Raw genomic sequence first — 57,671 nt, 5'->3', positions numbered from 1 at the left:
CTGATTAAGCGGTATAAGGAGCTTAAAGATACAGAAGCCTCCAATCTGGTTTATAATTTGGAATTTAATGTTAATGATAAAAAAATAAAGAAATTCGTAAAAGACAAATTAAGTGCGTATGACCAGCCTTCTAAGAATGCAAGTGTAAAGCGGCAGAATGGGCAGTTTGTCTATACAGATCATAAAGTCGGACGTAAAGTGGATGTAGATAAGACCGTGGAGGAAATTGATAACTCTCTTTCAGACGGCTGGAATCGCGAAGATATTACCCTGTCAGCAGTGGTGGAGGACGATCAACCAAAATATACTACGGAAGACGTAGAAAAGGTAAAGACAAAACTGGGTACCTTCTCGACGACTTATACGACTTCCTCCCAAAACAGGGCAGGTAATTTAGCTAATGGTGCAAGACTTATTAATAATACAGTGTTATATCCCGGGGATGTTTTTTCCGCTTATGATAAATTAACTCCCTTTACAACGAGCAACGGTTATTATGAAGCCGGAGCTTACAGCAACGGTAAAGTTATTGACAGTATCGGCGGCGGTGCCTGCCAGGTAACTACGACTTTGTACAATGCGGTATTGTTTTCTGAACTGGATATAGTAGAACGGTATCCTCATTCCATGACGATTAGTTATGTCGACCTTTCAAGAGATGCCGCTATTGCCGGTACCTGGAAGGATTTAAAGTTTAAAAATGATACCAAGGCCCCGATCCTGATTGAAGCCTATACCTCTGGAAGAACTATTACATTTAATATCTGGGGTGATGAAACCAGAGATGATAGCGGCAGAAAGATTAAATTTGAGACTGTAGTACTGAATGAAAAGTCACCAGGACCAGATGTGGTTACCAAGGATCCGACCAAACCAACTACGTATAGTTTAACGACTCAGCCGGCACACACCGGTTATTCCGCTGAATTATATAAGGTAGTTTATGAGAATGGTGTAGAAGTAAGCCGTACCAGAATTAACAAAAGTGTTTATAATCCATCTCCAAGATACGTTACGATTGGTACCAAGGAGGAAGAACCTCCGGTAACAGCAGGGGATGAAACTCCAGCCGGTGACGATGCACCACCCAAAGACAGCAATAATACTGCTGGTAATACCGATAATGATACAGGCATTGATAACGCTGAGAACGAGACAGAACCTGAGGATGAACCTGTCTGGGAGGATATACAGCCAGGGGATGTGCCGTCGGATGATGCAGCAGATGGTAATGAAACGAATGAAAATTAACTTTTTATAGTCTTTTAATCCATGTATGAAATGGATAATAATAGAAGTCAGGAAGTAGCAAAGCGGATTATATCTGCTTTGCTATTTAACTATAGATTTACCAGTAATTAGGAGGCAGTATGAACATTGGAAAAGTATCGGAGACAGTTTTAAAAAGGTCTATTTTAAAACAAATCAAACATAGAAGGCAGGAAGTATTAGTGGGTCCGGGAGTTGGGGAAGACTGCAGCGTATTGGAACTTACAGAGGATGAGGTTTTTGTTATCTCTACCGATCCCATTACCGGTACAACCGAAGATATCGGAACACTGGCAGTACATATAACAGCCAATGACATATCCTCTAATGGAGCGGAGATTATAGGTATTATGCTTACAGTTTTATTACCGGAGGGCAGCAGGGAATCTGACTTAAAGGATATGATGAAAGAGATCGAAGCCGTGTGTGCAAGTCTGAATATCGAAATTATGGGCGGTCATACGGAGATAACGAAAGCCGTGAACCAGCCTATCATAACCGTTACCGGTGTTGGTAAAATGCCTAAGAAATCCATGATCAAAACAGCAGGTGTAAAACCAGGCCAGGAAATAGTAATGACGAAATGGGCAGGGTTAGAAGGAACTGCAATCATAGCAAAATGTAAGGAAACTGAATTGTTAAGTAAATATACCAGAGATTTTATAACGGGAGCAAAAAATTTCCTTCAGAATATATCTGTAGTACCCGAAGCAAAGATAGCAAGAGAGCTTTCCGTAACCTCAATGCATGATGTGACGGAAGGCGGAATATTCGGAGCTTTGTGGGAATTGGGGGAAGCCTCAGGAGTAGGACTTTTGGTCGATCTAAAAAAAATTCCTATTAGACAGGAAACCATCGAATTATGCGAGTTTTATGATTTAAATCCCTATCAGCTTATATCCAGCGGAGTTATGCTGATGGTTACGGATAAAGCCAACGAACTGGTGGAGGCTCTTAATAAAAATAAAATACCTGCAGCAGTAATCGGACGTATTATGGCAGGTAATGACAGAGTAGTCATAAATGAAGAGGAAAAGCGCTTTCTGGCACCGCCTAAAAGCGATGAATTATATAAGGTTAATATGTAGGGCAAGATGTAATTAATAACCAACAGGTAGGTGAGAGAACTTACAGGCAGGTTGAGAGAACCAACAGGCAGGTGAGAGAACTTACAGGCAGGTGAGAGAACTTACAGGCAGGTTGAGAGAACCTACAGGCAGGTTGAGAACCAACAGGCAGGTTGAGAGAACCAACAGGCAGGTTGAGGGAACCTACAGGCAGGTTGAGAGAACCAACAGGCAGGTGAGAGAACCTATAGACAGGTTGCGAGAACCTACAGGCAGGTTGAGAGAACCTACAGGCAGGTGAGAAAACCTATAGACAGGTTGCGAGAACCTATAGACAGGTTAAGAAAACCTATCAAGCATATACATCCACAGATGGGCAATTTTTAATATGTATTTTCCCAATTGGAAGAATTACAATTTATAGAATACTTCCAACAATAAATTTATATCGAAGATAATATAATTTATTAATTCATATATGAACCAAAACATAGAAAGGATTGACAAAAATGAGAGAGAAAATTTTATCTGCCATTGATAAGAACAGCAAATTAACAGCGAAGGACCTGGCGGCCATGTTAGGCAGCACAGAAGACGAGGTAGCTGCAACAATCAAAGATCTTGAAGCTGAAACCATTATCTGCGGTTATCCAACCCTTATTAACTGGGATAAAACAGAGAGTGAAAAAGTAACTGCGTTAATTGAAGTGAAGGTAACACCTCAGCGGGGACAGGGCTTTGATAAGATTGCAGAAAGAATCTATAAGTTTGATGAAGTGGAATCCGTATATCTGATGTCCGGCGGCTTCGATTTAACTGTTATTATAGAAGGAAAGAGCATGAAGGAAGTGGCCAATTTCGTATCCAGTAAGTTAGCGCCTATGGAAGCAGTTCTTAGTACTGCAACTCATTTTGTGCTAAAAAAATATAAAGAACATGGTCTGCCTTTAGTACATGAATCCAACGATGAAAGGATGCTGATTACACCGTGAGAAACCCATTATCAAAAGTAGTAGTGGATATACAGCCGTCCGGAATAAGAAAATTCTTTGATATTGTAAGTGAAATGAAGGATGCGATTTCTTTAGGTGTGGGCGAACCTGACTTTGATACCCCCTGGCATATCAGGGAGGAAGGCATTTACTCCTTGGAAAAAGGAAGGACTTTTTATACCTCCAATGCCGGATTAAAAGAATTGAAATTAGAAATCTGTAGTTATTTGAAACGAAGAATTAATCTGATCTATGACCCGGATCATGAAACCATAGTAACAATCGGCGGCAGTGAAGCTATTGATATTGCCCTTCGTGCCATGTTAGATCCAGGAGATGAAGTCTTAATCCCTCAGCCAAGTTATGTATCCTATTTACCCTGTGTCACCCTGGCCGGCGGTAAACCGGTAATTATAGAGTTAAAAGCAGAAAACCAGTTCCGGCTTACGAAAGAGGAAGTATTAGATGCTATAACTGATAAAACGAAAGTACTTATTATGCCATTTCCCAACAATCCAACCGGTGCTATTATGGAGTATGATGATCTGGCTGATATAGCAAAGATTGTGGAGGAAAAGGACATATTTGTGATTTCTGATGAAATCTATTCTGAACTTACCTATGGCAGAAAACATGTATCCATTGCCGAGCTTGACGGCATGAAAGATAGAACCATTCTGATTAACGGCTTTTCCAAATCTTATGCTATGACGGGCTGGAGACTCGGTTATGCTGTCGGACCAAAAGAAATCATTGAACAGATGGTAAAGATTCATCAGTTTGCCATTATGTGCGCACCTACCACCAGTCAGTATGCGGCAATTGAAGCGTTAAGAAATGGTGATCCCGATGTGGAAATGATGAGGGATGCCTACGACCAGAGAAGGAGATACTTAGTTCATGCCCTTCGGGAAATGGGTTTGGAGTGTTTTGAGCCTTACGGGGCATTTTATGTCTTTCCCTGTATTAAAAACTTAGGAATGACCTCGGATGAATTTGCGACAGCCCTTTTAAGGGAGGAAAAAGTTGCTGTTGTACCCGGTACGGCCTTTGGAAACTGCGGAGAAGGCTTCTTAAGAATATCCTATGCATATTCCATAGAAAATTTAAAGATTGCAATCGAACGAATGGAACGTTTTGTAAAAAAAACAAAAAGGTAATTTGTTTGTTAAATTTATAATTATTGTTGTATATTTTGTCGAAAATGTGTTAAAATCGAATTAACATCACTTAGGAGTTAATATTTAATAGACGAGGTTACTTAGGAGGAAAAATTATGGCAGGATTGAATGCAGAGCACATTAATCCCTTTTTGATAGCTGCTACGAAGATACTGAAGGATATGTGCTTTGTAGATGTAAAAATCGGAAAACCATATGTAAAAAACACTGATTTCACAGGCAATACCTTAGTCATAATGATTGGGATAACAGGTGAAATACGCGGTCAGGCGATGATAGCTTTTCCTGATGCGGTAGCATGCGATATCGCATCAAAAATGATAATGATGCCGGTAACACAATTAGATGAATTATCTACCAGTGCCGTTTGTGAATTGGGAAATATGATAATGGGAAATACCGCAACCATATTTTCAACAAAAGGGGTAGGTATCGATATAACACCACCCACACTGTGCAGCGGTAATGTTACATTTACCAATAACTATTCCCAGAATATATGCATACCATTAATTTATGACGATACGAAGGTCATCGAAATTAATGTGGCAATGAAAGAATAATTATACATAATTTAACCAATTATATAAATAGCGGAGTATTTCGAGATTTTATAAGTTACAACGTCTGGTGATAAACCAGGGACATGCAGACATGGCATGTTTCGCGTTGTAACTAAATTTTTTGCCGGATTGTACATAAATTGGATGTAGTGAAAAGGTTGAAGGAATATTTAAGTATGAAAAGAATACTGAAAACACAATTCTTTCAACCCCGTTTTAATAGTGACAGTATCTCAAGATAACTTGCGATACGCGTGGTGTAGGGTTGAAAGAAAATATAAGAATTGAAAAGCTGCCACAATACGATTCTTTCAATCTATTTTTATGTGGCAGTGCAATGGGTGTAAATATGAATATTGTATTATTCGAACCGGAAATACCGTCTAATACGGGAAATATAGGAAGAACCTGCGTAGCGACTGGAACCAGGTTACATTTAATAGAACCTTTAGGTTTTCGGCTGGATGAAAAAGAAATAAAACGGGCTGGACTTGATTATTGGAAGGATCTTGATGTTACAGTTTATAAGAATTTTGAAGATTTTCTTACCAGAAATCCAGGTGCAAAGATATATATGGCAACCACTAAGGCTTTAAAAGTCTATTCAGAAGCAGAATATGAACCGGATTGCTTTATTATGTTTGGTAAGGAGAGTGCCGGGATTCCGGAGGAAATTCTTTTAAAGAATAAAGAAACATCCGTCCGTATCCCCATGATTGGGGATATCCGTTCCCTTAATCTAGCTAATTCAGTAGCGATCGTACTTTACGAAGCCCTTAGACAGAATAATTTCTCAGGTATGAAGAGAACCGGTCAGCTTCACCGCCATACTTGGGATGAAATAGTGTAAAGAGTTGTTGAATTTAATGTGAAATAAACCAATTTCACACCCTGATTAGAGGCGGTGCAGCATCAGTAAGCAGAAGCTGCATGCAGTGGGAGCTAGTGTGAAATAAAACCAATTTTACACCCTGATTAGAGGCAGTGCAGCATCAGCAAGCAGAAGCTGCATGCAGTGGGAGCTGGTGTGAAATAAAACCAATTTCACACCCTGATTAGAGGCAGTGCAGCATCAGCAAGCAGAAGCTGTATGCAGTGGGAGCTGGTGTGAAATAAAACCAATTTCACACCCTGATTAGAGGCAGTGCAGCATCAGCAAGCAGATGCTGCATGCAGTGGGAGCTAATATGAAAGAAAAAACGAATTGTGATTATTGCAGCAATTATAGTTATGATGAAGCGTATAATTGCTATGTTTGTGACATTTATCTGGATGAAGATGAAATGGGAAGATTCTTAAGTAATTCCTATACGAACTGTCCCCATTATAAAATATATGACGAGTACAAAATCGTAAAAAAACAGATGTGAGTCTATTCATATCTGTTTACAGCCAGATACGAGCTTATATACAACAATTTATAACCTAAGATGGGCTTATTGAAGAGGTATAACCAGATGTGGGTTTTATATATAAACGGTTTATACAGATATGGGGCTCTTATATAAACGGCCTATATCTGATGTGGGCTTTTATATAAACGGCCTATATTTGATGTGGCTTTTATATAAACGGCCTATATTTGATGTGGCTTTTATATAAACGACCTATATCTGTATGGGATTTTATATAAACGGCTTATATCTGATATGGTCTTTTATTTAAACGGCTTATATCTGATGAGGTTTTTACTAAAACTGTTTATATCAGTTTATTTATAACAGGAACCCTTCTGTTCTTGGCAGGGTAAAAATAAACTCTGTTCCGACACCTTCTGTACTGATTACATTAATATTTTCATTATGGGCTGTAATGATTTCTTTTGTAATGGAAAGTCCCAGCCCGGTACCTTTTTTATCTTTCCCTCTGGAAGCGTCGGTTTTGTAAAAGCGTTCCCAGATTTTCTTTATACTGTCTTTTGGAATACCGATTCCACTGTCTTTTATAGATATAAATACCTTATCACCTTTTTCTACAGAGGATATTTTAATCGTAGAGTTGTGATGGCTGAATTTTATGGCATTATCCAGGAGGTTATATAGCACCTGCTGTATTTTATCCATATCGGCATCCACCAAAGTCTCCTTGGAGGAAAAGATAAGATTTAACGTAATCTTTTTCTGGGTGCAGGCACCTTCAAAACTTTCTGCGGTCTTTTTAATGATATGATTAATATCAAAGGACACGATATCCAGAATCGTTCCATGATTTTCAAAGCTGTTTAAAGCTAACAGGCTGGTGGTCAGCTTGTTTAAGCGTTCTGTCTCAAAGAGTATGATACCCAGATACTTGTCTTTCATTTCATAGGGAATCGTGCCGTCTTGCATTGCTTCTGCATAACCTTTTATGGATGTTAAGGGTGATCGGAAATCATGGGAGATATTGGCTACAAATTTCTTCTGATAATCGTCCAGATTGTTTATTTCACCGGCCATATAGGAAATGGAATTCGCAAGACTTCCATACTCGTCCTGACGCTTCATCTTAAGGACATAGGAATAATTGCCCTTCGTGTATTCGGAGGCTGCTTTGTTTAGCTTCCCCAAAGGTATTATGGTGATATAATAAACATAGGCAAAAATCAGGAATAGAAACCCTAAGAAGATAATAAAGCATATATTAATGATGTCGATAACATGGGTACATTCCTGTTCGATTGCTCTAAGAGAGGAGTGTATAACGATATAACCCTGAACCTTATATTTATAGATTACCCGATATACTACACTTATCATGGGTTCTGATAGAATTCCCTTCATCACCATACGGTTGTGAAAGGTCACATCAAGAAAATCCGGGTCAATAGACAATACATTAATGGGTTCCTCCCTGTCAGGATCTGGCTTTGTATCTGAGATGACCAGACCGTCGGTATTCACAATCCAGATACGGGCATTTAACATGGAGCCGATGGTTTTAATCTGGGTGGTCAGATAAGGCAGGGAGAGTTCCTCATTATAGAAACTGGTCATATAATCAGAGGAAATGGAAGCAGCTTCGTTATATAATAAAGACTTTTTATCATCGATTAACTTGTTCTCATAGCGATTTGCTGCATATGTATTAAGCAGTATAAACATAAACACTGCCGAAAAGATGTAACAAACCAATAACTTAAGCCATAAACTCCGTTTCATACTGCCTCCATCTGCTGGTAATAACCTGTTTTTTGATGAGAATCTTTTTGATAAGAATCCATCACTTTTTCACTTCGAATTTATATCCGATGCCCCATACCGTTGACAGACTCCAGGAGGTATGGTCTTTGATCTTTTCACGAAGCCTTTTAATATGCACATCCACAGTTCTGGTATCACCGATATATTCATATCCCCAGATATGGTCTAAGAGCTGTTCCCTTGTAAATACCTGGTTTGGATGGGAAGCCAGGAAATAAAACAATTCCAGTTCTTTCGGAGGCATCTCTATGGTGCTGCCATAGTATAGAACGGAATAATTGGACTGATTTATGATAAGATCCGGATAAGATACGAAATCTCCGGTCTGTTCCGGCGCAGTAGATAAAGACGGTTCGACCGCCTGGGTAACCGCCGGATGAAACCGCCTTAATACCGCTTTCACCCTGGCAACTAATTCTTTGGAATCAAAGGGCTTGATGATATAATCATCAGCACCTAATTCCAATCCTAATACCTTATCAAAGATTTCGCCCTTAGCAGATAACATAATTATTGGGACAGAGGAGGTTTTACGGATTTCTCTGCATACTTCATAGCCGTCAATCCCTGGAAGCATTAAATCTAGCAAAATCAGATTGGGCTGGTACGTAGCAAAGTTTTGAATTGCTTCCTCTCCGTCATGAACCATAAGGGTATCAAAACATTCCTTGGTCAGATAAAGGGAAATCAATCCGGCTATATTTACATCATCATCAACGATTAGAATTTTTTGTTTTGTAGCCATAAATCCTCCTTTTTATTATTGGTTGAACTCCACAATGGTAACTCCCTGTCCACCTTCGCCGAAAGCACCTTCCCGGTAGGATTTCACGTACTTGGTCCGTTTTAAGTGGGAATGGACGGCATTCTTTAAAGCGCCTGTACCCCGGCCATGAATCACAGTAACCTGGGGAAGGTGGGAGAGGTAAGCGTCATCTAAATATTTATCTAGGACAGAAAGCGCTTCATCTACCGTTTTTCCAATTAAATTAACTTCGGTACTAATGGTTGCCGTTTTGGACATTTTAATTTTGCCGCTGCCGGTACGGTTTATATTAGGTCCGGTAATCACCGGCTCATCAATCAGCTCTAAATCGCTGATATTGACCTGGGACCTTAAGATACCCATCTGTACAAATAAATCTCCTTTTGCGTTCGGCAGACTGCTTACGGTGCCTTTTAGGCCAAGGCTTAATACATTAACGGCATCGCCTAATTTAAATTCGCCCGCTTTGGCAGGTTTCTTTGCCTTTTTATTATTCTTTAAGGAAAGACCGGACTGTGCCTGGGTTAATTTCTCTCTTAAAGCACTTCTCTCGCTTTCCATCTCCCTGCTGATGCCGCCTTGTTCACTCCACTTATTAAAGTTTTTAATGGTGCGGTCGGCGTAGTCTTTCGCCTCAGATAGGATTCGCATGGCTTCTTCTTTTGCTTCTGCCATAAGCTTTTCTCTGGAACTATCTAACTTTTCATTCTTTTGTTCCAGACGGCGGCGGAGTTCGTCAATTTCCTGCCTGGTCTTGCTGATTTCCAGCTGTTCGTTCTCAAGAGCAACACGGTTTTTCTCCAGGTCGCTTAGCAAGTCTTCAAAGCTCTTATCCTGAACTCCGATGAGATTTTTAGCGTCCTCTATGATAGAACCGGGCAGACCTAATTTAGAGGAGATTGCAAAGGCGTTACTTTTGCCTGGAATACCGATTAAGAGGCGGTAAGTCGGACGCAGGGTCTCCACATCAAATTCACAGCAGGCATTGCAGACGCCTTCTGTTGAGAGGGCATAAACCTTTAACTCGCTGTAGTGGGTAGTTGCCATGGTACAGACCTTTCTCTTATGTAGATTCGAGAGGATAGCCATAGCCAGTGCGGCACCTTCTGTAGGATCGGTTCCGGCCCCTAATTCGTCAAAGAGCACCAGGGATTTATAATTAGCCTGTTCCAGTATGGATACGGTGTTGGTCATATGAGAGGAGAAAGTACTTAAGCTCTGCTCAATACTCTGTTCATCGCCGATATCCGCATAAACTTCTTCAAAGACTGCCAGTTCAGAGCCATCAAAAGCCGGTATGTGAAGACCAGCCTGCCCCAGGAGAGTAAACAAACCTACCGTTTTTAAGGAAACGGTTTTACCGCCGGTATTCGGTCCTGTAATTACCAAGAGGGTAAAATCTTTTCCAAGATTGATATCAATAGGCACTACTTTCTTTGGGTCAATCAAAGGATGTCTGCCTTTTTTGATATTAATAATGAACTTGTCATTAAAAATCGGTTCGGACCCTTTCATCTGCTTGGAAAGGGCAGCTCTTGCAAAGATAAAATCAAGCTGAGAGATGACTTTTACATTCGTATCCAGCTTTTCCGCTTCAAAACCTGCCTGATTGCTTAAATCGGCAAGGATTTTTTCGATTTCTTCCTGTTCTTTTATTTCAAGTTCTTTTAAATCATTATTTAGCTTTACCACTGCCATAGGCTCTACAAATAAAGTGGAGCCGGAGGAGGACTGGTCATGAATCATGCCGGGAACCTGTCCTCTGTATTCCTGTTTAATGGGAATGCAGTACCTGCCGTTTCGCATGGTAATAATATTCTCCTGGAGCATGGTTCTGGTGGAAGAGGAATTAACCATGGAATTAAGCTGTTCATGAATCTTGTCATTGGTAACTTTCATGGAACGGCGAATACTCTTTAAGGCAGGGCTGGCATCGTCAGCGATTTCCTCTTCACTGATGATACAGCGTTTTATTTCGTTGTTAAGAGGTGATAACGGTTCTAAGGAGGTAAACATCTCATCTAAAGAATCTCCTGCATGTTCTTCGTTATCCCTGGCACCATAAGCTTTCACCCTTAAAGTGGCATCCAGGACCGAACTGATATGCAAAAGCTCTCCGGCACCTAAGGTAGAACCGACCTCCAGTCTTTTTAAGGAACCTCTGATATCATGAAGCCCGTAAAACCCAAGGCTGCCTTTTTTAAAGATACGGGATAAGGCATCGGAAGTCTCTTTTTGTCTGGCTCTGATTTCAAATAAATCATTACTTGGTAAAAGAGAGGCACATAGTTCCTTTCCAAGACCGGAACCTGCCAGAGCAGTTAATTTATCTATAATTTTGTTATATTCTAATTTTTTTAAAGCTTTTTCATTCATAAGGTTTCCTCCACATGAAATCTATTGCCAATTTTTGATAATAGTATATAATATATCTTATCAGAAACTGTTTTAACAATAAGGGCTTATTATTGGTTTCTTAATCGTTGGTTTGTAGAATTTGCTGATCTTAAGGTGATTCCCTAATTCACTATTTTACCTTATTTTCATGAAAAATAAAACTATAATTTGAAAATACATATGGAAATACCCTTTTGTTTACAAATCATTCATATAATGTTCATATGTCCATGATAAAATAAGCATACGGATTGTCCTAAAGGAGAAAAGAGATGTCAAATGATAACAACAGTAAGGATGAGAAAGGATACTCTTTTATACAGGAGCAGATAGCATCCAAAAAGAAGTTTAAATTCAGAAGAATGTTCTACTCCGTAACGTGGACGATAATACTTGCATGTATTTTTGGCATCGTAGCCGGAGTTGCATTTTGTATATCCGAACCTGCAATCAGTAAGATATTAGGAAAATATCAGGACAAAAAAATGGTGGAATTTCCGACAACTACACCACAAGATAATACGTTAAGTCCTGGTACCACACCAATACCCTCAGGTGTAAATCAGAACAGCCAAGGAGGTACTTCCAATCCGAATACGGGAGTTAATAATACCGGCAAAGACGGTAAAACGGAGGATGAGATAGATACAAAACCGGATACGGTTATAATTGAAAAATATATTACAGGCGATATCAAGGATTTAACGAATATGTATACGGAACTCAGAAACATAGCCGGAGAAGCGGACAAATCAATTCTTAATATAACCAGTATAAGCAGCGGAGTAGACCCTTTACTTGAGAAAGAATATGAGGCGGATAAAGTATCCTCAGGTCTTGTTGTAGCCAATAACGGCGCGGACTTATTAATCCTTGTCAGCTATGACAGAGTCCAGGATGCCAAGCATATCCAGGTGACCCTCACCGATTCATTGAGCGTGAAAGCAAAGCTGCTAAGTTATGATAACGATTTAAATCTTGCAGTGATAGCAGTAAGTCTTAAGGATATACCTGAGGCTGTACTGAATAATATAAAACCTGCCAATCTGGGGGAATCCTATCCTCTTACAACGGGTACTCTAATCCTTGCCCTTGGAAGTCCCAACGGATACGTTAACTCCATGGAATACGGCATGATTACCAGTAAAAGTTCCAGTGCTTATATAACGGATAATAAGATAGATTTATTTAATACAGATATAGCAGATAATGAACACAGCGACGGGGTGATTGTGAATTTAAAAGGTGAGATAATTGGAATCATCACCCAGAAGCTAAAGGATGAATATAACCAGAATGTGAATACGGTCATTGGTATTACCCAGTTAAAAGATATTATTAAGAGCCTGGTAAACAATGAAGAACGGAGTTATTTTGGTATCAAAGGAGTCGATATGACCCAGACGGCCCTTGAGCAGTCCGGTATCACCCATGGAATTTTTGTCACAGAGGTGGAAACCGATTCACCGGCTTTAAATGCAGGACTTCAAAACGGAGATATTATCGTATCAGTCAATGATACTGAAATTATCACGGTCAAGACCTTTAACAACCTCATTGCAGAAAGCGAACCAAAAACCACCATGAAGGTTAAGATCAAGCGGAATGTTAAGAACTCTTCGCTGGATATGGAATTATCCGTTGTCCTAGGGAAAAAGGACGGCAAAAAATAGATAGAAGGAACTGGTAAAAAACTGAATATTAATAACAAAATGCCTCATTCCCAGAATGTATTTGCGGGATGGGGCGTTTTTTGGGATGAAACTATAAAACGAATATATTAAACTAAGTTGAGTTCTATAAGAGTATATCATGAGAGGTTTTAGAAATCAGAAACCATGGTAAGGTTAACTATAATGAAAACAAATGTTCCTTCTTGACAAAGAAAGGTCTAATGGATTAGACTAAACACAAGGTCTAATACATTAGACTACGCGGGAGGAAATCAAAATGGAAAATTTAAAAATATTCGATGCCGAATACCGCTTCATGTGTATTGTCTGGGAGAAGGAACCAATCAACTCCACGGAGCTTGTCAAGTTATGCCAAAGTGGATTCGGGTGGAAGAAATCTACTACCTATTCCGTGATTAAGCGGTTGTCCGAGCGTGGAATGTTAAAAAACGAAAATGCCGTGGTAACGTCACTAGTAAAACGTATTCAAGTTCAAAAATATGAGAGTGAACAGATTCTTGAAAAGGCTTTTGATAACTCGCTGCCCAGTTTTATAACCGCATTTTTACAGGATAAGAAACTTACTCAGGAAGAAGCCGGACAAATTAAAAAAATGATAGAGGAGGCAACGAAATGAGCAGTTTATTTATCAGTATCCTGAACCTGAGTATTAATGCTAGTTTTGCTGCCTTGATTGTCATGATAATTCGGTTGTTCTTAAAAAAAACACCTAAACTATATTCCTATATCTTATGGACCGTGGTATTTTTTCGGTTGATTTGTCCGTTTACGATACCAATGTCTGCAAGTATCATCCCTATTCAACCACATACCATATCCCATGACCTGATATATTCTGAGAGTCCCTCCATACAAAGTGGAGTATCTATGGTAGACCATACTGTAAATAATGTCCTGAAAAACTCAGCGGGAAGTACAATATCAGGTACCAATCCAAGCACCAGCCAGGCAGAAAGTAACAGCCAGGAAGAAGGCATCAATCCAGCAGAAGGCACTAGTCAGTCCCAAAGCACCCATCTTGTGAGAACGGTACTAAAAGCAGGGGCATATTTATGGATGTTGGGAGTTACTGCACTTATCTTATATGGGATTATCGGCTATCTGCGTTTAAAAAGAAGGGTTATGACCGGGATTCGTGTGAAGGATAATATCTTTGAAACTGAATTTATAAAAACACCCTTTGTACTTGGCTTCTTACATACAAAAATATACGTACCAACGGGACTTAGCGCCCATGAGCTGGAATTTGTGACCGCTCACGAAAATGCACACATTAGACGCCTGGACTATCTGATAAAGCCCCTGGCTTTTATGATTACTGCCATACATTGGTTTAATCCTCTGGCGTGGTGTTCCTACCTGCTTATGGTAAAGGATATGGAATTATCGGCAGATGAGAGCGTTATGAAACATTATACTATTGATATCCGGGGGGACTATGCCAGTTCCTTGCTGGCACTGGCAATCAATAGAAGCGGACTTCCTGGTACTCTTGCATTTGGGGAAACAGGAGTAAAGGGAAGAGTAAAAAATATATTAAAGTATAAGAAACCTGGATTTTGGGTAAGCATGACGGCAGTTATAATTGTTCTGGTGGTGAGTCTTTCACTTATAGTCAGTAAGCAAACAGTTAAGATACCTAATAAGATGCCTGCTTCCTATAATACCTCAGGTAATAACAATAAATACGACCCGAATGCTTCTAAAATCACGCCGAATCAACGAGAGGCATCCTCGTCTGCGCCTGAAAAAGCGTCAGAAACGGTGTACACCACAGAGTATAATAGTATAAAAATATCCTTGCTGTCTGAATATCAAGGATATCAATCAAAGGAATTTGAAGTCTCCGATACTCAGGCAATAGCCTACATGGATTCAGCAATTAGAACCAGTATGATCTCGAAACAAAACATTGATTTAGAAAACAATCATACAAATCAATATACAATAAAAGTATCAGGTAATACCGGCGGATATAGCTGTAAACTTTATTATGATACCCTTTATAATAAAGCTTACCTTAAAAAAGATGGAGGTTTGTATGAAATTGGAACCGATTTTGCCCGCTATATTAATTCATTTTTTGAAAATACAACCATAACCTTTATGATAGATGAAGCAGATTCGGCTCTTTTTAAGAAGTATGGCTGGACATTGGATTATCAGATTAGCGAGAGAGAAAATAAGTTAGGTGACATCAGCGCTTTGTCCGAATTTAACCCCAATCCATATTATTTCGCCTATAACAACGAGCTTTCAAAAGATATCGGGTTAGATTTAAGTCCATACGCTGGCAGTACAGAGCTTGATGTCAGAATTTATCGGATTCATGAGAGCATGCCCCAGGAATTTTATCCGATCTTAGATTGCAGAGGAATTGTAGTAAAAAAAGACGGCAAAATAATCGGTGCATTCATCAGTGCCGGGCGGCACAGTGCTTTTAATGCTTGCAGTCTAAAAGGTAACAGCTTTGAACGTGTGGTTGACAAAACCCTTCTGGAATGGCTTGGGGATAAAGTTAAGGCGGATCGTGAGGAAGAAAGACTGGCTGAATTAGGACCTGAACAGGTGATTGAGGAATATTTTACAGCACTGGATCAGAAAGATGCGAAGCGCGCGAAATACTGTATCTCAAGAAAGACCTTTCTTGAAAATCTAACAGTTAATATGCCAAATGAGGAATTATTTAACGAAGGGTTAAGTCTTCCATTAACGGACGCTGATTCAGGAGCCAAATCTAACTTTGATAACTTAAAATCCTCAAAACTTATGGAAACCAAACTCATCAAAGAAAGCGGTAAAAATTCCAGAACATATAGAGTGTATGTAAATCTTCAGTATAAAGAAGAAGTGACCCTGGGAAGCGGTGAGCAGTCATGGGATTGCAGTATGGTTTATGAGTCTCCTCAAACAGGATGGAAAATAGAAGGGTTTGGTCATTGACTGTAGCAAAATATAATTCTAATTCTCTGTCAGGCAATAATTTTTGAATATGTAACCCTTTTTCCTTTTTTGAGCGAAAGTAGGTTGAAAACAGCAGTCTCCTAAGGTATAATGTATGGGACGATGGAAAATCCGGTGCATATAAATGGGTTATTACTAAAGTTATATTAAAAGGAAAATGAGAGTTAGAAAGGCCGGGTATCTGAATGAGATATATTGGAGAACTTAGGGACGGAGAAATGGTTTCAGAAACCTATCTCTGCAAAACGAAACAGACATTAAAAACAAAAGCGGGTAAGAATTATTATTCTCTACTATTACAGGATAAATCAGGTACATTAGACGCTAAGATCTGGGAACTGTCTGCTGGTATAGACCATTTTGAAGCAATGGAATATATCCGGGTTGACGGTCAGGTGATTAGTTTTCAAGGGACCCTACAATTGAATGTAAAACGGGTAAGAAGGAGTCAGGAAGGGGAATATGACCCCACGGATTTCGTACCTACTACGGACAAGAACATAGACTTAATGTACAGTGAAATACTTAAGTTTATAAGCTCTGTGGAGCAGCCTCAGCTAAGAAAGCTTTTGGAAAGCTTTTTTGCGGATGATAAAACCTTTGCTGCAAACTTTAAGAAACATTCCGCAGCCAAAAGCGTACATCATGGATTTGTAGGGGGATTATTAGAACATACGTTAAGTGTAGTAAAACTTTGTGACTACTATGCTAAGAATTATCCTTTAATTAATCGCGACCTGTTGATTGCGGCAGCCATTTTCCATGATATTGGCAAGATGGAGGAATTATCCTCTTTCCCTGAGAATGATTATACCGATGAAGGTCAGCTTTTAGGACATATCTACATCGGTACGGAGATAATCAGTGCCAGAATGAAGACCATACCAAACTTTCCGACCCAGCTGGGCTCTGAGTTAAAGCACTGTATTTTAGCCCATCACGGAGAGCTGGAATACGGTTCCCCAAAGAAACCGGCTATTATTGAAGCCTTGGCCCTTAATTTTGCAGATAATACCGATGCCAAATTACAGACCATGACGGAGATATTAAATGGCGGAGATGAGAAGATGACCTGGTTAGGGTTAAGCCGTTTGTTTGAATCCAATATCAGAAGGACTACGATCTAATACTCTATTGATTCAGGATATCAGGATATGTGAGGTCACATAATGTACGATATATGAGGCTGTAGGGGTACGTGGTAAAGGTCCGTATAGGTTATGGATAAAGAGACTATGAAGTATGCTGTGAGAGGTCACAGAGTATAGATAGAGGCTAAAGAGGTAAGTTATAGATAGGATATCTGGATTACACGAAAAAGGTATCTGGGTACACAAAAAGATATCTGAATACACGAAAAACATATCTGGGTACATGAAAAGATGTCTGGATTACACGAAAAAGATATCTGGATACATGAAAAGATATCTGGATACACGAAAAAGATATCTGGATACGCAAAAAGATATCTGGATACAAGAAAAAGAAATCTAGATACACAAAAAGATATCTGGATACACAAAAAGAGATATCTGGATACGCAAAAAGATATCTGGATATACAAAAAGATATCCTTAATACTAGAATGAAACATAAGAGACCGCCGCAAAATTCCCAGACTTAGTATTTGTTTGAAGGCATATACTGCATAAGAATTTTGCGGTGGTTTGTTTTAAGTTTTGCAAAGCAGTCATCCGAAGGGATGGAAAGAGAGTGCGCGATGTTAAATAAGAATGATGAAGTAATAATTGATATAGAGGATATTGGTTCTGATGGAGAGGGTATCGGCAAATATCAGGGCTATACCTTATTTGTAAAGAATGCTTTGCCCGGTGACCAGGTAAGGGTAAAGGTAATGAAGCCCAAGAAAAACTACGGATATGCCAGGCTCCTAGAGGTTTTACAGCCCTCTGCTTATCGTGTTAATCCTTTATGTGAGGTTGCAGGAAAATGCGGTGGCTGCAGTCTTCAGCACTTATCCTATGAAAGACAGCTTGCGTACAAACAGAATAAGGTTAAGAATTGTTTGGAACGAATTGGAGGGTTTAAGGAGGATATTAGACTAGAGCCTATTATCGGAATGGAAGAGCCCTTTTATTACCGTAATAAAGCACAGTTCCCTGTTGGCAGAAATAAGGAGGGGAAAGTGGTAATTGGGTTTTATGCAGGTGGAACTCATTCTATTATCGATACTTCACATTGTGCAATTCAGGCAAAGGTAAATGATACAATCATCGAGAAGATCAGGACTTTTCTGGAAGAATATCAGATAAGTACCTATGACGAGGAAAGCCATGAAGGATTAGTCCGTCATATTTTGACCAGAGTCGGGTTTGTGACCGGTGAGATTATGGTATGCCTTATTGTTAACGGTGACGACCTGCCTTATAAGGAAAAGCTCATAGAAAGCCTTGTTTTAACACCGGGAATGACCAGTATCAGTCTAAACAGCAATAAAGTGAAGACCAATGTAATCCTTGGGGATAAGGTGATTACTCTGTGGGGACAACCTTTTATAACGGATTATATCGGTGAGATTAAATATCAGATATCCCCGCTCTCCTTCTATCAGGTCAATCCAGGGCAGACGAAGGTTTTATATGAGACAGCCCTAAATTATGCAGACTTAAAAGGTGACGAGGTAGTTTGGGATTTATACTGCGGAATCGGTACCATATCTTTATTCTTAGCTGGAAAAGCCAGACAGGTATACGGCGTTGAGATTATTCCAGAGGCCATTGAAGATGCCAGGCAGAATGCAAAAATCAATCATATAAAAAACGCAGAATTTTTTGTAGGGGCAGCGGAAGAAGTACTTCCGTTAAAATATAAAGAAGACAATATCTATGCAGAGGTAATTGTTGTTGACCCGCCAAGAAAAGGCTGCGAGGAAAGTCTCCTTAATACCATTGTACAGATGGCGCCAAAAAGGGTAGTGTATGTATCCTGTGATCCGGCAACCCTGGCCAGGGATTTAAGGTATCTTTGTGACAGGGGTTATCAGGTGGAGAAGGTTCAGGCAGTGGATCAGTTTGCTCATAGTACCCATGTTGAGACAGTCTGTTGTCTACAAAGGGTGAATTGTTGAAATACAATAAATAATGAAATTGAACAATAAATAATGAAATCGTACAATAGATAGTGAAATCGATTAATACAACGTATTTTTTTCCTCTTATTTTTTCTTACATTTAGTGTAAGTGAAGATGAGGGGATTTTTTATACCATGAGGACAGAGTATTGTTTGTTTAAATCTAGGTGAAAGTAATTTGTAGCCTCTTTCGAATGAATGATTAAATATGTAACTATGTATTTTATTTTGTCATTAAAAGTGGTAATATATGGATAGTTGGATGAGCAAATTATGAGAAACTGAACTGTTGATTATAGCAATAATCCTGCTAATAAAAGTCAAGACAAAGCTGTCAGAAAAAGATATAAATATCAAACAAATACGAAAAAGGTACGCTATAGTTTACTAATAGTAACTGTCGTTAATTTATATACAGTGTAGGAGATATACAACGAATAGCGACAATGCAATTCTAAATACAGGAGGACATAAATGAATAATTTGGATATACTTCAAAGTGGAAGTGAAGATGCTAATTACGTACGGCACAAATTAATTGAATTTAATTCCATTCACGCACCAAATGGTCGCTATGAGGAAGTAAATTTATGTATTAAGAATGATAAAGAGGAAATCATCGCAGGACTAAATAGTGCGGTATGTTGGAACTGGATGGAGATTGATATTTTATGGGTTCACGATAAATATCGTGTACAAGGTTTTGGAAAAAGATTACTTGAAGAAGCTGAGAAAATCGCAAGAGAAAAGAAATGTACATTCATCAAATTAAATACATTCAGTTTTCAAGCTCCTAAATTCTATCAAAAATATGGTTATAAAATAATTGCCATTATTGAAAATGCCCCACAAGACAATAAACATTACTATTTGATTAAAGATTTGATTTAAGTTTCTTACTATGACACGACAGTTAGAGTGTGGAATAGTATAAGCATTAAGCGAAGTTGAGTGATTATTCACTTTATTTCACGATTGTGAATTAAAGGAGATATGTCCCTCCTTTTCATTTGTCATTATTCAAGAAATATATCTAACAAAGCGATATTATTTAGTAGTGAGATTAATTTTGAACATAACAATAAAGCCACCTTAAAATACATAAGCTAGCAAAAAGAAACGGCAGTGCAATTATTTAATTATAAATTTCTTTTACTCTCGCGTAATAAATGTGAAGAAATTTATTTAATGCAGCGATTTTGGCTACTCGTAAAGGTTTACCTTCGCTTTCCTTTTTTAGCATAAATAAATATACAGCATTATCCTGGCTAGGCTTCGCTATTTTTAAATACATCATTATTTCGTAACCTGTTTTTCTCAAGGTTGAAGATCCTCGTTTAGATATGCTACGTTTCCCGGCCATATAGGAACCGGATTGGAATGGAGGAGCATCTAGGCCTGCATAAGCCACAAGTGCACTTGCACTATGAAAACGCCTTACATCGCCGATTTCAGCAATGATTCGCGGACCTAGAATTTCACCTACACCTGGCATAGCCATAACTGTTTTGTATTCTTTCAAGGATTTTGTTAAAGTTCGCATTTGCGAAAGTAACAGAACAAGGGTAGTATCTATCATATGTAAAACGTGTACAGCTTCTAACACTAGAAGTTTTGTCGATGAAATACTTGAGGACAGTGTAGGTATACTGTCTTGCGCCATTGTATATAAGATCTTTGCTTTCACGGTTGATACTCGGTATCTATTGGTTTTAGCCCAATTATTGTAACTGATAATGAACTGTGGTTCTGTCATGCAGGTAATATTATCAAAGTGCCAGTATTCCTTTACAAAATCGCATAATTTGTCTCGATCAGGGACATCTGATCGATTCATAAGTTGGGTTTTAATACCGGGCATTGTACGATCTAATATATTTGTAAGTGTTTGTTTTGCATGAACTCGCATTGATAGATAACTAAGATATTGCTTGTTAAGAACTTTTAGTTCCTCATATATAGTCGCAGTTGGATTGTAATCAATTAAGTGAAACCAATGATCCAGACCATAATTTGCGATTTTAATACTATCGAGTTTATCAGTTTTCCCTTTTCTTATTGATTGATTTACATATTTGCTCATTACTAATGGATTAACTACTGCAACAAAGATTCCATGCTCTTTTAGATACATAAGTACAGGAACATGGTATGAACCGGTTGCTTCCATGACAACTCTAGCATCTTCGTTGACAGAGCTAATGAGTTCTAATAAATGATTGAGCCCGCTTTCGGTGTGCTGTATTTCAAAAGGTTTATGCAGCACTTCACCATATGGTTTTAAAAAGCAAACTGTACTTTTACCTTTGGAAATATCAATACCAATACTAACCATAATTGTTCTCCTTTTGTATTTGATAATGGCATCCATCCTTGCTTATTAACATTCACATTGGTTTGTTACACGAAAGCCATTAAGGTTTCAACCTGCTAAACCGAATGCTTATAACAAGAGGATGGTTGGCAGATTATTGCACGGATGCTAAATCCAATGGGAAGTTCGCCAGACCATTTATTCTCTTATTATAATAAAACAAGCACAAGTTTCTAACCATCAAAGATGAAAAAGATTCTTGTACTTATATAGTACCAATAGGAAGTTGTCCAGATGTTTGACTATTATTGAAATTTATGTCTTGCATATAAACAGAAAGTTAAAGCCATGGTCATTTCAAACAGAGCGTAAAAGTTTTTAATTTTAAAAATATAACAATAATTGAAAGAAGGAACTAAAATGAATATACATCCTTATATCTGCAAAATACATATGAAAAACTTTAGGAATTTCCACGATGTTGAATTTACACTGAGTGAGAAACAAGTTCTCATCGGTGAAAATGCTGTGGGTAAAAGTAACTTGCTTTTTGCTCTTCAACTCATTCTAGACCCAACTCTTTCAGAGAAAGATCGTATGCTTGAAGAGTCAGACTTCTGGGAAGGGTTGGAATATCCTATGGAAAACGGCGAAGAGATCAAGATAGAGCTGTATTTTTCTAATTTCGAAGATAATCCGAACATACTGGCCCAGTTAACTGATGCTACGGTGATGCTTGATAATAAAGAAACTATTAAATTAACATATAAATTCTTTAAAAAAGACGAGAATAGGTTGGATTATAGTTATGTGATTTTCAAGGGTGACGATGAATCGAGAACATTTACATATGACGACCGAAAGATTTTAAACATACGCTTTTAAAGGCAATTCGAGATGTCGAATCCGAAATGCGTAATTCCAGAACATCCCCACTTACACAAATTATCAAACAAAAGTATTCTATCAGCAAAGATGTACTTGCTGAGATATCAAAAGCGCTTGAGGAAAAGGGAGCAGATACACTGCAAATAGGACAAGTTTCTAATTTGGAAAGTCGTATTCACACATTGATTAACTCAATGGTTTCTTTTAGTTCGGATGAGCTGAGCGTATCTTTAAAAACCATTAACATAGATGCAACAAAACTTTTATATGCATTGCGTCCATTGATAAATAATCGTGAATCAGCAAATACAAGCCTTGGTATTAATAATATTTTATTTATTGCCTTGATATTACTTTTGATTGAAGATGATACTATTAGAACCTATTTGACAAGTGATCTATATGATGAATTGGTAAAGCTTGATTCATCCGGTACTATTATAAAATGCTATACCGAAATTGAAGGAATTGATGGTTATTCATTAAATTTAACTGCGCTTAATGATGAATCATTAAGAGAGACTCTTTACTCGTTCTTTTCAACTTCGATTCCAAGTCAGCAAGGTGCTACAATACTGGCGGTTGAAGAACCAGAAGCACATTTACATCCAATATATCAAAGGCTGTTATATAAGCATGTAATGAATAAGGCAAATACATCAGTTATTATTACAACTCATTCCCCGCATATATCTTCTGCCGCACCTATAACATCGCTTGTACATCTTATTGGCACATAAATCGGTACAGATGTAAAAACTACTGCTTCTTTAAAATTATCAGAATCTGATTTTGCAGATTTATCAAGATACATAGATACAAAGCGTGGCGAAATCTACATTGCAAAAGGGATCTTGTTTGTTGAGGGGGTTTCCGAGGAGTATTTAGTAACAAGATTTTCGGAAATCATGGGATTTGAACTTGATCGGCTTGGTTTAGTCATTTGCAACATAAACTCTACGAATTTTACCCCATACTGTCAATTTGCGAAAGCACTTGGTATTCCGTTTGTGGTAATAACAGATGGTGACTACTATCATGATATTCGTACAAAAGATGAAGAAGATAAAAAGAAATTTGGCGATATAGCCTCTGATACTGACACTGGCAGTGGTTTTGATGGTATAGATCGGTCGGTTCGAATGTGTAAAAAATACATTGATAGAAAACATGATAACTTTTGTGACTTGGATTTCATTAAACAAAAAAATATTTTTGCCAAAATTGGGATATTTATTGGTGAGTATACATTTGAAGTGGATATATTCAAACATGCAAATTCGGGTGACAAAGAAATTATATGTTCTCTTTTCAATCAACTAACAAGTGGAGGAGAAAAACAACAAAGCAGCTTCAAAGAAAACTTGATAAATGGTGATTATTACAAATGCCTAAGTCAAATTGAGTCATCATATAGTGAAATAGGAAAAGGAAGATTCGCTCAGCGGCTTGCTGACAAGGCAACATCAACGATGATTCCCCAATATATTTTGGATGCAATTAATAAAATAGTATCCAAAGTGAGGAGGTAAGATTGACTGAGTACTTTATTAAAAAATTAAACGAAATTCAACAAGACTCACAGCAACTTAGAGCGTATAATTCGAGAGGTAGCGCAGTTGTTGTTGCTGGTCCAGGAAGTGGAAAGACGACTGTATTAACGCTTAAAGTAATGCGGCTTTTGGAAGAGATAATACTTCCCCCAAGAGGCTTGGCTTGTTTAACATACAGCACTGAAGCTGCACGTGAGTTTAAAGATCGGTTATCAAAACTCGGATTGAAAAAGCGTGAAAATGTATTTCTTGGTACCGTCCACAGCTTCTGTCTTGCAGAAATCTTAACGCCTTTTGCACATTTATACCCTCAATACCGCATTCCTAATCCTATTAGGATTATTTCAGAAAGAGATAAAAAAGAAATATTTGACTCCATTCCAAATGAAGGTCAATGTAGTATGACCGAAATGGACAAAGAACGGACTAGAGATATCCAAGGGATTAGCCGAGTTTCTATCGAAAGTTATGATATAGCATTAAAAGCTGCTGTTGAATTTGAAGATGCTTTACTTAAAGATGGATGGATCGATTTTATAAGTATGGTCAAATTCTCCGTAAAGTTAATTCAAAACGAGCCTTATGTCCGAAAAAGCCTTGGAGCACGTTTTCCTTGGGTAATAGTAGATGAATATCAAGACTTAGGAAAACCATTGCATGAGATTGTCCTTGCTTTGCTTAATTTAACAAATATAAGAGTGTTTGCGGTTGGAGATGGAGACCAATCGATATATGATTTTCAAGGTGCCGCTCCTGACTATCTTACCGAACTTAGTTTTCGCAAAGATGTGGAACTCATACAATTGAAAAATAATTATCGCAGTTCTCAGGATATCGTTAACGCGTCTGAACATATCCTCGAGAGCCAGAGGGGGTATATAGCTTCAGGGCAATTGAGCGATTACAGTGCTATAGTCGAGTTCTACGAATGCGAAGGAGGAATGGACGAGCAGTATCGAGTAGCAACCGAACAAATAAAACGGTTTCACGATGTAGATGTACCTTATCATGAAATCGCCATTTTAGTTGGAAGTAATAATCAAGTAAAGGAGCTTTGTGCGGTATGTGATGAACAAGGCATACCAGTATATTTCGCACGACAAGAGTTTAGAAATACTGACGCTATCTACTGGTTACAGAATTGTGCTCGTTGGGTTGAGGATAAATCTAAGGTTTCATTTAATGAAATATGCCTATCGTGGAAAGGTTTTTTGTCACTTAAAAAATCTAATGCCGTAAATGAAGAAGAGTTTTTAAGCGTGAAGAAAATGATTCTTAATGTTTTGAGAAAGAGTAAGAGTTTTGAAGATGACCTAAGTAAATGGCTTTCATATATTTTTACGGAACTTCAATTTTTAGAAGTATTTTCTGAATTAGATCGTTACCCAGATGAGATTGAAAATTTATATAAACTTCTAGAAATTGCAAATGATAACCAACAAATGTTGACAATTGAGTTTATATCACGACTTGGAATTCCCAAAAACCAAGTTATGTTAACTACAAGACATAGCGCAAAAGGTCTTGAATTTGATACTGTAATCATGCTTGGAATGGAAAAAGACAGTTTCCCAAGTTACTACTGTACCTCTCAAAGACAATTTGAAGAAGCAAGGCGACTTTGCTTTGTTGCAGTTAGTCGAGCAAGAAAGGCATGTTTGTTTGTGAGGTCGAAAAATTTGCCAAATAAATATGGGAAATGGTTTGCGAAAGAGCCATCACCTTTCTGGACAACTCTATATAACTATGCAAATAAATAAAGAAGCCCTTTCTGGTTGGTTGATGTACCGGTTTTCTCTTTATTTTGAAAAGCCAGATTGTAAATTAGAATTATAGAAAAAAACTCAATGTATGGAGGTGGTACTTTGGTTTTGCTAAATATGTATGGTAAAATACAACCAACCATAATTTCTAAAAAATTAGGAGTCGGTATTTGTAATCCTACCCAGGATTGGGTAGAAGGACTACAAGATGATTTTAAGAAAGAAATACTAATCCATAATCATGAGATATTCTCATTTGAACAATCGGGTATCGATGTTTCTTGGGCTAAGGGGCGGTACGATTTAGAAAACATAGTTAGAGAATTAGGGTGGCAGGAAGATGGAAAAACTGATATGCAGATTATTGCTGAACACTTAATTGAAATTCAAGTATTGGATTTTAGTAATTCTTTGCTTCAATTGAAAAATAACCATTTAGACAGTCCTACATGTGAGCCCAAATATACAAGAAAATTTCTTGATTTATGTTGCAAGGTACAATCATCCAAAAGTGCCCAAAAGGTTATTCCAAAACAAATACCGTTTTCGATAGATGATTCGGATAACTTTCAAACGAAGCCTTTTATAATCAATTACTTAGAGGCAATGTTAAAACCATGTCCCCAATATAAAATAACGGTAACTGACTACACAAAAGGTGGCATTACTTCTTTAGTATACATAGGAAAGTTGATTGATGATTTCTTGATAGCAGATAAGGACTTTTGGATATTTGATTACATAGTCAATGCTATTTTAATAATGAGGAACATAATGCTTACCATGTATTCAAAGTTATGTCCCTTATCGAAATGCTTATTATCAATTCTAAGGGTAAAGGCAAAACAGCAGGAGAGATAGAAAAGAAACTCCCAGAATTTTTATCGGATAGTATTCCTCAAAAAGAACGAGTTTTGTTCTCTGAAATCATGCGTAAGTTAAGAAATAAAATTGGACATGGTGATTTTGAGGCTGTGCAACAGTTATTGGAACAATACCGACAATCTTTCATGCAAGATTTTTGGTTTGACGAGTTTGAGTACAGCATTGAAAACTGGACTTATGGTAATATATGTATTTATCTTGATGAAGCTCTCAACTAAATTTTATGGCTCTTGCTATCAGATAAAAACAAGTTAATTGCACTTCAAATGAGTTAGGGTTAATGCTTTATTGGCACGATTTATTTTTATTTGATTGCATATGATCAACACCTTTTTAGGAGTAGTGCCTTATTTTATTTAGAGATAGAAAGAAGAAGCAGGTAAGCGGAATAATGGGAAGTGCTGTTGAAAATATAAACTCATGTTGATTGTTTTATAACGTAATTAGGTATAAGGTTCAGGAAAAACGTAGGTATGTGACATTATCTACTATGTTATGGGGTGTGAAAAATGGATTTTTCGAAATACAAGTTTAGGTTTAAAGAACTTAGTAAATATGAAGATGAGATAAGAATTAACACTGATATAAGTGATCATGATAGAGCATGTCAGTTTTTATCAATTATTGACGAAACGGAAGATTATAGCCTATTAGGTGATGATGAACTTCTAGGTATACTTAGTGAATTTTCTGTATCTAATATGGATATTTCAAATGATATTAATTCCATTGAAGATTTCTTTGATTTACTAGATGTAATGCTTGATAGGTATAAGGAAGAGTTAAGAACAGCAATTAGACCTGCATTAGAATCCATTTCAAAAATCAATGTAGTAGCTTCTGCTGAGATTATTGCAAATTCTTTGAAGGAATTTTCAAGGAGAATTCAAGAAATCACGAAACCAGTGTTTGATGCTTTTAAGGGAATTGACTTCAAGCCATATTTCGAGTGGGTGGATGACTATATTCTAATCGCATCTGAATATGAGTGGGTAATATATGATGATATGGAAATTTCTGACTTAAGGAAAATCGTAGATATTCATAATAGCAGTGAATATACTCAGAACCAGAAAGAAAAGCTTGTTAATGACTTGTATTTGAGTTATTTGACATACGAAGTTGTAGAGTCAATCTTAACAGATATGATTAGCCGGGACCGGTTGAACTCTATGCAGCATATACTAGAAGAGATAAGGTTTGCTTTTCACAAAAAGAAGTTTTATCTTTGCTGCTCAACATTAATTCCTCTGATTGAAGGTGCAGTTTTTGACACTTTTGATGGTGAGTTTTACTGTAGACAGGACAGATTTCTAAATCGTATAAAGAGTTTATCAGATTCAAAGATATCAAGTATTGTTTTGAATATCTTTGAATCAAAATTATTTAGTAATTTTCTTTACGGACAGGAGCTTGAATCAAATATTAGTAGGCATGCAATAATGCATGGATTCGATAGGAAATACGGCAATATGGTGACGTTCTATAAACTATTACTCCTGTTTAGTACTCTTATTGATTGGTTGGATACTTCCGTAGATAACATTTAATAACAGCATGTTGACAACATGTACAGAAGTGAGGAAGGATATTCACGTCATCAAGATGCGGAACGTTACTTGAGTTTCCCATTATGAATAACAGTACAAGTCCACTACACACAATCACATTAGCGGAATAATGGGAAGCTCAGAGTGGAGAACTATAATTCTCCTATTTTACATTTTCAAAAGATAATATTCAGTTATTAATAAAGCAATAAGTCATAGATAGAATAGGAGAATATACAATGGTTTATGAAGAAGACGGGAAAGTTTATTATGAGAGATTAAATGATTTTATAAAGAGTTCAAGAGATTGGTTTGTAAACGTGGGAAGTAGTAAACCAGTACGAAATAAAAACAATATTTCTGAAAAGGTGGCGGCAGATTTATTAAATTGTGATAAATATGTTATTAAAATTTATACTAAATATGGTTTACTGCATGCAGATTGTATTGATGGAAAACATTATTTCACTTATGAATGGATAGAGGATTTTGCAAAAGACAATAGGCTTTTAGACGAATCCGGAAATTTACCGAGTGAAACAGGATATGATAGTAAATATTATACCGACAATCAAGGGCGACTGATTGTTACCCCTAAAATAATATGGATAGATAAAAACAATATGGAGACTGATAAACCAAACCCTGAAAGTCCTCCGGTTAAATATGCACAAACAATATGTGTCCACGGCAAGAAGCATAGGCATAGCATGGGTGTTGGTGGACGAGCTGAAGGATATTACTTAATGCCATTACCCGAAGATATTAAGTTAATAAAAAAATATAATCTTAATCTTGGAGAACAATACAAAGATTTGTATTGCGACAATTAATATCTCATCGAATGGACAGGAGACACGAGGGTTGGTTGTGAATTTAGAACTGCCTCAATTCTCCAGTTTGTTTATATGTAGTCAATATTTGCAAAAGGGCATTAATACGAAGAAAGACTTTGGATAAGTTCTATTCATGTATTGAAAATGTTTTTATGTTTTGAGTTACATAACTTGATTTATAGAATTAACTATATAATTCAAATTAACTTCCCATTATATTTAGCAGTTGGTGTAAAAATTAGCGTGATTAATTAAAGATTGGAGTATTATATGAGAGCTCATACAGTAATTCTAGGCGCAGGAGCTACAGTGGCGGCTATTCCGAGCGGGGACAAAAACGGGAATAAGTCTTCTGTTATGAACGGATTGATAGAAAAGTTGCATTTAGAAAACATTTTACATGGTATTATATTGAATACTAAAAGCAGCAATCTTGAAGATATATATTCAGAGCTGTGCTCAAGACCAGAGTGCGAAGAAACATTGAATCAGATGGAGCGGACTCTTTATAATTATTTTTCACGACTTGAACTTCCTGACTCTCCAACAATATATGATTATCTTGTTTTGAGCTTGACAGATAAGGACGTGATTGCAACATTTAATTGGGATCCATTACTACTTCAAGCTTATGTAAGATGTCATAAATTCACAGATAACTTACCACACATTCTCTGTTTACATGGTAATGTAGGGGTTGGATACTGCACGGAGCATGGAGAGTTCGGCACGATAGATGCCCTATGTCCTATTTGCAGAGAACCCTTGCCTCCAACAAAGCTTTTGTTTCCGGTTAAGCACAAGAATTACACAAATGATGAATATATCAAAGGCTGTTGGGATGCAACTGAATACATAATTGAAAACTCATATATGCTGACGATTTTTGGATACAGTGCCCCATCCAGTGATGGCGAGGCAGTAAAACTACTAAAAAAAGCCTGGGGTGATTTAAAAAAACGTCAACTTGAGGAGGTTTCAGTTATTGACATAATTAGCGAAGATGAAATGTTAAATAAGTGGAATCAATTTATATACTCACATCATTACCGGTATACAAATGACTTCTTTAACTCGTATTTAGGAATGTTCCCAAGGCGAAGTTGTGAAACCGTTTTCGCAACAGTTCAGCTTAATGTATCACCTGACTGTAGTAAAGGCTTTCACAAAGACATGACATGGGACGAAGTTAGAAATGTTTTGAGAGACGTATTACGCGAAGAAAGCGAGACTCCGAAGGAGAAGAACTATCCGTTACACTATTACAGGAAAGAACAGTTTAGTTAAAGTGATTCTTCTGCAACAACTCTGTTTTTATTGATATTGTCGTTCTTGCCGAACTGCTCATTATATTTACTATAGGAAATATGAGTTATTTATCAACTAAAGGGTATGGTAGATAATATATTGGTTTCGCAATTCAAATTAATTAAATTGTATTAAAGATTCAATTTAGTAAATACTTTAATTACCGATTCGGTATGAGTAGCAGCTATCCTAGCTTGTCGGGATAAAAGCGCCTCTAGGCTATGCCTGTAGGCGCTTTTATCATATATTTATAACGAACTGATTATCATCAATGCATCGTGTCCACCACAACAATATTGTCTTCCAAGGTAGATATTGTTAACAACATTTGTTTGTTTTGCCGATTCCACCTGTGAAAAATTTCTTTTAATTCGAAGGTTAGCACAATATGTTGTGTCTATCTTGTGCATAAATTGAATACGATGCTATATATAGTATCACATATTGACATGTAAAAAATTGGATGATATAATTCGCATATGAAAACTACAACAATATAAAAGGTAAGTAATAGGAGTTTTTTATGCCAAGACGAAAAAATAATTTAACAAAAGAGAAAATCGCAAAGTTGATTAAGGAAGGGCGTGGCCAGGGTGAAAAAGAAAATTATATACCATGGTCACAAATTGGAGATTTTTCATCTTTAGGAAGAGGGAACCGTGTTAATGCGCCTAATAGTAAACGAGTTCATCATTTCCATAGCGATCTTGAGAGAGATTATTTTTTTTATACAATTTGGGATGATGATGTTGATGACCTCCGGGAACAATATCCTTTGCGACCGGCCAAAGAGATCATTAGCATAGCCAAAGAACTACATTATAAGCCACCAAAACCATACAAAAGTGGATGTGATTTTATAATGTCAACTGATATGTTTGTAACAATAAAAATAAATCATAAGAAAGTTGAAAAGGCTTACTCAGTAAAGTATAAAAAGGATCTAAAGAAAAAACGGGTTTTAGAAAAGCTTGCTTTGGAAGAAACATATTGGGGATACCGAGATGTACCTTATGAAATTATCACAGAAGATAGTTTCAACCGTATGGCTGCACGCAATATCTCATTCTTGTTCTCTCATGCGATACTAAAGCCTGAGATAAGTGAGGAGGTAATAGACCATATTTATAATGAACTAGTTGATGCAATTTTTTATTATAAGGACAAAGGGGTACGATTATGTGAAATTTGTAAGGGGATAGATATAAATAATGGATATGAAAATGGTTTTACATTAAGATTTTTCTATTATTATGCTGCTTTAAAAGATATTCCTGTTAAACTGAAGCACTTAATTGTTGGGACATGCATAATTGATGAAGTAGTTGACTTTGTAACCTTCGAAAATATGATGAATGGTGAGATGGAAAATGGAGATATTGTGTAATCAGATCTATCAGGATAGAGACAGTAACGAAAAATATAGGATATTATATGTTAATGCTATAGATAAAGAAGTAACAATGATTAAATTGTGTGGAGCTAGGTTGCCGTATCCTGTTGACCTTTCAGAAGTAGAATATGAAATTGAATCTGGTCTACTAACATTAATTATTGAACATACAACTTCAGTAAATATTGAAAAATTAACTAAGGCACAAAAACGAGAAATTGAAAATGAGTGGGCCATTATAAAGAATTTTGTTCAGAATATACCGTATTGTTATTATGGGACTGAAAGAATAAAATTTCTCACTTATGTAACACAGGAACTTGGTTTAAATAGAGTGAAGGTACAGCGTATTTTACACAAATTTTGGGCGGGAGGTAGTGTTAAGACTGCTTTAATACCTGATTACCATTCCAGAGGCAATAGAACCGAACTTGGAAAACGTGGTGATAAAGTATTAGGTAGAGCACCGGCGAAAGAAGATCCTTTGAATAATCGGAAGGCTTTAAAGCCTAAGGATATGTCAAATATTAAAATTGCTATAAAACGTTATTATAATAAAAATAGTACCAGAACATTGATGGATGTTCATAAACAAATGTGTAAGGATTTTTACACAGATAAGAAAACCAATAAGTTGCTTTTGACATACCCAACATATCGTCAATTTTACTATTATGCTTTAAAATTCAGAAATGAGGTTACCAGAATTGGTGAAAAAGCTTACGCACGTAATCATCGGGGATTAACAGGAAGTTCGGAGAAAGAGGCATTTTGCCCCGGCGAAAAGTATCAGATAGACGCAACGATAGCGGATATTTATCTGGTAGCTACTTTTAATAATAAGCAAGTTATTGGCAGACCAGTTTTGTATTTTGTTACGGATATTTACTCCAGAATAATTACAGGATTTTATGTTGGAGTAGAAGGACCATCATGGATAGGTGCAATGATGGCACTATATTATACATTTACTAATAAGGTTCAATTATGTGAAAAATATGGCGTCAAAATCACCGAGGAACAATGGCCATGCCATGGTTTGCCGGTCTCCATTTTATCTGATAATGGTGAATTAATAAGCAAAAACAGCAATAATGTTGTTGAGGAATTGGGAATTTATTTGCAGAATACTTCAGCGTGGAGACCTGATTTGAAGGGTATTGTTGAACAAAGCTTTAGGTTATTAAATTTGAGTACTCTATCAACACCAGGAAAGATACAACCGGATTTTAGAGAACGTGGTGCAAAAGATTATCGTCTGGATGCTAAATTAAATATAAAAGAATTTACTAAAATAGTTATAAACTATATTTTATTATATAACCAAAGAGCACTAAAAAAATTTCCGCAGGAATCAGATGATATTTTACAAGCTGGTATAAGGCCTATACCAATAGATATTTGGAATTGGGGTACAATAAACCGCGGAGGAACACTTCGTCAAATGGATGATGAATCAATAAGAATAGCATTGCTTCCAAAAATAGAGGACGTAACTATAACTGAACAAGGTTTATCATATAATAAAAATTTCTATATATGTGACACAATAATTGAGAAGAAGTGGATGCAGAAAGCCAGACATGGCGATACTCATAAATGTACAATCAAAATTGATCCAAGAGATACGGAACATATTTTATTATGTCTTGATAATGGAAGTTTTGAATGGTGTGAAAGAACTGATGCGAGTAAAGGAAAATTTGTTAATTGGTTTTATGAAGATTTATTAACACTTGAGATAATACAGGCACGAATGCAAGCAGGGATGAAGACTAAGATGCTTCAAAATGATATTGATTATCGTAACAATGTTGAGGAGATCATTAAAGAAGCTGTTAATAATCAAAAAGTTACGTTTCTTGAAGCAGAAATTGTTAAGAATAAAGTTAAGAATATTAGTGTATCCCGATCTATTGAAAAACAACTTAAGAGAGATGAAGAGAAATTTACACCGAAGGTTCAAAAGAGCGATAATAATGAAGTGTGGATTGAAAATGAGGAATCATATTCTGAAGCTTTTTTAAATTCAATGGATCAGGAGGAATGATGGGCAAATATCCTAAAAATTCATTTACTGTAGATGCAATATATAGTGATCAGAAGATAAATGATTATAAAGGAAATCCATTAATAGAAGCTCTGCCCTCCTTTGAGGAAAGTAAAGATATTTATGAACTATTAATTAATCCTTTACCTTTTCAGAAGGACGAAAGGAAAGAAAATGCATTAATCAGAAGAAGGTGCCTAACACAAATACCACAGTTCTTTAAACCTCTAGGCATTCATATGGATATGGCTGAGTTTATTATTAATACTATTTACCAGGGGTATGAAAACCGAAATCCATTAAATAGGGATTATGTACGTAAAATAAATGCATTAGCAAAATGTGCGAAAGAACATGAAAGTGATTTTAGTAAGTTTATCGGAACCAATGCTGTAGCTGGTGGAGGTTGTATAATTGGCTTGACAAGTATGGGGAAAACCTCATGTGCAAATAGAGTTTGTTCTGGCATACCTCAAAAGATTATTCATGGAAAATATAAGGGTGAAGACATTCCACGTATGCAGATCACTTGGATGAAAATTGATTGCCCTTTTGATGGAACTGTCAAAGGGTTATGTGAAAAGTTCCTGGAGAAATTTGATGAGATTACAGGAGAAAACACCATTAAAGATTATAGAAATACATCAGACATTGCAACTCATTCTATGATGGTTAAAATGGCCGTAATAGCCTGCAGGCACAATTTGGGAGTGTTAATTATTGATGAGTTTCAAAACATAAACCAGGCTAAAAGCGGTGGTAAAGATTAAAGATAAAATGATGAATTATATCTTAAATTTAGTTAATACCATCGGAGTACCGGTAATATTAATGGGAGTTGGAGAAGCAATTGATAATATTTCAGATAACTTAATGTATGCCAAGCGAACGATGGGATTCGCAGGAATGGGGGAGATATCCAATCTTCAATTCCATGCGCCGGATTGGGATAGACTCATGAAGGAACTATGGAAATATCAATGGACAAAAACGGAGACACTTTTAACACCAGAACTAAGTTTAGCAGTCTATATGGCGTCTGCCGGCATAATCCACTATGCTGTAAAAATATTCGGTTTGGCACAAAAAAAGATAATCACAGATAATCCAAATCAAAATGAAATATTAACAGTTGAATTGATTGAGATTGCATATTTTTCTAAAGAGTTTAAAGTTGAGAGAGAACTGATTTTAAAAAAAATTCAAAGTAAAGAAATACTAATAAATATATTAAAATCAAATGAGAAAGGCATAAATGACATAAAGAAAGATAATAAAAAGATGAAAGAGGAGTATTTTGTGGAAGACAATTTACAAGGTGTAATGCATCGAACAAATTCTAATTTTCATTCAAAGATAGCGGAATATCTAAAAAATAATATGGAAGAGGGGATTACATAATCAGGCGTAGACCACGGAGGTTTTGAATAGTGCTGACATTTTTCCCCGAGCCATATCCAGATGAATTTTTATATAGTATAATAGCCAGATACCACGTTTGGAGTGGAAATGAGGAATTGTCAGATACTATGGAGGAGCTATTTGGTAATCGTCGCGAAAAAGCAACATTATTGATACCAAAGCATTTAAAACGTCTAGCTGAAAAAACCAAGGAATTTGGTTTGGACTATGAAACACTTTTATATGAACATACTATATTTCCTTTTATAACTTGCTTTCTAAATAAGGCTATGTTTGATAATGCATTAAATACTATAAATAGTGATTTATATGAAAGTACCTTATTCATATACAAACATTATATAAACCCTAGATTTTTAAAATATTGTCCGTTATGTATTCGAGATGACAGAGATGTATATGGTGAGGCATATTGGCATCGTAAGCATCAAACTTACGGGGTAAATATGTGTGTTAAGCATAGGTGCTATCTTATGGATAGTAGAATTGATATATCAGACAATAGAAAAAATAGATATATTGCTTTAGAATTAATGGATGATATAAAAGAGACTATAAAGCAAGAAAATATATCTGAATGCAGAGTTGAATTACAGATAGCATACGATGTTGAATATGCTTATGAGAATTATGCATATATAAGAAGAGTATTATGTGAGAAACACTCTTTAGTTAGGGAAGCAACGATTAGCCTATTATTTAACCGAGAACTTGCCACTCAAAAGGGTATGGTTAGGACTAAAAGATTAAGAGAAGAGTTCAAAAACAAGTACATTTCTACCAATTTAAAGCAAATGTTAGTTGGCCTGGAATATGATAGAAAATCAGATTGGCTAATCACATTATGTAGAGGAGGGCAAAATACGGTTGTCCCTATAAGATTTATTCTCTTCGTTAATTTTCTTGCGGGTAGCTTAGAAGCTTATATCAAGTTAGTAAATGAGCAAGATGAGTTTATTAAAAAAGAGAAGGATTTATTCAGTCGACCAAATGGATATGAAGAAAAATTGATTTATTATCGTAAACGATGGCTTGATGCATGGGAGAAGAACCCCAAGGGCTGCAGGTTTAATCTAGTAAAAACTGATCGAGCCGCGTATACATGGTTAAGAAGGCATGACAATGAGTGGATGATAAAAAATTCGCCACAAATAACAAAGCCAAAGGGCACAATTATTAACAAAGATTGGGACATGCTGGATTCTATGCTCGTCGAAATGGTATATGAAGCTGTAAATAGTATCAAAAATCTTGAAGGGAAACCAGAACGTATTACAAAAGCAAATATCGGTCGTTATATGAGGCAAAAGGATACGATAGAAAGAAATTATAAATTACTTCCGAAAACAATGAATAAGATTGAACAATATGTCGAGAGTACCAATGAGTATCGACTTAGAAAAATAGAATGGGCTAAAAATGAGTTTAAAAGAGAAGGAATACCTTCTATTCCATGGATGATATTACGGAAAGCAGGTATTCGAGATGAAGATTGGAACAAATTTAGATATTTATTTTATACCTGAAGTATCTAGCTTGAACTCGAGCCGTCTTATTAAGGAACTATTTGAATTATATGCAGTAGGGGTATAATCACACCCTAACTCTTTTGAATGATTTAGACACTCAATAGTTTGTAATATATATCATTTGACTACTAACATTCTGTTTTGGATAAACCGGTATCCCGTTCAGTACCGTTGAATAGTCCAAGGAGATAATCAAACAGATACAAGGAGGTAAAAAATGCTTACATTTTTCCCTAAACCATATCCGGATGAATTGTTATACAGCATAATAGCTAGATATCACGTTTGGAGTGGAAATGATGAAATGTCAGATAGTATGGAACAACTCTTTGGTGATCGACGTGAAAGAGCAACTCTATTGATACCAAAACATTTTAAATATTTAGCCGAAAAAACAAAGGAGTTCGGTTTGAGTTATGAAACTTTACTATATGAACATACAATATTTCCTTTAATAACATGCTTCTTAAGCAAGAACTCTTATGATCATACTTTACAATCTGTTATTAATGAAAATCAATTAATAATTCCCTTGTGTATATACAAAGATAGTATATACCCTAGATTTCTAAAATATTGTCCACATTGTATTATGGATGACAGAGACGAATATGGAGAGGCTTATTGGCATCGGAAACATCAATCATTTGGAGTAGAGATGTGTGATAAGCATAGATGCCTTCTTAAAGAAAGTGATATTGAAATAATAGATAGTAGGAGCAATCGATATATTGCTTTAAACTTACTAAATGAAATAACTGTTACTCTTGAGGAGGAGAATATACCCTGCTTTAATATTGAATTGCAAATAGCATATGATATTGACTATATTTATAAGAATTATGAGTTTATAAGAAGAATGTTATGGGAGAAACATTCTTCAATTAGAGAAACTACGATTGCCCTATTATTTAACAGAAAACTTGCCACACAAAAGGGTTTGGTAAAAAACAATAGATTAAGACATGAGTTTAATAATAAGTATATTTCTACTTGTTTTAAGCAAATACTACTTAATCTGCAAGATAATAAAACAGCAGATTGGCTCATTACATTATGTAGAGGAGGAAAAAATACGGTTGTTCCTATTAGATTTATTCTCTTCACCAATTTTCTTGCAGGTAGCTTAGAATCTTTTATGGGGTTATTAAATGAACAAGAAAAGTTTATTGACAAGAAAAAGGAGGAGTATAATCCACCAAATGGATATGAAGAAAAGTTGGTGCAATATCGGAAGCGATGGCTTGACGCATGGAATAAGAATCCATGTGGTTGTAGGTCTGATTTAAAAAAGTCTGACTCCTCGGCTTATACTTGGTTGATAAGACATGATCATGAGTGGTTGTTAAACCATTTACCTCAGATTAAGAAACCAAAAGTGAGGACAAAGGTCAAGGACTGGATTAAAATTGATAACGAGCTTGAGAGTCTAGTAGAAAAGGCTGTTTATAAAATTAAGAATTCAGGGGGAAAACCTGAGCGTATTACTATAGCTAATATTCGCCGTTACATAAGACCCAAAGTTTTGCTTCAAAGAAATTATAAATTACTACCAAAAACTATGTATAAAATTGGACAATATGTTGAAACCATTTATGATTATCGACTAAGGAAAATTGAGTGGGCGAAAAGTGAGCTTGAAAAAGAAGGAAAAAGTGCTACTCCTCATATAGTATTACAAAAATCGGGTATACGTCCTGATGATTGGAACAAATTCAGGCAGCTACTTACATCATAATATTTTTTGGCTATCGGACTACGAAGGAGTAATAGTACATATTAGAAATGGGCATTAACGAAGAGTCGGAAAACTTAATTCGTTAGTGCTTTTAATATTATAGCAATTATTGTGTCAAGAATGGTTTATATTTACATTAACGATAAAAAGGCAAATCGGGTCAAATTGTTGTTGAAAATTTCCGTGAATGCGTTACCTGATTTGAAATACATTATGTCTTTAGGTAGACAGTTTAGATGTAGAAGCTAAAAAATAGTTTTTTTTAATCGGAAATTAGAATATAGCAAGCAGAACTTTATGAAGTTATTAGTAAGTTAAATTTAATTTTATACTTATGAATGATTTATTATATTAGGTTAATACTTTAATTACCAATTCAGTGTGAATAGCTATTGAAACCTGTCAGGGGAAAGCGTCTTTAGAACTAAGATAATAACTTTAGTTCGAAAGATGCTTTTTTATGTTTTACTATCATTTTATATACTATAACAGAACTACAAAGTAACCGTCAAATAAGATTGTGGATATTAAATATATCACTTTTATGAGATAATCACTTAAATTACTATTACAAGTATTTTGAGCTTCTCAAAATACTACAAGGAGGTTTTTAAGTGATGACCCAAGAAGTAAAGAATCATTATAGTTCACAGAAATGGTCTTCCATTATTAAAGAATGCACAACTAGCGGACTTCCTGTTAGACAGTGGTGTCAGCAAAACGGTATCCTTGAGGGAAGTTATTACTACTGGTTAAAGAAAATACGTCTTAAAACATTAGAAACACTTCCTATAATCAAAACAGGAAGTGCAATCCTGCCTGCTTCTCCTCAGGACAACACTGTTTTTGCTAGGCTTCCGATTCCACAGAGAAATACGACTACGGATGTAACGCTGTCTGTTAATGGAATTGATATCGGATTCAATAACACTGCTACAGCTGAACTTATCCATTCTGTATTAGTGGAGATAAAACAATTATGTTAGGTGATATCTCACGCGCGGAGCATATCTATCTGGCTTGTGGATTATTCTCAGGATATTTTTATCCTCATCTTTCCAAGAAATGGCCTACCTGCTTTGTTTTTTCAGAAAAAGATGAGGATAATTTTTTTAACGTAGACCACACAGACGAGCCATCTCTGCCTCATCATCTGGCCATTGTGGTACTTCGTTTGTCGACAGTTTTCCGGTCTCCATCGCTTTACGCATCATTTCAACCGACGGGATAGCGTAAATCCGGGTCGTTTCAGTCGATGAGTGGCCAAGTATTCTTGAGATTAGTTCTAGTTCTGTCCCATCCTGATACAGATTTGTGGCTCTTGTTCTGCGAACCATGTGAGGGTAGCAGCTTTTTGGTAGGTTTGGATGTTCTGGCCGTATCTGCTCCGCATATTTCTTTATGATCCGCTCAACATTCCCTACAGACATTCGCTCACGGTGGCCTTTAATGACCGTGTAGATTAATGGAGCAGCTGCCTCTTTTTCAGGATGATATATCTTCATGTAGTCTTTCAGATGCCCAGAAGTGATGTCCGTAAGTGCAACGATCCGCTCTTTATCGCCTTTTCCATAGATCCGGATATACGGGATAGCCGCTTCCAGGTTTACGCTTCGCATATCAAGTGATAACAGCTCAGATACCCTAACGGCTGAATCATACAGAAGTATCAGGATTATCCTGTCACGTTTTCCCATCTTAGTATTCGCTGGCGCCGACAAAAGTGCTGAAAGATCTTCTTCCTCTATGATCTCCCGTGTCAGCTTTGGCACTTTCAGAAAAGGAACGTGCGAAGCTGCCAGTGCTACTGACTGCAACGAAATATCTCCATCTGCAACATACCATAGATATGCCCTGATGGCAGCAAGCCTGTTATTACAGGTGCTGGCCGCATTTCCCTTTGCATTCAGGAAACGCAGATATTCGAGCAGAAGATCATGCGTACAGTCTTCAAGGCAGAATGACCGGATAGACAGATGGAGTGCATCAGAGATATATCTTCTGAATACAGTCAGTGCATCCCGGTATGTCTCGATTGTATTGCTGCTTTTCATTGCTTGCTCAGGCAGATAATGATCCAAGAAATCCAATGTCCTTGAGAAGAACAGCTTTTTCATCTTTTCTTTCTTACTCATCAGATGGCACCTCCGGAATCACTTTTACTGAACTCTTGTCCCGGCAGCGTATGATGCGGAACGCTGAATCAATCTGATGATAGTAGTAGAACGTCTCATCCGGACTTGTATGTCCGAGATATTTACTCAGGAACGGAAGCATCTCTTTGAGAGAAACTCCTTCCTCCATCCACATGTTCATCCGTTTAACGACAAAGCTGTGCCTAAGGCAATGAACCGTCGGATTCCGGTCGCAGTTTTCTGCAAATGGAGTTTTTGCCCAACTTTCACGGAAACGTTTGCCGATCGTTACGGTGCTGAGCTGTTTTTCCGATTCTCTGGCCGGAAAGAACCAGACTGACTGGCAGTGAAACACGGATGATAGAATCAAGGAATACTCTCGAAGTAATTCTGTAAGATCATCTGCAAGATAGACCACGCGGTCTTTGTGACCTTTGGAGTGTAGGATCCGGATGGTCCCATGCTTCAAGTCTACATCATCGTTACATAAGTTGCGAGCCTCTGATATACGAAGACCACAGCAGTAGATCAGACGGAAGATCGCCTTGTACTCTACAGCAAGCCGATGAAAAGAAACACCAGACACAGCAGGTACGTATTCATCAATGACCTTGAAAACAGATATGATCTCCTCATCTGAAAAGATATGTACTACCTTCTTGGCCGCTTTATAGAATCGGTTCGGAGTGTAGGCTTCCATCCCCAGCGAGATCATATATAATCCAAGCTGGCGGACGACCGATATCCGCTTTGAACAGGTGACCATTTCCTCATTATCCTTCAGCGTTCCCCATTCTGCCACAAGCTCTTTGCTAATGAGTGGTTCTGATATTCCTTTTTGGAAACAGAATACATCAAAGTGCTTTAGTAACCATTCTTCTGATTCATAGATGAAGCCAGCTTCTTTTTTCTCATGCACAAACTGTTCAATGTAAGATCCGAAACAGCTCTGATATTGATATCCTGCTATCTTCATGCCAGACCTCCCTTCATCGGAATCCCGGCATCTGCTAAAGACAACGCACAGCTGCGGCTTCTTTCATCATCAAGAAGAAGGTATTTCATAACACTTGTAGGATCCCTGTGTCCAAGGGCATCCATCACTGTATCTATTCCCGCTTGATTCCTTAGCAGGTTCGTTGCAAATGTCCTGCGAGTCACATGAAAACCGCCTCCTATCATTGCTCTTCTTTCCGGAAGAATCCTATAAAGGGCTTTGGTGCAGATTTTTCCTGTTAGTTTTCCATAAGGTGCTTTCGTGCGGATAAAGATGCGTCGGTCATCTGAATGCGGTCTGCCATTACAGATATATGTATATATGGCATTTCCAACATCAACAGGCATTGGCAGTGTAATCTGCGTTCTGGTCTTGTCCATAACGATTGATATCTCACGCCTGCCCCAGTTGATGTTCCCGAATTCAAGATCAAGAACATCAGATGCCCTGAACCCCATCTTCACACCAAGCATGACCATTGCCGTATCTCGGAGCTCTATCGGTTCCTGATGTGATGAGCGGAAATCCGCAATCTTTCGGAGCTGCTCATCAGACAATACATCAACCAGTTTTTCCTCAGGAGCGCTTCCGGAGAACAGACAGTTATGCAGTGCAGTGCCCATGATATACCCGTTCTCGCCAAGGAACCGGAGAAATCCCCTTACAATCGTAAAGCATCCGGAGCGTCCACGAAACGTTGTGTAGAAATCCTGATGACCGAATTCTTTCACAGCGGCAGGCGAGAGTGGTTCAAAACTATCATAGCCGTGCCCTATCAGGAACCGGCAGAACCGGATGCAGGAATACTGATAAGCTCTGATTGTCCCTTCTGCCCGGAACTCCCGTTTCTTTTGTTCAAGAAAGGGGTCAATAGCCTGTCGGCACCAATCCGGAAGCATTTCCAGCGAACTGGGGGCGTATCGGTATTTCCCGTCCGGCATGATATCCCCCAACATCGTGTATTCCTCATAACACTTCAATATCCTGCGCCAGTGCAGCCATGAGTGTCCCATCCCTTTGCGGATTTCAGAAAACCAGGCCCACATGATTTCGGGATGATATCCAAGCTTATGGATATCCAGAAATAGATAAAGAGCAGTCAGAGAATGCCTGGCCAGATACAGTGTTGTTCCGACATATCCGTGTTTTTTTAAAGTCTCTATGAACGGTTCGATTGTCTCTCGATATTCATTAGTAGGAAAATCCTCGCTTTGATGCCGGTTATTCTCAATCATACATTGATTCGTGTCAGAAAATCCAGCCAGTATCCCTACATGCGGATAGGTCTGACTATCGAGAAGAATGTTGAACCCGGCTGGACACATGCCTTTCTGCCCAAAAAACGACATCATGGTGGCGGTGTGCCTAAGAATAATCGTTCTGGTCTCTTGGGAACAATACATATCCATCTCTATCAGATTTATAATAGTCTGGTAAGTAATCTTCCTGATATCAATAATGCCATTATCAAAAAGAAACAAGAGTGCCTCCGAGCAAAAGATGCGTGTCAGTTCCCAGTTACGGGCAGTATATCTGCCTCGACAATCCTCAAGATAGATATTCAGGTCACACTTCAGTGTATCTGGAAGTTTATTATAATTCGAGCGGTTGAGATATAAACGCCGGTCGGATACAGTGCCAGTTGCCGACATCTCTTCCAGTTGAAAGATATATTGATTCCATACCATACATCTTTGTCTTGGATATTCATTTAGGATCAGTGAAAGCCATTCATTTCTCAATGTTTCTGAGTATTCTTGTCCTGTTTGCTCTAAGAATGATCCAAGAGAAAAATAGCACTCTTTATGAGATTTCTGACTGCTGGAACATACCTCCTTTTCTTTTAATAGAGACATTACTTTGTCAACGGTTACATGATAATCCATGAAATCACCATCCTTTCGGAAATTTATAGTGATTTCATTATTGCACAGAATTTTTTATCCTCATACTTTAAAACAAAACAGCTTAAAAATTCAGGATTTTCAAAAAAGATGAGGATAAAAATATCCTGAGAATAATCCACATTATCCTATCATTAGAATAATGTGGGTATACGGATATGCGTAAGTCCATCGATGGACTTGCTGCCATTGTCCAAGAACAGTTTCACCTGGATCCGTTTTCAAAATGTCTCTTCCTTTTTTGTGGAAGACAGAGAAATCGTATGAAAGCTCTCCTGTGGGAAGGTGATGGTTTTGTTCTTCTATACAAACGATTAGAAAACGGCAACTTCAAATGGCCACGTCATGAAGCAGAAGTCCGTCCCATTAGCTGGCAAGAATTCAGGTGGCTAATGGAGGGTCTTGAAATAGAGCAAAAAGGTGCAATTAAACCGGCACTTCCAGGTGCGTTCTGTTAATGATAAATATAGCTTGAAACCGCATATTTGCTGGATTTCTGGTATATTTTATGGTATAATTATCTTATCAAAAACGATAAGGAATTAATAAAATATGAATCAAAAAGATGCTTATATAGAGCACCTTGAAAATACAATAAAGAATCTGCAGACCCAGGTGAACAACCTTACTGAGATAGTTTTGCTTCTCCGCAAAGAAAAGTTTGGTTCTTCTAGCGAGAAGACTCCTAAGGATGAAATCGTTGGACAGATCTCTCTTTTTAATGAAGCGGAAATAGAAGCGGATTCTTCCATCCATGAACCAATCAAAAAGGAAGTAGATGGATATACACGAGTTCATTCTAAGCGCAAACGCGAAGAACTAATCAAAGACCTTCCTGTTCGGGAAATCCTTTGTGAATCTTCGAAAGAAGATATGCATTGCCTTCAGTGCGGCACTGAGCTTAAGCCGATTGGTAAGGAAACAGTCCGTGAGGAGTTGGAATACATCCCAGCTAAGCTTCAAATCGTTCGTTATGTCAGAATGGCTTATGAATGTCCTAAGTGCAAGCACACAGCTCATCCTTATATTCAGAAGGCAGATACTCCTACTTCTTTAATGAATCATTCTCTTGCCTCTCCAAGTTCGGTGGCAAATGTAATGTATCAAAAGTATGTAAACAGTGTTCCACTTTATCGTCAGGAAAAAGACTGGGAACAACTTGGCATCTCCCTATCAAGGGCAACTATGGCTAATTGGGTAATTCGGTGTTCAGAGGATTATCTCCTTCCAATAACAGAACATCTTCGAAAGGAACTGCTTGCCAGAGATATCGTTCACTGTGATGAGTTATGTGAAGCTTCACATAATTCATCTTATGTAGAGTGTTTTATTATGTAAAGAAAAAGGGATTCCTTCACTAAATAAAGAGATTCCCGTAATCGAAACTTTGCATAATATTTAGATGCTTTTTCTTAACCAGTCCAGAAGAGTCTGTTTCTCTTTTTCAGAGTATTTATTGATTGCCGAATCAATATTTAATGCAGCCGCTTCTAAATATTTACGCTTGATTTCGGGATTTGATTTTGCATAAATTTCTGTAGTTGTAACAGATGAATGTCCCAGGAAATCCCTTATATAGATTAAATTTACACCGCTTTCAAGAAGATGCATTGCTTTGGAATGCCTTAGAACATGGGGATGAACTTTCGTATTACCAAACAATGCTGACTCTTCTTGCTTTGCTTTCACCGCATACTTTCGCAAAATATATGTTACCCCGGAGCGGGTTAATGGATCTTTATGGTGATTGGTAAATAAGTGTTGCTCCGGATTGGATATCCGATATGTTTTAACATACCTGCCAATTATAGCAGTCACATTTGGACTGAGAGGAATAATGCGAACCTTATTGCCTTTGCCGATTACAGTGATAGTTGCAGGAGCATTATATGATATGTTGCCTGACTTTACATCAATGATTTCCTGTACTCTGCATCCGGATTCGTATAAAAGTGATAATAATGCCAAATCTCTGATACCATTATGCGTACTGGAATCGGGTTTTTTAATTAATAACGCTACTGCATCAACGCTCAGATAGTCAACCGTTTTTGATAGACCTTTCTTCGGTTTGATATCAAGAACCTGCTGAAATATATCAAGATATTCGATTGCGTTTGAGGACGCACATTTACAGAACGACTTTAGGGCAGCAAGCCTCTGATTTCTGGTCGAAACACTGGCGTTCCGACTGGATTCCAACCATTCAAGAAAGTTTATGATATTTTCCTTGCAAAAAATATCAGTGTTAACGCGACCTCTCGGGCAAAGATGCTTTTCGTCAGCAAAGCTAAATAGTAAGACAAATGTGTCCCGATAAGATTTGATGGTATTTTCTGAATACCCAACGACATTTGGAAGATAAGCTGTAAAAAAAGCTGTGATAAGTGTTGTTAATGATGTGTTCATGACTATTCATACCTCCGGAAAAATGATATCAGCCTGAGTCTGCGTATAGTGGAGAACATTTATAAAATAATGTTTTGTCAGGCGCAGATAATATTCAGTTGATTCTACCCCCCTGTGCCCCATATATGTGCTCAGAGAGGGAAGCGAACAATACGGATCCAATCCCTGGTCAATGGATTGCTCTAATGAATGTACTGCAAAAGTATGACGCAGGTCATGTATTCTAGGATAATTTCCTGTTGGCAGTATCGATATTTTAGCTTGAATCATAAGCTTCCTGAATGTGTTCCGTATGGTAATAGGCGAATAGCATTCCCCGTTAAGAGAAGGAAAAAAGTAAGCATTTCCGGTTCGGTCAACCCGCGAATCATACTTCCTGAGATATGCTGTAAGAGAATCTGATATAGGAAGCATACGCGAAACGTTGTTCTTACCGTTATGGAATGTGATGATTCCATCAGATAGGTTGACATCTTCTGTTTTTAGGCTCACAGTTTCCCCTATACGTGAGCCGGAGGCATAAAGCAGCCGATGAATTGCAGGATATATATAAGGAGTATTCACGAACTTGTTCTTATTAGGACCAATCTGATCCGCACAATTGAATATCCTATAAATTTCTGCTTTTGAGAAAATATAGGGAGTAAAATCTTTTGGACACCGAATAAGTGTAGCCGGATATATGTATGGAGCATAGCCTCGCTGTTTTAAAAACAGTCCATACTGCCTAATATAGGATTGATTTGCATGGACAGTCCTAGGTTTTGAACCATTGAATTGTTCCAAGTATCCATCAACTAGCTTATTCGTCAGGTCTGTTACATCGTTAGTAGGTGAATTAGTATAAAGATATCGGAGAAGCTGGTCACATTTCTTCTGGTCATCATAACCAAAAATAAAACCAAGAGAATGCTTGTATGAAATATACTCCTCTGCCATAAGCCGGTATTGTTCAGGAAATATATAATCAGTTTTTATTTTCATCAGGAACCTCCAATGCGAAATGCTTCAGAGTATCAAAGTCAATGTTCAGATAAATCTTGGTAGTATTGAGATTTGTATGGCCAAGCACATCTTTAATTACATACATAGGAGTATTCTTCTGTAAGAGATTACTAGCTAATGAGTGTCTTAAAGCATGAGGACCATGTTTACGTTTTGATATGTCGGCACCGGAAGACTTGAAATATTTTGACACAATAGAATGCATCTGACCGGCAGAGATCATACCATAGTTATTCTTGATGCCTATAAAAAGCAGATTAGAATTACATGGAGGCCTGGAACCACGAAGATAATCAATGAAAGCAAACTTTATATTTTCCAATAATGGGAGCTGGTTAAATACACCTGTCTTAAACTGGATGAATTCAATTGTGCCGCGTTCCCAATGGATATCAGAGAGTTTTAATCTGCAGATATCGCCTGACCGGATACCCAGTTCGGCTGCAAGAAGGACGACAATCAGATCCCGTTTGCCCTTGATTGTGTTGTTATCAATACATGAAACTAATCTCTTTACTTCTTCTTCAGAATAAAATGATAGTATACGGTCACGTTTATTTGTTACGATAACAGGGAAAAGCTCCCTACCAGAATAAAGAATTAGATTCTGGGAATGAAGAAAGTTAAAGAAATGCCGGAGAATAAATGATTTTCCGCTTTTTGTAGATGTGGAAAGTGATGAAATGTTTTTCATAAAGCCCGCAACATGTTTCTGTAAGCATAAATCAATGGATTTAATACCATTATCACCGAGGTAGTTACAAAAAGCTGTAACCGTAACACGTTTGCTTCGCATAGTTTCAGTAGCTTTTTCCTTGAATTCATCAAGGTTCAGATACTGCTTAATAATATTTTGATACAATGGATAACATAAGATGATTTTGGTGCTTTTAGACATAAGCCAATCCTCCTTTTTCTTTAGAGGATACAACTAAATATAGATTATGTGGAGTAGAAAAATAAAAAAACTGAATAGATAAGGCCGTGTGAAGATTACTTTACATAATAAAGTACTCTACATAAGATGAGACGCCAGTTCAGGTGTTAAATGAATCTGAACGTAGAAATACCACGGATTCCTATATGTGGGTATATAGTTCTAATAAGAACTGTGAGCAGCCGGTAAGACTGTTTGAATATCAACCCGGAAGAAGCGGAAAATATCCACAGGAATTCCTGAAAGACTATACTGGTTATATCCATACGGATGCCTATAAAGGCTATGAAAAAGTATCCGGTATCATCAGATGCCTTTGCTGGTCTCACTTGAGACGATATTTTGTGGATGCCCTGCCAAAAGATATTTATAGCCTGGAAGCAACGATTCCATCCCAGGCAATCGGATATATAAATAAAATAAGCTCTTCGAAATCGAAAAGAAACTTGAGATTCTTTCTCCAAAAGGAAGAAAAGAACAGCGTCTGATACAGGAAAAGCCTGTACTGGATGCCTTTTGGTCGTGGGCAGAGATTACTTTTGCTGGAATTCTTCCAAAATCGAAATTAGGTCAGGCATTTCAATATGCTGCAAACCAGAGGTTTGATGAATTATCTTCTTGATGGAAACTGTAGCATTTCCAATAACTTAGCTTTATACACAGGATATTTTTATCCTCATCTTTTTCAGAAAAGTGCATAAATCCAGGAGCCTCTCTTACCAAAGATGAGGATAACATTTTTCACCTTAGACCACAAATCCTGGCAAAGTCATCTTCATTGTCTGGCCACAATGGCTGCTCAGAGTTCAACTCGGGGTTGCTTTTCTCCATGGCTGATTTAATCATCTCAAGCGATGGTTTTGCATATATCCTGGTAGTCTGAGTTGATGCATGTCCAAGTATTCTGGAAACCAATTCAAGTTCAATGTCACTCTGATAAAGATTTGTTGCCCTTGTCCTTCTGAACATATGTGGATGAACTTTGTCCGGCAGTTCCGGATAGTTCTGTCTTATCATTCCAGCATACTTGTCAATAATACGTGCTACATTGCCTGGTGACATTGCATTAGCACATTCATGAATAACTGTATAAAATAAATAGTCTGTTTTGGGAGTACCAGAATGATGGAACTTATATATATAATTCTTCAAGTGACTAGCAGCATTATCCGATATAGAAACAATACGTTCTTTATCGCCTTTACCTCTAATACGTAGGTAAGGAGTATCTTTTTGAAGATTTATATCAGATACTTTTAATCCAAGTAATTCACTTAGGCGTATTGCTGAATCATACAATACTATCATTATAGTTGCATCACGTATTCCAAGATTACTATTGTCAGGTGCTGAAAGAAGTGCTTTAAGGCAATCTTCATTTAAAATAGCTTTTTCCTTCTCAGTTTTCTTAAGAAAAGGAACCCTTGACACCATAAGTGCGTTTTGTTGCCATGTAATGTCTCCATCAGCCACATACCACAATACTCTATATTCCTGTGCCATCCTTTTAAAGGAATCTGCAGGAGATAATACTTCATTAAGATCTACTTGCTTGAAAAATTCGCGGATGTCTTCATCTGCCATAAGATACGGAACCACTTTCTCTGGTCGTGGCAGATTTAGAGGAATATAACTGGATATCCCTAACGTATTAAGATAAACGCTAAAGTTTCGTACTGCCTGAAGGCGATTGTTTTGGGTTGTTTTTGTTTCCGAATCAGACTTTGAAGCCCATGCTTCAAAAAGGTACTTTGTTATGATTGCCCCTTTAACCTGTTTTTCATCACAGTATTGATCGAAACGATACAACCAGTATGCTGGATTATCATACATGAATCCAGCTTCTCGATGAGTTGATATATAGTCATTCAATAGATTTGAAAATACGCTTAAATAAACATACTTCTTATGCATGAAAGACACCCCCTTTGTAGGCGATACCTGTATCCACCATAGATAATGGACACATTCTCATCTGTTTTTCATCTAAGGACAAATACTTATGAACAGTCCCATCTGTGGAATGTCCCAGAGAATCAGATATCAATTCAACCTTGGTATTACCTTTCAATAGCTGTGTGGCAAATGTCTTTCTTACAGAATGAAAGCAGCAACTTTTATCATCTGAGGCAGCGATAAATCGTTTCAACGCACTTCTGCAGACACCACGTTGTATGCGGTTATAAGGTGCTTCATGGCGGATAAATATATATGGCTCAGGACTTTGAGGCCTACCATCACGTATATATCGGAATACGATATTACCTGTTTTTATTGGCATTGGCATAGTAAGAACCTTACCAGTTTTCTGCTGGACAATCTTGATACTTCTCTGTTTCCAGTCGATGTTCTCAAAACGGAGAGCCGAAATATCGGATGCCCTGAATCCCATAGTCAGACCAATACATACCATTGCGTAATCACGCAGTGCTTTAGGCGAAAGTGTGTCAGGATTTGTTGCCCAAATAGAAGCTACATCTTCTTTTGAAAGTGTCTGTATTATAGAAGTTCTTGGTGCTGAAAAGGTTGGCAATGCTTTATACAGGTAGGGATCATCTATAAGACTCTGCTCATAAAGGTATATTAAGAAGTTTCGAATTCGACAGTTGTATGCTGCTTTTCCCTCAGGTGTTACATGTTTATCCTGAAGATTGAAATCTTTTAGAATGGTTGTAGTGAGACTCGAAAAGCCTTCAATTCCTAAACGTTGAAGATATTTGCAGAACCTGAGATTACTTGATCTATACATAGCAATGGTGGAAGGTTGCCAGCCTTCACGTTTCAATAGATTGAGATAACTCTTTAGCTGTTCAGCTTCCCAATTCGGTAGCAAATGAATTGCCTTTACACCCTTTGGTTTACCAGTGACTTTTGTTGTGATTGTATTGTTGCGTAGAAAATCCAAGAACTGACAAATGGTACGGCGATGTTGTTTCCAGCCAGTACCCAATAATGGCGTTATCTTATCAAACCAGTACCATAATAGAGTATCATCCAGGCAAATCTGATGCATATCTAAAAAGATATAAAGAAGTGTTAAGATATGTTTTGAACTTTTTAGTACGGTTTTTCCATATCTGGCATCAGCCATTTTAGTAAGGAATTCTAAAATAATGCTCCATGTCACTGATGGATACTTTTGATTTGTAGTTGTATAGCTATTCAACTCTTCATCAGATAACTTTATGATCTGATAGATTAACAGTCTATTTAATGCAAGCGATAATCCGAAAGAGCACATACCTTGCACTGCTAGATATCGTAAAAAGACGCGTATCAAATCTTCATATACATCTTTTGATTTTGAAGAACAGTGATAGTCTTTTTGATGAAATTGAAGCACCACATTGTAGTCTAGTTCAGAGATGTTATTCAAAGAATTATTCTGCAAATATAACAGAAAGCGGGAGCATGCAATTCTATACCGGTCATCAGATATTGAATAATCAGAAATGAAAGCATCAATCATAGATTTAAATGAATCATTTAGTAACGCATATGCGGGTGTTCTACACGATAAATGATCCAATGAAATATAACCCATGCTATAGACATCTTCTAATTGGTCTATACAGTGCCGCCATCCTGTATACGTCCTGTAATTCCAGTCCGATTGATTCGATTCAATCCACTGATATGCTAACTCGGTTGAATAGTTGAGGCTTAAAGATAAGAGATAGCCTTTTAATTCTTGATAGCATAACTTGTGCAGACTAATTACAGAAGGACTAAAATCATTATCTTTTAAGAAATCCATAACAGTAGCAATATTTGTTTCGTATTGTTCCATAGGGAACCACCTCCTTATTATTGGTGATTCCATTATCCATAACAACGAAATGTTTATCCATATATTTAGTGGCAAAAGGCTAATGTTTATGCGATTCTTATTAAAAGATGAGGATAAAAATATCCTGTGTATAAACTGAGTTATTCTCATATGAAGATAACTCTGTGAGAACAGTATACGCCCATTTACCATAGGCCGGAAAAACTGGTTGTTTTCCGGAAGCCCCAAAGGTGCAGAGGCCAGCGCAGGTGTATATACCTTGATTGAAACTGCGAAGGCAAATGGTCTCAATGCTTATAAATATATTCAGTTTATTTTAAGTGATATTCCTGGTACTGCTTTTCTTCAATATCCTGAATTTCTGGAAGATTACATGCCATGGGATCCAATGATTCAAAAGATATGCCGCTAATAGCCAACCTTTTAGAATAGCAGAAGGTTGGCTATTTTATAGACACTGACTTATTTGACGGTTACTTTTTAAAAATGTTTTGTTTTGACTTGTACTTATATATTATCTTTCGATTATTTTATAAATCCTGTTACCCATTTTTCGGCAAATTGTTTTTCAATACAATATACTTTTTCCAATAGATCTATCTCATCAATAAAATTGTCTGTTTTAATAATTTTTTTGAATATTTTAAATCGGATTATTTCGTATTTTTTTAATATTTCCTGGTATTCTACTAGTAATTGAGGATTTTTAAGATATACTATTATTTTTTGCATTTTAACTAATATTAATTGTTTGCATTCAATGCATAATAATAAGTTGTTAAACAAAAAGTCATTCTCCATTTTCCTCATATTTAAAATCATTTTTCCCATAGAATTAATTCCATATACCCATGAATCAAAATCCAAAATTGTATTTGTAGTTTTAAATGTCTTTAACATTTTCTTAGATGTAAAGTATACGTTTAAACTATCCAATATATCTTTGTAATCTAATTCTAATTTTGTTTCATTTATTTTAATTAGCTTTGATTTTGTTATCGCTGTTAGTGAATTTACTAATAGATTAACTTTAATTTTCTCTTTATTGTATTCTCCTTTGTCGTTGTATCCCACTGTAATTAACTCATCATTTTCATATCCAATAATTAATATATCATGTAAGTTATGATTTTTATAGGTGGCAAACCTAGATGGAATATAGTATTCATCAATACATGTTAAATGAATATATTGATAATTATCAATAGCATTTATAATATCTTTTTGTACATTTTTACGATCTAAAATATCCATTGTTTCGATTTTAAATACGTTCCAAAAATCATACTCATCTACATAAAATTGCAAATTTCCTGCAAAAAAAATAGTTTTAAAGTTATTTAATAAACAATATTCATAATTACTAGAGTTATTACATTTAAGTATACTAAGAGGATATGAATAGTACTGATAACTTTTAATTAATGGTGCCAAATCAAATGATAGCTCATTATACAAATTAAATTCTCCTTTGAGATTATATTTTATACACGGTTTAAACATATAACATATTTTAATCTTTTTCACTGCAGGCCTAATATAAATTTCTACCGTACTCTCAACCACACTATTCAATGTAATAATGATGCATCGAAGCTTCCGTGTCATAATAAACTTAATGATTAAAATACTGGATATGATCTATATAGGTATAATTCCATTTTAATATTAAAGCAAGGCATTTTCATTATGTTCTAAAAAATCAATAAGATTATGTACTGTTGCTTTTTCATCATCAAAACATTTTATTAACATAACTATTATATTATCTTTGATTGTCTGTTCTTTTGACAGATTGTATTTAATAATTAGATAAATAATTTTTTTAAATCTCATATATAAATCATTATAAATATCAATGAATAAATCTAGTTTTAAATTTAATATTAAAGTCATATATTGTAATCTCCAAATCATTAGTGATTTGTGGTCCATCATGGAATAATATGCACGAATATCTATTTCATGATTATATGTAATAGCTTTCTCAACATATACAATTAATTCATTATAACAATTAATCCCGAATACATAATATTTTGTATCAATATAAGTTAATGCTAAATTACTTTCACATAGATATGCTTTCAATTGATTAATTATTTTTTTAACTTTTATTTCATTTAATTCTGTATAGTTAGAATCAGCATGATTATTTAAAATTTGAAACATAGTAAAACTTGGACCTATCTTTTCTATCTTCGATAAAGCTTCACTATTTACCATTTTTTTTGCAAATTCCTCATAACTACCTCTAAATCCGCTCAATATTTGTGCTATATCAATATTTTCATATGAAAAAACTCCATCTAAAAAGTTATCACAACAATTAAAAATATTAGTTTCTTTGTCATATCCATATATATATATCCAATGCATATCATGATATTTATGATATTCGTCATATTTGCAGATATAATATTTATCAACTTCTATTTGCATATAATAGTCTGAATTAATTGCATTTATTATAAATTCGATTATATCAAAATCATTATGCTTCATCATAAATATAGGCATTTCAAAAAATCTTAACCAGGGATTAGCAGAATATTCATAATTTCTAAAGTCACCATAATCGGTATAAAGAAAATCTAGTGTTCCACTTCTATCTGATTCTTTCAAATTATATAATGAAAATATTTGAATATAATTATTGCATATCCAAGGTTTACATTGATTATATGATAATAGTATTGAAAGTAAAGCTGCTTGATGCGAATACCCTCTTATAGGTGCTACAGAAATTGGTAATATTTTTTTTTTCATATCTAAACCTCCTGGCCTAATAAGGTAGTGTCAAGTCTGACACCCCGTTTTTGTTTTCAAAACTTTATTTATAAGGTTTACATTTTTCTTTCCATAAAAAACAAATTACCCCCCCTAATTTTTTGTCAATAATTGATTTACCATAACAAAATATTACGAAAGGATATCATTGTATATGGTTACAATTATTCGATTACCAATATAAACAAATCTACTGGTTATTACTTTTTTATCGCTAAATATATTCCGCTGAAGCAGTAAACCGATATTCTTCCCACTGTTATCCATATGAAGTTGTTGAGTAACAATGGCTTCTGGAATACTTCAAGCAGCGCAACCATAAATTCATAAAGCCCATCCATAGACGATCTGACTGTGATATTTCTGAGGAATGCACATGCCCTCGTTGTAATGCTCCTATGTCTTATCTACATAAAACAATGGGTCAAAAGGACAAATCAACTTAAAATCTACTCTTCTAACTTGGTTTACAAGAGAACCGATTTTCAAACAGTATACCTTGCGGTGTCCTTACTGTTTCTCATACCCTTGTTGCTAAGAAGGATCATAAACATTTTACCATTCACAAATGTGTTAATCCCAAATGCTCTTATTACCTACACAACAAGGCAAAAGCGCCGGATGATGAGTTGAAAGGATACAAGAAAAATGATTACAAGCTCCACTACCTCTACCATGTGTTCACCATGAACTTCTTTAAGATGAGTCTGGATTCCCTTCCAAAGAAAACTTTATCGCTGAAATTTAGAAAAAACGATGCCCATATCATGTCTCTATGCCTTACCCTTTATATAAATCTTGGTCTGTCACTGCGTAAGACTTCACAGGCATTAAAAAATCTTTACGGTATTAACATATCCCATCAAATGGTTGCCAACTATGCCCGAACTGCTACAGTTGTTATAAAGGGATATGTCTGACTCATAATGGATGCAGTGTCCCGTTCCATCCTTGGCTTTCAGGTTTCGGATAACCGAAGTGTCGGTCCCTGTATCCTGCAATACATATGGCGTTCCGTCATTCTAAAGAACTTTATAAAACTTTCACTTCATTGTTGTTGGTTACAGTGCCTATCGCCTTACCTCCCAACAGTTCATTCGAAAATTCGGTGATCCCTTCAAGTTTAGTATCACTCACGTAATCGGTCTTACCAATGACGATGAAGTGTCTGAAGAATACCGCCCCTTCAAATAAGATGGTGGAACGTCTGTAACGTACCTTCAAGGCTTCTTACCGCGTCACATGTGGTTATATTACGATGGACTTAATTACAATCTATCTCTCTGGGTTGCTTACTATAAATTTTTAAGATCTCAAAATATTGCTGGATATAAAAAAATTCTAAACGAAGTTGAAATTTTAAATGGTGACGGCAATATGCCAGGTAAATAGCAGCTTCTTATCTTTCTTGGTCTGCAAACCATCCTTCAGCTGCAGAAACAGCAGGTTTCAGGAATGCCTGTTCCTGAGTTTCCTCGCCGTCGGCAGAGATGCCGGAGCATTGTTTTGTCATGCTGTCAAGGGCGGCGGTAGCATTTCAAAGATTGTGTCTAACGATTTTCAAGGTTCTGAATGAGACTAATTTTTGACTCAGGGTTTTCATACGTTACTTTACACTACCTCCTAATAAATAACCTCTCGTATCTTTAAGCATTGATCATCTGGTTTTTTAGGTTTTTTATTAAAACCCCTCACTTTTTGTTTAAAGTATTTACAAAGTTTCCGAAAAATGTGCTACTTTAAGCCCTTATTTATAAGGTGTTTTTGGATTGAAGGCGATTTTTTATTACTACTATTCCTGACGACCTGTTTGATTCGCCCTAATGTCATGTTAATTTATGAATACTGCTAAAGGAAACATATTACGCCATTTACTGAACTCAATGAGAAAAGAGGTGTTTATAGAAATTAAATGACTATATCATTTTAGTCATTTAAAACGCTTTTTTGAAATCAATTATTCTTAAATGTATCCCATGGCTAATATGTATTTGTCGTTATTCATTAATCCAAAAGGGGTATCATCCCGCAGGAATCCGAGAGGTTATGTTAAGTCTGTAACAAAATACTGAATGGGCATTCCTGATTCCTGTAATTCCTGTAATTATACACGACACATTGCTCCTACGCCCTATCTTTATAATTAGCGGTTCAAAAAAACAGCTCTTCTGTAAGTTGTGTGGCTTACATTAGAACTAGATCTGTCGACACATTGATACCATATTCTAAAACAAAAGAAACACGGAAAACACTTAATACAATAATTGCATTAATCTGAAATGTTCTCTCTGCTAATATAATAATCCGAAGGTGGTGTTATGTCAATTAGGGATTAATAACAGAAGAAGTGATAACATATGTTCCCTTTAGGATAATTATAAATACATGAAAAGTAATTTCCAAGTAATAGAAGTAAAATAGGTGAGGAAATTTCTTCGAAGTCTTTGGATCATTATACCGACAATACCTTAGTTACTACCAAGCTTTATAGCAATTTAATTAATTAGTCGATTAGCACATAATAAAAGGAGGCTACTTAAAACTATACTCAAAATGGTTCTTATCAAAAAGCGTATAAAAATATATTTATTGACAAAAAAACCAAAAAAAGGTAAAATGTATGCGAATAATGAGATTAAGTCAGTTTCTGAATAAGCTGTAGAAATTAGAAAATAGCAGGATGAGAATATTAATTAAGTTTTTACGAATATTAATTAATATTAATCTAGTGTTGGATATTAAATGAATAAATTGTATGCCTATTCGCAATAGTTATGCCAAACAAGTAGTGGATATGAAATTTACATTTTTAATCAGAGATATTTTTGAACTTTTTTGCTTTAGATGCATTGCATTAATACCTTAATAATGAAGAAATTTAAATTTACTCAAAGTATATATAACTTTTAGCACTTTATAAAATCAAGTTAAGGAACAGTTTCAGTCAGAAGTTCATTATCTTCATGTTTTTATATTGAAAAGTCACGAAGCCATATTGTTTAATGCGGGAAGTGGCAGCAACGGGTTGGTTAAGGTATAGGTAAATATATTTATGGTATGATTATGAGTCAGGAGTAAGACTTGGCTCTTAAGTAAAAACCATAGGGGTGTTTGGGGTTACATTTTATTTTAACTTTTTAAAAGAAGGTCCAATATGTTTTGTCATGATTCAAGAGGAACTTTACGGAATACAATACTAAAAGTAGAATTGATTTGAATGCTAATAATTAATACATGAGAGAGGGGACAGATAGCTAATTCATGAAAAAATAAAGAAGTATTGATTATATTAAAAGATTTTTGAAAACTTTA

Annotated in this window: 44 protein-coding genes and 4 pseudogenes (1 of these 48 only partly in view); 34 read left to right on the top strand and 14 right to left on the bottom strand. The window is 36.4% G+C overall.

Annotated features, from left to right (window positions below; all coding sequences use genetic code 11):
* The 7 genes from QA584_RS26760 to QA584_RS26730 form a co-directional block, all read left to right on the top strand.
* Positions 1-1,251: the 3' portion of a VanW family protein gene (locus tag QA584_RS26760; protein ID WP_278272151.1), read on the top strand. It extends 324 nt beyond the left edge of the window; 1,251 of the gene's 1,575 nt are visible here — the last part of the coding sequence; its start codon lies beyond the left edge, outside the window; it ends in the stop codon at positions 1,249-1,251.
* A gap of 119 nt (positions 1,252-1,370) precedes the next feature.
* Positions 1,371-2,357, top strand: coding sequence for an AIR synthase family protein (locus QA584_RS26755; protein ID WP_278272150.1), 987 nt, complete (start codon positions 1,371-1,373; stop codon positions 2,355-2,357).
* Between the two features lie 488 nt (positions 2,358-2,845).
* Entirely contained in the window at positions 2,846-3,328 is a 483-nt protein-coding gene (locus QA584_RS26750) for an Lrp/AsnC family transcriptional regulator (protein ID WP_278272149.1), read from the top strand.
* Complete coding sequence (locus QA584_RS26745; RefSeq protein ID WP_278272148.1) at positions 3,325-4,488, top strand: aminotransferase class I/II-fold pyridoxal phosphate-dependent enzyme; 1,164 nt, start codon at positions 3,325-3,327, stop codon at positions 4,486-4,488. Before QA584_RS26750 ends, QA584_RS26745 begins: the two co-directional genes overlap by 4 nt.
* A gap of 116 nt (positions 4,489-4,604) precedes the next feature.
* Positions 4,605-5,072 (top strand): chemotaxis protein CheX, encoded by a 468-nt coding sequence (locus QA584_RS26740; RefSeq protein ID WP_278272147.1) that lies wholly within the window; start codon positions 4,605-4,607, stop codon positions 5,070-5,072.
* A 349-nt stretch (positions 5,073-5,421) separates the two neighbouring features.
* Positions 5,422-5,922 (top strand): tRNA (cytidine(34)-2'-O)-methyltransferase, encoded by a 501-nt coding sequence (locus tag QA584_RS26735; RefSeq protein ID WP_278272146.1) that lies wholly within the window; start codon positions 5,422-5,424, stop codon positions 5,920-5,922.
* A 337-nt stretch (positions 5,923-6,259) separates the two neighbouring features.
* Complete coding sequence (locus QA584_RS26730) at positions 6,260-6,442, top strand: DUF6472 family protein (RefSeq protein ID WP_278272145.1); 183 nt, start codon at positions 6,260-6,262, stop codon at positions 6,440-6,442.
* Positions 6,443-6,787: 345 nt separating this feature from the next.
* On the opposite strand, the gene QA584_RS26725 is transcribed toward QA584_RS26730, so the two are convergent.
* The 3 genes from QA584_RS26725 to QA584_RS26715 form a co-directional block, all read right to left on the bottom strand.
* Positions 6,788-8,209: a sensor histidine kinase gene (locus tag QA584_RS26725; RefSeq protein WP_278272144.1), complete on the bottom strand. Its 1,422-nt coding sequence runs from the start codon at positions 8,207-8,209 to the stop codon at positions 6,788-6,790.
* Between the two features lie 61 nt (positions 8,210-8,270).
* Positions 8,271-8,996: a response regulator transcription factor gene (locus tag QA584_RS26720; RefSeq protein ID WP_278272143.1), complete on the bottom strand. Its 726-nt coding sequence runs from the start codon at positions 8,994-8,996 to the stop codon at positions 8,271-8,273.
* A 15-nt stretch (positions 8,997-9,011) separates the two neighbouring features.
* A complete protein-coding gene (locus QA584_RS26715) occupies positions 9,012-11,393 on the bottom strand; it encodes an endonuclease MutS2 (RefSeq protein WP_278272142.1) in 2,382 nt (793 codons plus the stop codon).
* A gap of 293 nt (positions 11,394-11,686) precedes the next feature.
* On the opposite strand from QA584_RS26715, the gene QA584_RS26710 reads away from it, so the two are divergent.
* The 6 genes from QA584_RS26710 (at position 11,687) to QA584_RS26685 (ending at position 20,054) form a co-directional block, all read left to right on the top strand.
* Positions 11,687-13,087: a S1C family serine protease gene (locus tag QA584_RS26710; RefSeq protein ID WP_278272141.1), complete on the top strand. Its 1,401-nt coding sequence runs from the start codon at positions 11,687-11,689 to the stop codon at positions 13,085-13,087.
* Between the two features lie 277 nt (positions 13,088-13,364).
* Positions 13,365-13,724, top strand: a complete 360-nt coding sequence (locus tag QA584_RS26705) for a BlaI/MecI/CopY family transcriptional regulator (RefSeq protein ID WP_278272140.1) — start codon at positions 13,365-13,367, stop codon at positions 13,722-13,724.
* Positions 13,721-16,051, top strand: a complete 2,331-nt coding sequence (locus QA584_RS26700) for a M56 family metallopeptidase (RefSeq protein WP_278272139.1) — start codon at positions 13,721-13,723, stop codon at positions 16,049-16,051. The genes QA584_RS26705 and QA584_RS26700 overlap by 4 nt, the downstream gene beginning before the upstream one ends.
* Positions 16,052-16,257: 206 nt before the next feature.
* On the top strand, positions 16,258-17,199 hold the full coding sequence (locus QA584_RS26695) for a 3'-5' exoribonuclease YhaM family protein (RefSeq protein WP_278272138.1): 942 nt from the start codon (positions 16,258-16,260) through the stop codon (positions 17,197-17,199).
* Between the two features lie 593 nt (positions 17,200-17,792).
* Complete coding sequence (gene rlmD, locus QA584_RS26690) at positions 17,793-19,160, top strand: 23S rRNA (uracil(1939)-C(5))-methyltransferase RlmD (protein ID WP_278272137.1); 1,368 nt, start codon at positions 17,793-17,795, stop codon at positions 19,158-19,160.
* 477 nt (positions 19,161-19,637) lie between these two features.
* Positions 19,638-20,054, top strand: coding sequence for a GNAT family N-acetyltransferase (locus QA584_RS26685; RefSeq protein WP_278272136.1), 417 nt, complete (start codon positions 19,638-19,640; stop codon positions 20,052-20,054).
* A gap of 244 nt (positions 20,055-20,298) precedes the next feature.
* Here QA584_RS26685 and QA584_RS26680 read toward each other — a convergent pair whose 3' ends face one another.
* Positions 20,299-21,498: an IS110 family transposase gene (locus QA584_RS26680; RefSeq protein ID WP_278272135.1), complete on the bottom strand. Its 1,200-nt coding sequence runs from the start codon at positions 21,496-21,498 to the stop codon at positions 20,299-20,301.
* A 399-nt stretch (positions 21,499-21,897) separates the two neighbouring features.
* On the opposite strand from QA584_RS26680, the gene QA584_RS26675 reads away from it, so the two are divergent.
* From QA584_RS26675 to tnpA, 16 genes are all read left to right on the top strand, one after another.
* Positions 21,898-22,362, top strand: a complete 465-nt coding sequence (locus QA584_RS26675; RefSeq protein WP_278272134.1) for an AAA family ATPase — start codon at positions 21,898-21,900, stop codon at positions 22,360-22,362.
* A 26-nt stretch (positions 22,363-22,388) separates the two neighbouring features.
* Complete coding sequence (locus QA584_RS26670) at positions 22,389-23,105, top strand: AAA family ATPase (RefSeq protein ID WP_278272133.1); 717 nt, start codon at positions 22,389-22,391, stop codon at positions 23,103-23,105.
* A gap of 114 nt (positions 23,106-23,219) precedes the next feature.
* The gene (locus QA584_RS26665; protein ID WP_331487768.1) at positions 23,220-23,897 is read left to right on the top strand and encodes an ATP-dependent endonuclease; all 678 of its coding nucleotides are present in this window, start codon (positions 23,220-23,222) and stop codon (positions 23,895-23,897) included.
* Between the two features lie 2 nt (positions 23,898-23,899).
* The gene (locus tag QA584_RS26660; protein WP_278272131.1) at positions 23,900-25,678 is read left to right on the top strand and encodes an ATP-dependent helicase; all 1,779 of its coding nucleotides are present in this window, start codon (positions 23,900-23,902) and stop codon (positions 25,676-25,678) included.
* A 105-nt stretch (positions 25,679-25,783) separates the two neighbouring features.
* On the top strand, positions 25,784-26,542 hold the full coding sequence (locus QA584_RS26655; RefSeq protein WP_278272130.1) for a hypothetical protein: 759 nt from the start codon (positions 25,784-25,786) through the stop codon (positions 26,540-26,542).
* Entirely contained in the window at positions 26,494-26,784 is a 291-nt protein-coding gene (locus QA584_RS26650) for a hypothetical protein (RefSeq protein WP_278272129.1), read from the top strand. The genes QA584_RS26655 and QA584_RS26650 overlap by 49 nt, the downstream gene beginning before the upstream one ends.
* Positions 26,785-27,075: 291 nt before the next feature.
* Positions 27,076-28,116, top strand: a complete 1,041-nt coding sequence (locus QA584_RS26645; RefSeq protein ID WP_278272128.1) for a hypothetical protein — start codon at positions 27,076-27,078, stop codon at positions 28,114-28,116.
* Positions 28,117-28,355: 239 nt separating this feature from the next.
* Entirely contained in the window at positions 28,356-28,949 is a 594-nt protein-coding gene (locus tag QA584_RS26640) for a hypothetical protein (protein WP_278272127.1), read from the top strand.
* A gap of 273 nt (positions 28,950-29,222) precedes the next feature.
* Complete coding sequence (locus QA584_RS26635; RefSeq protein WP_278272126.1) at positions 29,223-30,239, top strand: hypothetical protein; 1,017 nt, start codon at positions 29,223-29,225, stop codon at positions 30,237-30,239.
* Between the two features lie 544 nt (positions 30,240-30,783).
* Positions 30,784-31,647, top strand: a complete 864-nt coding sequence (locus QA584_RS26630) for a TnsA endonuclease N-terminal domain-containing protein (protein WP_278272125.1) — start codon at positions 30,784-30,786, stop codon at positions 31,645-31,647.
* On the top strand, positions 31,631-33,703 hold the full coding sequence (locus QA584_RS26625; protein WP_278272124.1) for a DDE-type integrase/transposase/recombinase: 2,073 nt from the start codon (positions 31,631-31,633) through the stop codon (positions 33,701-33,703). Before QA584_RS26630 ends, QA584_RS26625 begins: the two co-directional genes overlap by 17 nt.
* Positions 33,700-34,473 carry an ATP-binding protein gene (locus tag QA584_RS26620; protein ID WP_278272123.1) on the top strand — a complete coding sequence of 258 codons (774 nt, stop codon included), beginning with the start codon at positions 33,700-33,702 and terminating at the stop codon, positions 34,471-34,473. The genes QA584_RS26625 and QA584_RS26620 overlap by 4 nt, the downstream gene beginning before the upstream one ends.
* Entirely contained in the window at positions 34,460-35,104 is a 645-nt protein-coding gene (locus QA584_RS26615) for a hypothetical protein (RefSeq protein WP_278272122.1), read from the top strand. The genes QA584_RS26620 and QA584_RS26615 overlap by 14 nt, the downstream gene beginning before the upstream one ends.
* A 29-nt stretch (positions 35,105-35,133) precedes the next feature.
* On the top strand, positions 35,134-36,651 hold the full coding sequence (locus QA584_RS26610; protein ID WP_278272121.1) for a TnsD family Tn7-like transposition protein: 1,518 nt from the start codon (positions 35,134-35,136) through the stop codon (positions 36,649-36,651).
* 220 nt (positions 36,652-36,871) lie between these two features.
* Positions 36,872-38,392, top strand: coding sequence for a TnsD family Tn7-like transposition protein (locus QA584_RS26605; RefSeq protein WP_278272120.1), 1,521 nt, complete (start codon positions 36,872-36,874; stop codon positions 38,390-38,392).
* Positions 38,393-39,009: 617 nt separating this feature from the next.
* Positions 39,010-39,378: an IS66 family insertion sequence element accessory protein TnpA gene (tnpA, locus tag QA584_RS26600; protein WP_442870367.1), complete on the top strand. Its 369-nt coding sequence runs from the start codon at positions 39,010-39,012 to the stop codon at positions 39,376-39,378.
* Between the two features lie 126 nt (positions 39,379-39,504).
* On the opposite strand, the gene QA584_RS26595 is transcribed toward tnpA, so the two are convergent.
* Genes QA584_RS26595 through QA584_RS26585 form a run of 3 tightly spaced genes read right to left on the bottom strand, consistent with a single transcriptional unit; the run spans position 39,505 to position 43,410 of the window.
* Complete coding sequence (locus tag QA584_RS26595) at positions 39,505-40,527, bottom strand: tyrosine-type recombinase/integrase (RefSeq protein ID WP_278272118.1); 1,023 nt, start codon at positions 40,525-40,527, stop codon at positions 39,505-39,507.
* Entirely contained in the window at positions 40,520-41,503 is a 984-nt protein-coding gene (locus tag QA584_RS26590) for a tyrosine-type recombinase/integrase (protein WP_278272117.1), read from the bottom strand. Before QA584_RS26590 ends, QA584_RS26595 begins: the two co-directional genes overlap by 8 nt.
* Positions 41,500-43,410: a tyrosine-type recombinase/integrase gene (locus QA584_RS26585; RefSeq protein WP_278272116.1), complete on the bottom strand. Its 1,911-nt coding sequence runs from the start codon at positions 43,408-43,410 to the stop codon at positions 41,500-41,502. The genes QA584_RS26590 and QA584_RS26585 overlap by 4 nt, the downstream gene beginning before the upstream one ends.
* Positions 43,411-43,586: 176 nt before the next feature.
* Here QA584_RS26585 and tnpB point away from each other — a divergent pair, with 176 nt between their 5' ends.
* Together tnpB and QA584_RS26575 are read left to right on the top strand one after the other, a co-directional pair.
* Positions 43,587-43,886 (top strand): IS66 family insertion sequence element accessory protein TnpB, encoded by a 300-nt coding sequence (gene tnpB / locus QA584_RS26580; RefSeq protein WP_278272115.1) that lies wholly within the window; start codon positions 43,587-43,589, stop codon positions 43,884-43,886.
* A gap of 94 nt (positions 43,887-43,980) precedes the next feature.
* Positions 43,981-44,715, top strand: a pseudogene (locus tag QA584_RS26575) (transposase); the annotation flags it as partial.
* 111 nt (positions 44,716-44,826) lie between these two features.
* On the opposite strand, the gene QA584_RS26570 reads toward QA584_RS26575, so the two are convergent.
* From QA584_RS26570 to QA584_RS26560, 3 genes are read right to left on the bottom strand one after another with little or no spacing between them, the layout of a single operon-like run.
* Entirely contained in the window at positions 44,827-45,837 is a 1,011-nt protein-coding gene (locus QA584_RS26570; RefSeq protein WP_278272113.1) for a tyrosine-type recombinase/integrase, read from the bottom strand.
* Between the two features lie 6 nt (positions 45,838-45,843).
* The gene (locus QA584_RS26565) at positions 45,844-46,821 is read right to left on the bottom strand and encodes a tyrosine-type recombinase/integrase (RefSeq protein ID WP_278272112.1); all 978 of its coding nucleotides are present in this window, start codon (positions 46,819-46,821) and stop codon (positions 45,844-45,846) included.
* On the bottom strand, positions 46,805-47,740 hold the full coding sequence (locus QA584_RS26560) for a site-specific integrase (protein WP_278272111.1): 936 nt from the start codon (positions 47,738-47,740) through the stop codon (positions 46,805-46,807). Before QA584_RS26560 ends, QA584_RS26565 begins: the two co-directional genes overlap by 17 nt.
* Positions 47,741-47,865: 125 nt before the next feature.
* Between QA584_RS26560 and QA584_RS26555 the strand changes: the two are divergent.
* Positions 47,866-48,432: pseudogene (locus QA584_RS26555) on the top strand (IS66 family transposase); the annotation flags it as partial.
* A gap of 88 nt (positions 48,433-48,520) precedes the next feature.
* Here QA584_RS26555 and QA584_RS26550 read toward each other — a convergent pair.
* The gene (locus QA584_RS26550) at positions 48,521-49,693 is read right to left on the bottom strand and encodes a tyrosine-type recombinase/integrase (RefSeq protein WP_278272110.1); all 1,173 of its coding nucleotides are present in this window, start codon (positions 49,691-49,693) and stop codon (positions 48,521-48,523) included.
* The gene (locus QA584_RS26545) at positions 49,686-51,569 is read right to left on the bottom strand and encodes a tyrosine-type recombinase/integrase (protein ID WP_278272109.1); all 1,884 of its coding nucleotides are present in this window, start codon (positions 51,567-51,569) and stop codon (positions 49,686-49,688) included. The genes QA584_RS26550 and QA584_RS26545 overlap by 8 nt, the downstream gene beginning before the upstream one ends.
* Before the next feature lie 160 nt (positions 51,570-51,729).
* On the opposite strand from QA584_RS26545, the pseudogene QA584_RS26540 reads away from it, so the two are divergent.
* Positions 51,730-51,981 (top strand): annotated as a pseudogene (locus QA584_RS26540) (transposase domain-containing protein); the annotation flags it as partial.
* Between the two features lie 113 nt (positions 51,982-52,094).
* Here QA584_RS26540 and QA584_RS26535 read toward each other — a convergent pair.
* Both QA584_RS26535 and QA584_RS26530 read right to left on the bottom strand, forming a co-directional pair.
* Positions 52,095-53,027 (bottom strand): hypothetical protein, encoded by a 933-nt coding sequence (locus QA584_RS26535; protein ID WP_278272108.1) that lies wholly within the window; start codon positions 53,025-53,027, stop codon positions 52,095-52,097.
* A gap of 210 nt (positions 53,028-53,237) precedes the next feature.
* Positions 53,238-54,338 (bottom strand): hypothetical protein, encoded by a 1,101-nt coding sequence (locus QA584_RS26530; protein WP_278272107.1) that lies wholly within the window; start codon positions 54,336-54,338, stop codon positions 53,238-53,240.
* Between the two features lie 175 nt (positions 54,339-54,513).
* On the opposite strand from QA584_RS26530, the pseudogene QA584_RS28930 reads away from it, so the two are divergent.
* A pseudogene (locus tag QA584_RS28930) lies at positions 54,514-55,892 on the top strand (transposase).
* Positions 55,893-57,671: the final 1,779 nt, after the last annotated feature.

The organism is Anaerocolumna sp. AGMB13025 (genome assembly GCF_029689925.1).
Lineage (GTDB): Bacteria > Bacillota > Clostridia > Lachnospirales > Lachnospiraceae > Anaerocolumna.
The sequence above is the reverse complement of the archived record's forward strand: the minus strand, read 5'-3'. Positions and strand labels throughout refer to the sequence as shown.

Coding starts and splice junctions, on each gene's coding strand:
- QA584_RS26735 (WP_278272146.1), top strand. CDS start 5,422: ATGAATATTGTATTATTCGAACCGGAAATACCGTCTAATACGGGAAAT.
- QA584_RS26710 (WP_278272141.1), top strand. CDS start 11,687: ATGTCAAATGATAACAACAGTAAGGATGAGAAAGGATACTCTTTTATA.
- QA584_RS26715 (WP_278272142.1), bottom strand. CDS start 11,393: ATGAATGAAAAAGCTTTAAAAAAATTAGAATATAACAAAATTATAGAT.
- QA584_RS26605 (WP_278272120.1), top strand. CDS start 36,872: ATGCTTACATTTTTCCCTAAACCATATCCGGATGAATTGTTATACAGC.
- QA584_RS26545 (WP_278272109.1), bottom strand. CDS start 51,569: ATGGAACAATACGAAACAAATATTGCTACTGTTATGGATTTCTTAAAA.
- QA584_RS26570 (WP_278272113.1), bottom strand. CDS start 45,837: ATGAACACATCATTAACAACACTTATCACAGCTTTTTTTACAGCTTAT.
- QA584_RS26550 (WP_278272110.1), bottom strand. CDS start 49,693: ATGCATAAGAAGTATGTTTATTTAAGCGTATTTTCAAATCTATTGAAT.
- tnpA (WP_442870367.1), top strand. CDS start 39,010: ATGACCCAAGAAGTAAAGAATCATTATAGTTCACAGAAATGGTCTTCC.
- QA584_RS26685 (WP_278272136.1), top strand. CDS start 19,638: ATGAATAATTTGGATATACTTCAAAGTGGAAGTGAAGATGCTAATTAC.
- QA584_RS26530 (WP_278272107.1), bottom strand. CDS start 54,338: ATGAAAAAAAAAATATTACCAATTTCTGTAGCACCTATAAGAGGGTAT.
- QA584_RS26635 (WP_278272126.1), top strand. CDS start 29,223: ATGAGAGCTCATACAGTAATTCTAGGCGCAGGAGCTACAGTGGCGGCT.
- QA584_RS26585 (WP_278272116.1), bottom strand. CDS start 43,410: ATGGATTATCATGTAACCGTTGACAAAGTAATGTCTCTATTAAAAGAA.
- QA584_RS26590 (WP_278272117.1), bottom strand. CDS start 41,503: ATGAAGATAGCAGGATATCAATATCAGAGCTGTTTCGGATCTTACATT.
- QA584_RS26680 (WP_278272135.1), bottom strand. CDS start 21,498: ATGGTTAGTATTGGTATTGATATTTCCAAAGGTAAAAGTACAGTTTGC.
- QA584_RS26750 (WP_278272149.1), top strand. CDS start 2,846: ATGAGAGAGAAAATTTTATCTGCCATTGATAAGAACAGCAAATTAACA.
- QA584_RS26700 (WP_278272139.1), top strand. CDS start 13,721: ATGAGCAGTTTATTTATCAGTATCCTGAACCTGAGTATTAATGCTAGT.
- QA584_RS26705 (WP_278272140.1), top strand. CDS start 13,365: ATGGAAAATTTAAAAATATTCGATGCCGAATACCGCTTCATGTGTATT.
- QA584_RS26625 (WP_278272124.1), top strand. CDS start 31,631: ATGGAGATATTGTGTAATCAGATCTATCAGGATAGAGACAGTAACGAA.
- QA584_RS26645 (WP_278272128.1), top strand. CDS start 27,076: ATGGATTTTTCGAAATACAAGTTTAGGTTTAAAGAACTTAGTAAATAT.
- QA584_RS26560 (WP_278272111.1), bottom strand. CDS start 47,740: ATGTCTAAAAGCACCAAAATCATCTTATGTTATCCATTGTATCAAAAT.
- tnpB (WP_278272115.1), top strand. CDS start 43,587: ATGCGTAAGTCCATCGATGGACTTGCTGCCATTGTCCAAGAACAGTTT.
- QA584_RS26640 (WP_278272127.1), top strand. CDS start 28,356: ATGGTTTATGAAGAAGACGGGAAAGTTTATTATGAGAGATTAAATGAT.
- QA584_RS26720 (WP_278272143.1), bottom strand. CDS start 8,996: ATGGCTACAAAACAAAAAATTCTAATCGTTGATGATGATGTAAATATA.
- QA584_RS26565 (WP_278272112.1), bottom strand. CDS start 46,821: ATGAAAATAAAAACTGATTATATATTTCCTGAACAATACCGGCTTATG.
- QA584_RS26670 (WP_278272133.1), top strand. CDS start 22,389: ATGCGTAATTCCAGAACATCCCCACTTACACAAATTATCAAACAAAAG.
- QA584_RS26730 (WP_278272145.1), top strand. CDS start 6,260: ATGAAAGAAAAAACGAATTGTGATTATTGCAGCAATTATAGTTATGAT.
- QA584_RS26725 (WP_278272144.1), bottom strand. CDS start 8,209: ATGAAACGGAGTTTATGGCTTAAGTTATTGGTTTGTTACATCTTTTCG.
- QA584_RS26595 (WP_278272118.1), bottom strand. CDS start 40,527: ATGAGTAAGAAAGAAAAGATGAAAAAGCTGTTCTTCTCAAGGACATTG.
- rlmD (WP_278272137.1), top strand. CDS start 17,793: ATGTTAAATAAGAATGATGAAGTAATAATTGATATAGAGGATATTGGT.
- QA584_RS26630 (WP_278272125.1), top strand. CDS start 30,784: ATGCCAAGACGAAAAAATAATTTAACAAAAGAGAAAATCGCAAAGTTG.
- QA584_RS26695 (WP_278272138.1), top strand. CDS start 16,258: ATGAGATATATTGGAGAACTTAGGGACGGAGAAATGGTTTCAGAAACC.
- QA584_RS26650 (WP_278272129.1), top strand. CDS start 26,494: ATGCTTATTATCAATTCTAAGGGTAAAGGCAAAACAGCAGGAGAGATA.
- QA584_RS26740 (WP_278272147.1), top strand. CDS start 4,605: ATGGCAGGATTGAATGCAGAGCACATTAATCCCTTTTTGATAGCTGCT.
- QA584_RS26675 (WP_278272134.1), top strand. CDS start 21,898: ATGAATATACATCCTTATATCTGCAAAATACATATGAAAAACTTTAGG.
- QA584_RS26620 (WP_278272123.1), top strand. CDS start 33,700: ATGATGGGCAAATATCCTAAAAATTCATTTACTGTAGATGCAATATAT.
- QA584_RS26755 (WP_278272150.1), top strand. CDS start 1,371: ATGAACATTGGAAAAGTATCGGAGACAGTTTTAAAAAGGTCTATTTTA.